This window comes from Ruegeria atlantica (genome assembly GCF_013033965.1).
GTDB classification, from domain to species: Bacteria; Pseudomonadota; Alphaproteobacteria; order Rhodobacterales; family Rhodobacteraceae; genus Ruegeria; species Ruegeria atlantica_D.
This window is the reverse complement of sequence record NZ_WQFE01000002.1, coordinates 341,931-397,136: the sequence shown is the minus strand read 5'-3', so window position 1 is coordinate 397,136 and position 55,206 is coordinate 341,931. Positions and strand designations below refer to the sequence as shown.

Annotated in this window: 60 protein-coding genes (2 of these 60 running past the window's edge); 26 read left to right on the top strand and 34 right to left on the bottom strand. The window is 58.0% G+C overall.

What is annotated here, in order from left to right; all coding sequences use genetic code 11:
• Positions 1-1,351: the 3' portion of an NADPH-dependent 2,4-dienoyl-CoA reductase gene (locus GOW16_RS05860; protein WP_170411688.1), read on the top strand. Its footprint begins 677 nt before the window's first position; only the last 1,351 of its 2,028 coding nucleotides appear in the window; its start codon lies beyond the left edge, outside the window; its stop codon occupies positions 1,349-1,351.
• Between the two features lie 86 nt (positions 1,352-1,437).
• Positions 1,438-2,721, top strand: a complete 1,284-nt coding sequence (locus GOW16_RS05855) for an MFS transporter (protein WP_170411685.1) — start codon at positions 1,438-1,440, stop codon at positions 2,719-2,721.
• A 7-nt stretch (positions 2,722-2,728) separates the two neighbouring features.
• Here the strand turns inward: GOW16_RS05855 and GOW16_RS05850 are convergent, their stop codons facing one another.
• Complete coding sequence (locus tag GOW16_RS05850; RefSeq protein WP_170411682.1) at positions 2,729-3,169, bottom strand: DUF4399 domain-containing protein; 441 nt, start codon at positions 3,167-3,169, stop codon at positions 2,729-2,731.
• A gap of 228 nt (positions 3,170-3,397) precedes the next feature.
• Here GOW16_RS05850 and GOW16_RS05845 point away from each other — a divergent pair, with 228 nt between their 5' ends.
• The gene (locus tag GOW16_RS05845) at positions 3,398-4,303 is read left to right on the top strand and encodes a LysR family transcriptional regulator (protein ID WP_170411679.1); all 906 of its coding nucleotides are present in this window, start codon (positions 3,398-3,400) and stop codon (positions 4,301-4,303) included.
• A 78-nt stretch (positions 4,304-4,381) separates the two neighbouring features.
• On the opposite strand, the gene GOW16_RS05840 is transcribed toward GOW16_RS05845, so the two are convergent.
• The 5 genes from GOW16_RS05840 to GOW16_RS05820 all read right to left on the bottom strand — a co-directional run bounded on the left by GOW16_RS05840 (position 4,382) and on the right by GOW16_RS05820 (position 7,931).
• Positions 4,382-5,284: an OmpA family protein gene (locus GOW16_RS05840; RefSeq protein WP_170411676.1), complete on the bottom strand. Its 903-nt coding sequence runs from the start codon at positions 5,282-5,284 to the stop codon at positions 4,382-4,384.
• Complete coding sequence (locus tag GOW16_RS05835) at positions 5,281-5,853, bottom strand: peroxidase-related enzyme (RefSeq protein WP_170411672.1); 573 nt, start codon at positions 5,851-5,853, stop codon at positions 5,281-5,283. Before GOW16_RS05835 ends, GOW16_RS05840 begins: the two co-directional genes overlap by 4 nt.
• A 5-nt stretch (positions 5,854-5,858) precedes the next feature.
• On the bottom strand, positions 5,859-6,578 hold the full coding sequence (locus tag GOW16_RS05830) for a GNAT family N-acetyltransferase (RefSeq protein ID WP_170411669.1): 720 nt from the start codon (positions 6,576-6,578) through the stop codon (positions 5,859-5,861).
• Positions 6,575-7,297: a competence/damage-inducible protein A gene (locus tag GOW16_RS05825; RefSeq protein ID WP_170411667.1), complete on the bottom strand. Its 723-nt coding sequence runs from the start codon at positions 7,295-7,297 to the stop codon at positions 6,575-6,577. The genes GOW16_RS05830 and GOW16_RS05825 overlap by 4 nt, the downstream gene beginning before the upstream one ends.
• Before the next feature lie 70 nt (positions 7,298-7,367).
• Positions 7,368-7,931, bottom strand: coding sequence for a TetR/AcrR family transcriptional regulator (locus tag GOW16_RS05820; RefSeq protein ID WP_170411664.1), 564 nt, complete (start codon positions 7,929-7,931; stop codon positions 7,368-7,370).
• A 99-nt stretch (positions 7,932-8,030) separates the two neighbouring features.
• Between GOW16_RS05820 and GOW16_RS05815 the strand changes: the two genes are divergently transcribed.
• Together GOW16_RS05815 and sfsA are read left to right on the top strand one after the other, a co-directional pair.
• Positions 8,031-8,783, top strand: a complete 753-nt coding sequence (locus GOW16_RS05815) for an SDR family NAD(P)-dependent oxidoreductase (protein ID WP_170411661.1) — start codon at positions 8,031-8,033, stop codon at positions 8,781-8,783.
• Positions 8,784-8,822: 39 nt separating this feature from the next.
• Positions 8,823-9,515: a DNA/RNA nuclease SfsA gene (gene sfsA, locus GOW16_RS05810; protein ID WP_170411658.1), complete on the top strand. Its 693-nt coding sequence runs from the start codon at positions 8,823-8,825 to the stop codon at positions 9,513-9,515.
• A 106-nt stretch (positions 9,516-9,621) separates the two neighbouring features.
• Here sfsA and GOW16_RS05805 read toward each other — a convergent pair whose 3' ends face one another.
• Complete coding sequence (locus GOW16_RS05805) at positions 9,622-11,277, bottom strand: tetratricopeptide repeat-containing sulfotransferase family protein (RefSeq protein ID WP_170411655.1); 1,656 nt, start codon at positions 11,275-11,277, stop codon at positions 9,622-9,624.
• A 192-nt stretch (positions 11,278-11,469) separates the two neighbouring features.
• Here GOW16_RS05805 and map point away from each other — a divergent pair, with 192 nt between their 5' ends.
• Entirely contained in the window at positions 11,470-12,282 is an 813-nt protein-coding gene (gene map / locus GOW16_RS05800; RefSeq protein WP_170411652.1) for a type I methionyl aminopeptidase, read from the top strand.
• Here map and GOW16_RS05795 read toward each other — a convergent pair.
• The 4 genes from GOW16_RS05795 to GOW16_RS05780 are packed head-to-tail and all read right to left on the bottom strand — an operon-like array spanning position 12,270 to position 14,869.
• A complete protein-coding gene (locus GOW16_RS05795; protein ID WP_170411649.1) occupies positions 12,270-12,449 on the bottom strand; it encodes a hypothetical protein in 180 nt (59 codons plus the stop codon). The two genes, map and GOW16_RS05795, sit on opposite strands and share 13 nt — an antisense overlap.
• A gap of 23 nt (positions 12,450-12,472) precedes the next feature.
• Positions 12,473-13,108: an HAD family hydrolase gene (locus GOW16_RS05790; RefSeq protein WP_170411646.1), complete on the bottom strand. Its 636-nt coding sequence runs from the start codon at positions 13,106-13,108 to the stop codon at positions 12,473-12,475.
• Entirely contained in the window at positions 13,101-13,661 is a 561-nt protein-coding gene (gene rsmD / locus GOW16_RS05785; RefSeq protein WP_170411643.1) for a 16S rRNA (guanine(966)-N(2))-methyltransferase RsmD, read from the bottom strand. Before rsmD ends, GOW16_RS05790 begins: the two co-directional genes overlap by 8 nt.
• The gene (locus GOW16_RS05780; protein ID WP_170411640.1) at positions 13,658-14,869 is read right to left on the bottom strand and encodes an NAD(P)/FAD-dependent oxidoreductase; all 1,212 of its coding nucleotides are present in this window, start codon (positions 14,867-14,869) and stop codon (positions 13,658-13,660) included. Before GOW16_RS05780 ends, rsmD begins: the two co-directional genes overlap by 4 nt.
• A gap of 99 nt (positions 14,870-14,968) precedes the next feature.
• Between GOW16_RS05780 and GOW16_RS05775 the strand changes: the two genes are divergently transcribed.
• From GOW16_RS05775 to GOW16_RS05760, 4 genes are all read left to right on the top strand, one after another.
• Positions 14,969-15,454: a peroxiredoxin gene (locus GOW16_RS05775; protein WP_170411637.1), complete on the top strand. Its 486-nt coding sequence runs from the start codon at positions 14,969-14,971 to the stop codon at positions 15,452-15,454.
• Positions 15,455-15,558: 104 nt separating this feature from the next.
• Complete coding sequence (locus GOW16_RS05770; protein WP_170411634.1) at positions 15,559-15,804, top strand: glycine zipper 2TM domain-containing protein; 246 nt, start codon at positions 15,559-15,561, stop codon at positions 15,802-15,804.
• A gap of 10 nt (positions 15,805-15,814) precedes the next feature.
• Positions 15,815-16,162, top strand: a complete 348-nt coding sequence (locus GOW16_RS05765) for a hypothetical protein (protein ID WP_170411631.1) — start codon at positions 15,815-15,817, stop codon at positions 16,160-16,162.
• 33 nt (positions 16,163-16,195) lie between these two features.
• Positions 16,196-16,504 (top strand): hypothetical protein, encoded by a 309-nt coding sequence (locus GOW16_RS05760; RefSeq protein WP_170411628.1) that lies wholly within the window; start codon positions 16,196-16,198, stop codon positions 16,502-16,504.
• Here GOW16_RS05760 and GOW16_RS05755 read toward each other — a convergent pair.
• Genes GOW16_RS05755 through GOW16_RS05740 form a run of 4 tightly spaced genes read right to left on the bottom strand, consistent with a single transcriptional unit; the run spans position 16,501 to position 19,243 of the window.
• Positions 16,501-16,794, bottom strand: coding sequence for a 4a-hydroxytetrahydrobiopterin dehydratase (locus GOW16_RS05755; protein ID WP_170411625.1), 294 nt, complete (start codon positions 16,792-16,794; stop codon positions 16,501-16,503). The two genes, GOW16_RS05760 and GOW16_RS05755, sit on opposite strands and share 4 nt — an antisense overlap.
• Complete coding sequence (locus GOW16_RS05750) at positions 16,791-17,978, bottom strand: GNAT family N-acetyltransferase (protein ID WP_170411622.1); 1,188 nt, start codon at positions 17,976-17,978, stop codon at positions 16,791-16,793. Before GOW16_RS05750 ends, GOW16_RS05755 begins: the two co-directional genes overlap by 4 nt.
• Before the next feature lie 45 nt (positions 17,979-18,023).
• Complete coding sequence (locus GOW16_RS05745) at positions 18,024-18,791, bottom strand: glycerophosphodiester phosphodiesterase family protein (protein WP_170411619.1); 768 nt, start codon at positions 18,789-18,791, stop codon at positions 18,024-18,026.
• The gene (locus tag GOW16_RS05740) at positions 18,788-19,243 is read right to left on the bottom strand and encodes a RidA family protein (protein ID WP_170411616.1); all 456 of its coding nucleotides are present in this window, start codon (positions 19,241-19,243) and stop codon (positions 18,788-18,790) included. The genes GOW16_RS05745 and GOW16_RS05740 overlap by 4 nt, the downstream gene beginning before the upstream one ends.
• A 336-nt stretch (positions 19,244-19,579) precedes the next feature.
• On the opposite strand from GOW16_RS05740, the gene GOW16_RS05735 reads away from it, so the two are divergent.
• Both GOW16_RS05735 and GOW16_RS05730 read left to right on the top strand, forming a co-directional pair.
• Positions 19,580-20,362, top strand: coding sequence for an MlaA family lipoprotein (locus GOW16_RS05735; RefSeq protein ID WP_170411613.1), 783 nt, complete (start codon positions 19,580-19,582; stop codon positions 20,360-20,362).
• Complete coding sequence (locus GOW16_RS05730; protein ID WP_170411610.1) at positions 20,352-20,966, top strand: MlaC/ttg2D family ABC transporter substrate-binding protein; 615 nt, start codon at positions 20,352-20,354, stop codon at positions 20,964-20,966. The genes GOW16_RS05735 and GOW16_RS05730 overlap by 11 nt, the downstream gene beginning before the upstream one ends.
• Before the next feature lie 57 nt (positions 20,967-21,023).
• Here the strand turns inward: GOW16_RS05730 and GOW16_RS05725 are convergent, their stop codons facing one another.
• The 4 genes from GOW16_RS05725 to GOW16_RS05710 are packed head-to-tail and all read right to left on the bottom strand — an operon-like array spanning position 21,024 to position 25,193.
• Positions 21,024-22,121: an ABC transporter ATP-binding protein gene (locus GOW16_RS05725; protein WP_170411606.1), complete on the bottom strand. Its 1,098-nt coding sequence runs from the start codon at positions 22,119-22,121 to the stop codon at positions 21,024-21,026.
• A 5-nt stretch (positions 22,122-22,126) separates the two neighbouring features.
• Positions 22,127-23,026 carry a carbohydrate ABC transporter permease gene (locus GOW16_RS05720; RefSeq protein WP_170411603.1) on the bottom strand — a complete coding sequence of 300 codons (900 nt, stop codon included), beginning with the start codon at positions 23,024-23,026 and terminating at the stop codon, positions 22,127-22,129.
• Complete coding sequence (locus tag GOW16_RS05715; RefSeq protein WP_170401214.1) at positions 23,019-23,891, bottom strand: carbohydrate ABC transporter permease; 873 nt, start codon at positions 23,889-23,891, stop codon at positions 23,019-23,021. Before GOW16_RS05715 ends, GOW16_RS05720 begins: the two co-directional genes overlap by 8 nt.
• A gap of 57 nt (positions 23,892-23,948) precedes the next feature.
• On the bottom strand, positions 23,949-25,193 hold the full coding sequence (locus tag GOW16_RS05710) for an ABC transporter substrate-binding protein (RefSeq protein ID WP_170411600.1): 1,245 nt from the start codon (positions 25,191-25,193) through the stop codon (positions 23,949-23,951).
• A 216-nt stretch (positions 25,194-25,409) separates the two neighbouring features.
• On the opposite strand from GOW16_RS05710, the gene GOW16_RS05705 reads away from it, so the two are divergent.
• The gene (locus tag GOW16_RS05705; protein WP_170411597.1) at positions 25,410-26,141 is read left to right on the top strand and encodes a response regulator transcription factor; all 732 of its coding nucleotides are present in this window, start codon (positions 25,410-25,412) and stop codon (positions 26,139-26,141) included.
• Complete coding sequence (locus GOW16_RS05700; protein WP_170411594.1) at positions 26,138-27,580, top strand: sensor histidine kinase; 1,443 nt, start codon at positions 26,138-26,140, stop codon at positions 27,578-27,580. The genes GOW16_RS05705 and GOW16_RS05700 overlap by 4 nt, the downstream gene beginning before the upstream one ends.
• Before the next feature lie 4 nt (positions 27,581-27,584).
• Here the strand turns inward: GOW16_RS05700 and fliP are convergent, their stop codons facing one another.
• From fliP to fliF, 4 genes are read right to left on the bottom strand one after another with little or no spacing between them, the layout of a single operon-like run.
• A complete protein-coding gene (gene fliP / locus GOW16_RS05695; protein WP_170411591.1) occupies positions 27,585-28,316 on the bottom strand; it encodes a flagellar type III secretion system pore protein FliP in 732 nt (243 codons plus the stop codon).
• Positions 28,316-28,603, bottom strand: coding sequence for a FliM/FliN family flagellar motor switch protein (locus GOW16_RS05690; RefSeq protein WP_170411588.1), 288 nt, complete (start codon positions 28,601-28,603; stop codon positions 28,316-28,318). The genes fliP and GOW16_RS05690 overlap by 1 nt, the downstream gene beginning before the upstream one ends.
• Positions 28,596-29,192, bottom strand: a complete 597-nt coding sequence (locus tag GOW16_RS05685; RefSeq protein ID WP_170411586.1) for an ABC transporter ATP-binding protein — start codon at positions 29,190-29,192, stop codon at positions 28,596-28,598. Before GOW16_RS05685 ends, GOW16_RS05690 begins: the two co-directional genes overlap by 8 nt.
• Positions 29,192-30,781: a flagellar basal-body MS-ring/collar protein FliF gene (fliF, locus tag GOW16_RS05680; RefSeq protein ID WP_170411584.1), complete on the bottom strand. Its 1,590-nt coding sequence runs from the start codon at positions 30,779-30,781 to the stop codon at positions 29,192-29,194. The genes GOW16_RS05685 and fliF overlap by 1 nt, the downstream gene beginning before the upstream one ends.
• 119 nt (positions 30,782-30,900) lie before the next feature.
• On the opposite strand from fliF, the gene GOW16_RS05675 reads away from it, so the two are divergent.
• From GOW16_RS05675 to GOW16_RS05655, 5 genes are read left to right on the top strand one after another with little or no spacing between them, the layout of a single operon-like run.
• A complete protein-coding gene (locus GOW16_RS05675; RefSeq protein WP_254429693.1) occupies positions 30,901-31,398 on the top strand; it encodes a flagellar basal body-associated FliL family protein in 498 nt (165 codons plus the stop codon).
• 9 nt (positions 31,399-31,407) lie between these two features.
• A complete protein-coding gene (locus GOW16_RS05670; RefSeq protein WP_170411578.1) occupies positions 31,408-31,869 on the top strand; it encodes a hypothetical protein in 462 nt (153 codons plus the stop codon).
• Positions 31,866-32,441 (top strand): MotE family protein, encoded by a 576-nt coding sequence (locus GOW16_RS05665; protein WP_170411575.1) that lies wholly within the window; start codon positions 31,866-31,868, stop codon positions 32,439-32,441. The genes GOW16_RS05670 and GOW16_RS05665 overlap by 4 nt, the downstream gene beginning before the upstream one ends.
• Before the next feature lie 46 nt (positions 32,442-32,487).
• A complete protein-coding gene (motA, locus tag GOW16_RS05660) occupies positions 32,488-33,357 on the top strand; it encodes a flagellar motor stator protein MotA (protein ID WP_170411572.1) in 870 nt (289 codons plus the stop codon).
• Positions 33,354-35,492 (top strand): hypothetical protein, encoded by a 2,139-nt coding sequence (locus GOW16_RS05655; protein WP_170411569.1) that lies wholly within the window; start codon positions 33,354-33,356, stop codon positions 35,490-35,492. The genes motA and GOW16_RS05655 overlap by 4 nt, the downstream gene beginning before the upstream one ends.
• A gap of 87 nt (positions 35,493-35,579) precedes the next feature.
• Here the strand turns inward: GOW16_RS05655 and GOW16_RS05650 are convergent, their stop codons facing one another.
• The 3 genes from GOW16_RS05650 to betB form a co-directional block, all read right to left on the bottom strand.
• Complete coding sequence (locus GOW16_RS05650) at positions 35,580-36,923, bottom strand: MmgE/PrpD family protein (RefSeq protein ID WP_170411567.1); 1,344 nt, start codon at positions 36,921-36,923, stop codon at positions 35,580-35,582.
• The gene (locus tag GOW16_RS05645; RefSeq protein WP_170411564.1) at positions 36,920-39,364 is read right to left on the bottom strand and encodes a GcvT family protein; all 2,445 of its coding nucleotides are present in this window, start codon (positions 39,362-39,364) and stop codon (positions 36,920-36,922) included. The genes GOW16_RS05650 and GOW16_RS05645 overlap by 4 nt, the downstream gene beginning before the upstream one ends.
• A gap of 129 nt (positions 39,365-39,493) precedes the next feature.
• Entirely contained in the window at positions 39,494-40,948 is a 1,455-nt protein-coding gene (betB, locus tag GOW16_RS05640) for a betaine-aldehyde dehydrogenase (protein ID WP_170411561.1), read from the bottom strand.
• A gap of 164 nt (positions 40,949-41,112) precedes the next feature.
• Between betB and GOW16_RS05635 the strand changes: the two genes are divergently transcribed.
• Positions 41,113-41,442 (top strand): hypothetical protein, encoded by a 330-nt coding sequence (locus GOW16_RS05635; RefSeq protein WP_170411558.1) that lies wholly within the window; start codon positions 41,113-41,115, stop codon positions 41,440-41,442.
• A gap of 14 nt (positions 41,443-41,456) precedes the next feature.
• Here GOW16_RS05635 and GOW16_RS05630 read toward each other — a convergent pair whose 3' ends face one another.
• Positions 41,457-41,957, bottom strand: coding sequence for a potassium channel family protein (locus GOW16_RS05630; protein ID WP_170411554.1), 501 nt, complete (start codon positions 41,955-41,957; stop codon positions 41,457-41,459).
• Positions 41,958-42,033: 76 nt separating this feature from the next.
• Positions 42,034-42,939 (bottom strand): oxygen-dependent tRNA uridine(34) hydroxylase TrhO, encoded by a 906-nt coding sequence (gene trhO / locus GOW16_RS05625; protein WP_170411551.1) that lies wholly within the window; start codon positions 42,937-42,939, stop codon positions 42,034-42,036.
• A 97-nt stretch (positions 42,940-43,036) separates the two neighbouring features.
• Here trhO and pncA point away from each other — a divergent pair, with 97 nt between their 5' ends.
• Entirely contained in the window at positions 43,037-43,630 is a 594-nt protein-coding gene (pncA, locus tag GOW16_RS05620; RefSeq protein WP_170411548.1) for a bifunctional nicotinamidase/pyrazinamidase, read from the top strand.
• On the opposite strand, the gene GOW16_RS05615 is transcribed toward pncA, so the two are convergent.
• Positions 43,627-44,151, bottom strand: a complete 525-nt coding sequence (locus tag GOW16_RS05615) for a hypothetical protein (RefSeq protein WP_170411545.1) — start codon at positions 44,149-44,151, stop codon at positions 43,627-43,629. The genes pncA and GOW16_RS05615 overlap by 4 nt on opposite strands.
• Before the next feature lie 165 nt (positions 44,152-44,316).
• Here GOW16_RS05615 and pncB point away from each other — a divergent pair, with 165 nt between their 5' ends.
• Complete coding sequence (pncB, locus tag GOW16_RS05610) at positions 44,317-45,609, top strand: nicotinate phosphoribosyltransferase (protein WP_170411542.1); 1,293 nt, start codon at positions 44,317-44,319, stop codon at positions 45,607-45,609.
• Between the two features lie 3 nt (positions 45,610-45,612).
• Here the strand turns inward: pncB and GOW16_RS05605 are convergent, their stop codons facing one another.
• Genes GOW16_RS05605 through GOW16_RS05590 form a run of 4 tightly spaced genes read right to left on the bottom strand, consistent with a single transcriptional unit; the run spans position 45,613 to position 50,452 of the window.
• Positions 45,613-47,064, bottom strand: a complete 1,452-nt coding sequence (locus GOW16_RS05605; protein WP_170411539.1) for an aldehyde dehydrogenase family protein — start codon at positions 47,062-47,064, stop codon at positions 45,613-45,615.
• 33 nt (positions 47,065-47,097) lie between these two features.
• Positions 47,098-48,696: an ABC transporter ATP-binding protein gene (locus GOW16_RS05600; RefSeq protein WP_170411536.1), complete on the bottom strand. Its 1,599-nt coding sequence runs from the start codon at positions 48,694-48,696 to the stop codon at positions 47,098-47,100.
• On the bottom strand, positions 48,693-49,508 hold the full coding sequence (locus tag GOW16_RS05595; RefSeq protein WP_170411533.1) for an ABC transporter permease: 816 nt from the start codon (positions 49,506-49,508) through the stop codon (positions 48,693-48,695). The genes GOW16_RS05600 and GOW16_RS05595 overlap by 4 nt, the downstream gene beginning before the upstream one ends.
• Complete coding sequence (locus tag GOW16_RS05590) at positions 49,505-50,452, bottom strand: ABC transporter permease (protein ID WP_170411530.1); 948 nt, start codon at positions 50,450-50,452, stop codon at positions 49,505-49,507. Before GOW16_RS05590 ends, GOW16_RS05595 begins: the two co-directional genes overlap by 4 nt.
• A gap of 129 nt (positions 50,453-50,581) precedes the next feature.
• On the opposite strand from GOW16_RS05590, the gene GOW16_RS05585 reads away from it, so the two are divergent.
• On the top strand, positions 50,582-50,908 hold the full coding sequence (locus GOW16_RS05585; RefSeq protein ID WP_170411527.1) for an SH3 domain-containing protein: 327 nt from the start codon (positions 50,582-50,584) through the stop codon (positions 50,906-50,908).
• Between the two features lie 30 nt (positions 50,909-50,938).
• Here GOW16_RS05585 and GOW16_RS05580 read toward each other — a convergent pair whose 3' ends face one another.
• Positions 50,939-52,426: an ABC transporter substrate-binding protein gene (locus GOW16_RS05580; RefSeq protein ID WP_170411524.1), complete on the bottom strand. Its 1,488-nt coding sequence runs from the start codon at positions 52,424-52,426 to the stop codon at positions 50,939-50,941.
• Between the two features lie 170 nt (positions 52,427-52,596).
• On the opposite strand from GOW16_RS05580, the gene panB reads away from it, so the two are divergent.
• From panB to glpK, 3 genes are all read left to right on the top strand, one after another.
• Positions 52,597-53,436 (top strand): 3-methyl-2-oxobutanoate hydroxymethyltransferase, encoded by an 840-nt coding sequence (panB, locus tag GOW16_RS05575; RefSeq protein WP_170411521.1) that lies wholly within the window; start codon positions 52,597-52,599, stop codon positions 53,434-53,436.
• Complete coding sequence (panC, locus tag GOW16_RS05570) at positions 53,433-54,275, top strand: pantoate--beta-alanine ligase (protein ID WP_170411518.1); 843 nt, start codon at positions 53,433-53,435, stop codon at positions 54,273-54,275. The genes panB and panC overlap by 4 nt, the downstream gene beginning before the upstream one ends.
• A gap of 67 nt (positions 54,276-54,342) precedes the next feature.
• Positions 54,343-55,206: the 5' portion of a glycerol kinase GlpK gene (glpK, locus tag GOW16_RS05565; protein ID WP_170411515.1), read on the top strand. Its footprint extends 615 nt past the window's final position; 864 of the gene's 1,479 nt are visible here — the first part of the coding sequence; it begins with the start codon at positions 54,343-54,345; its stop codon lies off the right edge, out of view.

The window sequence follows — 55,206 nt, the reverse complement described above, 5'->3', positions numbered from 1 at the left end:
GACTCATGAAGAGGTCGTTGAACTGGCCCAACGCATCGAAGAAGCCGGTGCCACGATCATCAACACCGGCATCGGCTGGCACGAGGCCCGGATTCCCACCATCGCCACTAGCGTGCCGCGTGCGGCCTTTGCATGGGTGACAAAAAAGCTGATGGGCAAGGTCGGCATCCCGGTGATCACATCGAACCGGATCAACACGCCCGAGGTCGCAGAAGAGGTCCTGTCGACCGGCTGCGCCGACATGGTGTCTTTGGCCCGTCCGATGTTGGCTGATGCGGATTTCGTGAACAAAGCGATGGCAGGTGAAGCGGCTAAAATTGCGCCGTGTATCGCCTGCAATCAGGCCTGCCTGGACCACACATTCAGCGGCAAGCTGACCTCATGTCTGGTGAACCCACGCGCCTGTCATGAAACCGAGCTAACAATCACCACCGCAGAAACGCCAAAGACTGTGGCCATTGTCGGCGCAGGCCCGGCCGGTTTGTCCACTGCGATGACCGCCGCCCAGCGCGGCCATGACGTGACGCTGTTCGACCGTGCCTCAGAGATTGGCGGTCAGCTGAACATGGCCAAACAGGTGCCGGGCAAGGAAGAATTCTGGGGACTGGTCGACTGGTACCGCACGATGATCGCCGATCTGGGCGTTAAGGTAGAGTTGAACCGCGAAGTGTCTGCCGATGACCTGAGCGCCTTTGACGAGGTCGTAATCGCCACCGGCGTCACCCCGCGCGACCCGAAGATTCCCGGCCAGGATCGGGACAATGTTGTCAATTATATCGACGTTCTGCGCGATAAGGCCGTAGTCGGCAAAACCGTAGCCGTGATTGGCGCGGGCGGCATTGGCTTCGACGTGTCCGAGTTCCTGTTGGAAGATGGCCACAGCATCACAACCGACCTGCCCGCCTGGATGAAGGAATGGGGCGTCACCGACCCGGCCGAACACCGCTCGGGCCTGGCGCCAGAAGGCCCGCAACCGGCCGCACCTACGCGTGACGTCACCCTGTTGCAGCGCAAGAAACAGGCACATGGTAAAGGTTTGGGCAAGACCACAGGCTGGATTCATCGCGCCACACTGAAGATGAAGGATGTCAACTTTGTGGGCGGCGTTAACTACGAACGCATCGACGAAGACGGCTTGCATATCAGCTTTGGCGAAGAGCGCGCTGACCCGACCGTGATCGCGGCGGACACAATCGTTCTGTGTTCTGGTCAGGTGTCCGAACGCTGTCTTGCTGACGCGCTGATCGACCGTGGCATCACCCCGCACGTAATCGGCGGCGCGGATGTGGCGGCGGAGCTGGATGCCAAACGCGCGATCAATCAGGGCACGCGGCTGGCTGCAACATTCTAGGCGCACCGCCCTGCGCCTTGCGTTGCGCGCCGACATATCGTGAACTCGCGCGGTAGCTTTCCGTTCCGGAGAAACCGCGCGAGAGAATGACCCACGAGACGCTCCAGCCCCCGTCCCGAAATGTTCCGCTTTTGGCGGGACAGGGGGCTTTTTCTGTCATGGCGTGGTCGATGGCCAGCCCCTCGGTCGTGCTGACGTTTCTGGCAGTGTCGATGGACTTACCAATCTTTTTGGCCGCTGCGCTGGTGGCGATCCGCCATACAGCCGGAACCTTGGCGGATATCTGCGCTGCGGGACCAATCGGGCGTCTGGCGCAGAAGAAAGCCGCCATTGCCCGGATCGATATCGTGGTCGGGCTGTGTTTCGCTGCTGTTGTACTGGCCGTGACCCATAGTGACCGGACCGTCGTGATCGGGGCGTTCGTCGTTGGGATTTTCCTGATCGGGTTTCTGGAAGAGGTCAAAAGCCTGCTGATCATCGAGTTTGTGGGTGACAATCTTCCGTCCCGCGATCGGATGCGTGTGAGCTATTCGCAAAAGGCCATCGGCGGTGCGGCCACGATAGCGGCTGTTCTGGTGCTACATCAGATCTTTCAGGACGCTCCGGCCCTGACGCGCCACAGTATGGTGATCGGGTTCGGCGCGCTGTGCTTTGCCGTGTCGGCGGCACTGGTGATGGCGTTGCAAGAGCGCCCTGGTGAAGCGCAGCAGGCAACCAAAGAGACGCGCATTGAGTCGATGCGCGCGTTCTGGCGAGATGCGGCACGTTTATTGGTCGAGCCATGGTTTCGAAAGTACATGTTCGTCCGGCTTACCTTTGTCTTGGCAGGATTATCGGTGCCGTTCTTCGCCCTAATTGCGGCTGAGGCACATCACAGTTCCGAGCAGGGGCTGACGGCGCTGGTCGTGTCATCAGCGGCCGCCCTGATGGTGGCTGCGCCGCTTTGGCGTGCTCTGTCAGGCTATTCCAACCGTTCAGTCATGATTGCCGGAGCGGCGATGATCGCCGTTTCCGGCATTTGCCTGATCGCACTGCACAGTCAGGGGCTGGATCATACGATGCACCTGCACGCGGTATCCCTGTTCGTGGCGACCGTCGCGGTCACAGGGCTGGGCAGCGCACGGACGCTGTATTTCATGGACATCGCCCCGAAAGAGCAAAGGATTACCGCACAAGCGGTATCAAAAACACTCGGACGGCTGGCGATTATCGCGGTATCAATGCTGTTGGCCGCCATTGCACATCATGGCGCGGTCTTGTGGGCGATTGTAGCGATCTCAATCGGCAGTCTGCTGGCAATCGTTGCGATTCTGTCTTTTGTGGGTGCGCCCCCTAAGGGTGACGCAGCGCAGAACACAACATCAGCTTGAAGGCATCTTATTCCACCTTAACGGTGATCACCTGAGACACAATAGGAGGCGAGTGCGGCACGTGGCCTGCGTCCCCCAGCACCAGTTGCAAGGTGTGCGCACCTGGGGCCAATTCCAATGTCACTTCGGTCTGGCCCGCGCCGAAATGCATGTGATTGTCATCTGATGGAAGACCATAGGCCAATTCATCCACACCATCCTCGCCTTCACCAATGGGCGGGCGATCAATCAGCAAATGGTGGTGGCCGGTGTTTTCCGCCTCGGTTCCGGCGGGGGCCACGCCCATACCGCTAAGCCCAAAGACCACCGTCACGGGAGACGAAACCGTGTCGCCATCCGACAGGTTTACAAAATAGACCCTTGCGTCCGGGTTCGAGGGCGTCTCGCCACCAGCCCATGCGAGGGTCGCGGATAAACATACAGCTGCGGCGGTAAAAATGGCTTTCATGATCTCCTCCGTGGTCACAAATTTGCCATTGTCATCGTAACATATTCAGCCGTAATCACCTAAAAACCTTGACTTACAGGCTTTGTGGCCATCTCGGAAACCATCGTTTCCGCGTTTCCCATACGCAAACGATCCGATTGGAAACCCTGATATTATCCAATGTCTGCCCAGTTTCCGCCCAGATTGGAGGTCAAGTTCAGCCAAAGAACTAATTCCTGGGGTACTAGAATGGATCGACTGACCGAAATGGAAGCCTTTGCCAATGTGGTGGACCAGGGTGGCTTCACCGATGCGGCCAAAAAAATGGGCATCTCCAAATCGGCCGTGTCAAAGCACGTTTCCAGCCTCGAGGCCCGACTGGGCGCGCGGCTGTTGAACCGCACGACCCGGCGCGTGTCACCGACCGAGATCGGTCTGGCCTATTACGACCGGGCGCGCCGCGTTCTGAATGACGCAGGCGAAGCCGATGCACTTGTCACTTCGATGCAGTCCGCCCCCTCGGGTCTGCTTCGGATCAGCGTTGCGACGGATTTCGGCGTCAATCATCTGTCTCCGGTCCTGTCGGATTTTCTGGCAGCCTATCCGGATATCACTGTGAACATGGTTCTGAACAACCGCTACGTCGAGTTGATTTCGGAAGGGTTTGATGTAGCCGTCCGGATTGGCGAGCTGGAAGACAGCACCTTGCGGGCCCGCAAACTGACCGAAACTGTTAAACGTATGGTCGCAGCCCCCAGCTATGTCGAGAAATTCGGTCGACCGCAAAAGATTGACGATCTGAACGAACACAAGCTTCTGCACTACTCCAGCCAATCCTCCGGCAATGTTTGGAAACTGACCGCGCCTTCGGGCGAAAAACGGCAGGTGCGCACCGCAGGCTGGCTAAGCGTGAATGACGGTCAGTCGCTTTTGAATGCGGCCATTTCGGGGCTTGGGATCGCATATCTGCCCAGCTACCTCTACGCGGATGCCCTGAAATCCGGTGCCGTTCTGGACGCGATGCCGTCACTTCCGGATGAGGTTCAGGGCGTCTACGCGGTTTACCCGCCCGGACGCTTTACGCAGCCCAAGGTGCGGGCATTCATAGATTTTCTTGTCGATGCCTTTCACGAAAAAGGCCCGATGGATTGGTGAACTAACCTCGGTGAAACTTAGCAGCCCGCGCCCAGTGCGCGGGTTTTTTTGATCGAGAATTGATCTGTACTGCAGGTTTCAGTTGACCAACAAAACAGCCTCGACCCGACGGTTCAGGTCACGGCCTTCCGGTGTCGAATTAGAGGTAAGCGGGGCCAGATAGCCAATCCCACGCGCCTCAACCCGGTCTGCTGCGACCCCATGCGCTTCGATCAACCGGGCACGCACGGCCTGAGCCCGCCCCGTACTGACCGAGATATTGGCGTCCAGCGCGCCGGTGTCGTCCGTATGACCTACAAGTGCCAATCGGGTACTTGGGTTCTTGGCCAGAAATTCCGCAACCAGATCAAGCGAGGAAAAAGGCCCCTCGCCCAACGTGATCTCTCCGGTGCGGAAATGGAGGTCATCCAAAATCGCGTGTCCATTTTGTTCCAAACTGGCCAACAGGTCGCTTGGCGACGTCACCGGCTCGTCAATCACAAGAGGCGGCGCCGCCTCTGCACCAACCAGGGTGACCCGGATCATCTGCACATATCCGTCGGGAGGATTGCGGCTGACCAGCAGGCTGACCACATTGCCGCCCCGAATGGCGGACAGAAAGCGATAGTCTTGAATGGCGACATACATGTCTGGCGTGGGCACTACCTCGGTGCCAAATCGAAAATCGAAACCGCCGCAAACATTGGCCTGACAATCGAGCAGAATTTCGTACCCCTGCGCTGCGATCTGGTCCCGCAGCGGGGCCAGCAATTGCAACGTCGTACTGGAACCGGATCGCAGCCGCCAGGTAAAGCGCTCGACCTTGCCTTCTATTTCTCTTGCGGGCACCACACCTTCGGCGAAAGGGCCGATTGGCAACTCATAACTGTCCAATTCACTGGACCGCTCACTGATAAGCCGCGCACCGGAAGGCATCGTCAGGTTCTGTGCAAGACCCTGACTGGCCGTCATTATCAGAAAAAGGGCGGCAGTTCTGATCATCGGGCCTGCGTGTGGTATTCGTCGTTGGGGGCCATGGCCGTTGCACTGGCCACCCGGTTCGACATGTTAAAAAAGCCGGTCACATTGGCGATATCCCAAATGTCCCGGTCGCTGAATCCAACATCGCGTAGACGCTGGCGATCAGGTTCTTCGATTTCGGTACTGGCGGTCGTCATCTTGGCCGCAAAATCCAGCATGGCGCGTTGGCGGTCATCCAGCGGGGCGACGCGGTAGTTCATCACCAGCATCTCGCCCAGTTGCGGGTTTCCTGACAATTGCCGGACAGCTGCGCCGTGGGCCACCAAACAGTAAAAGCACTTGTTGATCGCGGACACGACCACCGCAATCATTTCGCGTTCCAGTTTTGACAAACCGCTGTCGCCCAGCATCAGGTCGTTATAGTTCGCTGTAAACGCGTTCAGCTTGTCGATGTCGAACGCGTAAGCCTTTAGAACATTGGGCACAAAGCCCAGCTTTTCGACACAGATATCAAAATATTTCTGCGTCTCAGGCGGCAGCGGATCCACCATCGGCAGGTCCAGCGCGGTAGGCAGGGATTGGTTGGTCACAGCAGTCACTCTCCTTGGACAAGCTGACGGTAATGGTATTCTCCGGTGATCTCCATCCCGAGCGCCTTGTAGAGACCATTTGCCCCGTCATTGGCTTTGGTGCAGATCACGCTCAGTGTATGCGCGCCGTTCTTTTGCGCCCAGAACGCGGCGGCGCGCATGGCCCATTGGCCGAGGCCCTGACGCCGGTAGGCCGGCAGAATTTCCAGCGCATGAACCATAGCGACACTGTCGCGAATAGCGACAAACCCGGTCCCTGCCGGGTGATCGGAACGGCGCAGAAAAATCCCTGTTTTCGGCCCCTCAGTGCGATCCATGATGGCCAGTCGCTCTGGCCCGATACCGCCCTGTGCCCAGATCTCATTCATGATCGCCAGAGGGTTCCAGATGGTAAAGGCGGTAACCCGAGGAATCGGAGTATCGGTCAGGTGGTCCGCAGGGCATTTATAGATGTTAACTGGATCAAGGATGTCATAGCCCCGATCCGCAAGCTGCTGATCTAGCCCGTCATCGCCGGGCCGCAGGCAGAATAGCGGTCGCTGCCCCATTTTGCGCATTGCTTCTTCGGCGGCTGCGACGTCCGCGTCGGTCGCTGGTGCCAATGCACTGGCCGCGGAAACGCGCGAACCGCCACCCAACCCCTGCCGCAGGCGAAACGGGCCTAGTGTTTCGAACCGGGCAGCAGGCCAAGTTCCGTCGACGATGTCAGCCCAGTTCAGGCTCAAAGCTCCAACTCTTTCGCCAACCGGGTTGTGGCGGCATCGACCTGTGCGCCATTCGTACCCCGTACCACCACGTTAGAGCCGAATACGCCATTTACCTGAAACGGGTAGCTGCCAATGGCGAGCTCGGGGAAATCGTCCGCCAAGGCCGAAAGGATCGAGGCGATATCCCCCTCACCCCTATTGACCCGCAGAGTTTGCGACAACAACGGATCGCCGCCGGTCAGCTTTGGCAAAACGCTGGCGACCATGGCCTGAAAGATCGTGGGGATACCCGCCATCACATGCACATTCCCCAGAGTGAACCCCGGCGCGGTCGAGACCGGATTGTCGATCAATGCCGCGCCTTCCGGAATACGGGCCATACGCAGGCGTGCGGCGTTCAGCTCCAGCCCTGAATTCTCATAGTGCCGTTCAAGCAGCGCTCGGGCGTCGGCGCGTACGTCGATCGACGCACCAAAAGCCCGGGCTATACAATCTGCGGTGATGTCGTCATGGGTCGGGCCAATTCCGCCGCTGGTGAACACATGATCGACCCGCTCGGAAAGTACTCGGACGGCCTCTTCGATGGCAGTGGCGTCATCACTGACCATCCGGACCTCTTTCAGGTCAATTCCCTGCTTGGTCAGTTCCTGTGCCAGGTAATGCATGTTCGCATCCCGGGTGCGTCCCGACAGGATTTCATCCCCGATCACAAGCATCGCTGCGGTTGGGTTCGGCATGACCTGTCCTTTCCTGCTATGGCACAGGCCGCAAGATATCGTTCCTACCGAGCCTCGCAAGGCCCGTTTGTCAGTCCCGCAACACTTGGGCCGGCAAATCGGCTGTCACGCGTTGGAACAGGTCCATATCATTCATCGACCGCGCCAGGATCATCGCGCCTTCCAAACGGGCAATCGTTTCACCTGCCCGCGCTTCGGGGTTCGGGGCACCTGCAGCCCGGAATACCGTTTCCAGCCATACAAGGTTGCGCTCGAAAAATTCGCGCGTTCGTCTGGCCACCGGATCAGGCAGCCTTGCGATTTCAGCACCGAACATGCCGCACAGGCACATCAGGTCCTGTTCGATCAACGCCCGCCGATAGGCTGCCACATATTGTTCAAGAGATTCCAGGGGCGTGGCTTCGTCCAACCGTCCCAAAGCCCCCAGGAACCGATCCGTGTATCGGGTCACCAGCGCCTCGCCCAAAGCTTCCTTGGTGGGAAAATGGTAGTGAATGCTGGCAGATTTGATACCGATTTCAGACGCGATGTCGCGGAAACTAAAGGCATAATAACCGCCTTGCCGCGCCATGCGCTCGGCTACATCCAGTATTTTGCTGGCGGTATCTGACAGGGGTTTTTCCGTTTTCGGCATCTGCATTTCTATCTGATTTTTACCTATCAATAGATAGGGGGTTGTAATCCGTTTTCCAAGCTCAATATATCTACCTATCAGTAGATAGGGAATCTGATCATGACACACACAACACTTATCATCGGCGGGTCCAGCGGAATGGGTCTGGCGACCGCACAGCAGATCGTAGCCAATGGCGGACACGTGACCCTTGTCGGATCATCCGCCGAAAAGCTGGACGCGGCGAAAACCGGACTTGGCGACAACGCGGACACATACCGCGCGAATCTGCGTGACGCGGCAGACGTCGAAAGGTTGATCAACCGGATCAAATCGGACACGCGTCACATTCAGGGATTGGTGAATGCAGCCGGGACATTCGCGCCAAAACCGTTCCTGGAACACACGGTTGAAGATTATGACAGCTATCTGGATCTGAACCGCGCAACCTTTTTCATCACGCAGGCCGTGGCCGAAAACATGAAGACCAACGGAGGCGGAAATATCGTCAACATAGGCTCTATGTGGGCGAAACAGGCGGTTCGGGCAACACCGTCCTCGGCCTATTCGATGGCCAAGGCCGGGCTTCATTCCCTGACACAGCACCTGGCCATGGAGCTTGCGGAACATAACATCCGGGTGAATGCTGTTTCGCCAGCGGTGGTGGTGACCCCGATCTACGGCGCCTTCATCGCACCGGATCAGATCGAGGCAACCCTGACCGAGGCCTTCGACGCTTTCCACCCGATTGGACGCGTTGGCCGGCCCGAAGATGTGGCGAACACGGTCACCCACCTTCTGTCCGATGGTGCCGGTTGGGTCACTGGGGCTGTCTGGGACGTGGACGGCGGCGTGATGGCGGGCCTCGTCTGACACTTCCCATGCGGGCGGGCGCGGGTTAAGCCGGAAGGCATGAAGTTTGCTACCCCATTGATCCCCGCCCGCCTGATCCGCCGTTACAAACGCTTTCTGGCCGATTGCCAGTTGGAGGACGGGCGTGAAGTAACCGCCCATTGCGCCAATCCAGGTTCAATGATGGGACTGGCAGAACCCGGCGAGAAGATCTGGCTGGAACCTAACGACGACCCGAAGAAGAAACTTAAATACGGCTGGCGTCTGGTCGATCATGAGAACGGGCATTTCACAGGCGTTGATACCTCGGTGCCCAACAAAGCCCTGCGCGCGGCGCTGGAAGCACGCGAACTCCCTGAACTCGCCGAATATGAGTCCGTCCGACCGGAGGTCAAATACGGCGAAAACAGCCGTATCGACTTTTTGCTGACTCAGCCGGGCCTGCCAGATGCCTATGTCGAGGTCAAAAGTGTTACCCTGTCCCGCGAACCTGGGCTGGCAGAGTTCCCGGACAGTGTCACAGCGCGTGGTACCAAACATCTGGGCGAATTGGCGGCCATGGTAGGACATGGGCACCGGGCGATCATGCTGTATCTGGTGCAGCGCACCGACTGCGACCGGCTTGCACTGGCTGCGGATGTCGATCCGGTCTATGCGGCGGCATTTGAAGACGCGCAGGCCAAAGGTGTTGAACGGTTGGTCTATGACACTCGGATTTCGCCAGAGGGGGTCTGGGTAGGAACGCGCTTGTAACAAGGTCCAGTCGCCACGTATTTGGACGCGCCGCTTGAAGATCGCCATCAAAGGCACTAGGCCGAACACCCGCTGACTTGGGTCTTAACCGATCTATGACTTGGCCTTAAGTCTGCCCTTCAAACACCTCTGGCCACAAATTCGGATCCAGCCCTTTCACAAATGGCTCAAACTGATCCGCTACAGCCTGCCACCCACCAATTGAGGATGTGTTTACCGGCTGACGCGCCTGCAGGTTACTGGCCGTTTTAATTACGTTTTCGGATTTGTCAGGGGACACCATTGCGCCTTCAAAGGCCAGATCGCAAACCTCGGCCAGTTTCTCGGCGGTGGATTGCAAATTGTTGACCAGCGTTTCATAGCGAATGTCGTGAACACGGGTGGGCAGAATATCACGCCAGTGCCGCATGTAGCGCTGATACCGGTTTGCTTCGGCCGCCATCCATTTCAGGTCATGAGTGAAATACAACCCTCCGGCACCGAATTGCGCGCGCCACATCGAAAGGGCGATGTCCCTGGGGTCGCGCTCGACATTCAGGATGACGGCGTTTGGGAAAGCCTGCGCCATCGCACCGACATAGGCGTAGTTGCCCGGCGCCTTGTCGACAAAAGCCATGGAGCCTTCACCAAGCTCGGGCAAGCTCTGGAAGTAGAAATCCGACAACGCCTGCGCTTCGTTCCAATTTGACGGTACTGTTTTCCGGGCCCAGAGATGTATGGTCGGCAGCTCACCCAGACCCTGCACACCAGAATGCGAGGATAAAATGCGTTCAACCAACGTTGTGCCGGACCGGGGCAAGCCTATGACAAATATGGGTCGCGGCAGGTCCGAGCGCAGGGTTGCTTCAACCGGTAGCGGTGCCGACAATATCGCTCGACACTGCTGCGCGTTGCGATCTTCCCACCCGTCGAACCCCTTACGCAACAATTTGTGGGCCTGGTTCAAATGCTGCATTTCTTGCGGGATATCCTTTTCGGATTTCACAAGACTGGCTGCCGCGAAATGAAGCATGGCCGCCGCTTCGCGATTTGCCGGATCAGCCTCGATCAGCTTTGAGATACGTGCTTTCAGCGCTCTCTTTTCCTGATCGGACAGGTTTGGGAGCGTCGCCATGAATTGCAGAGTTTCGGCATGATCCGGATCCAACTCCATCGCGATGCGACCATGCGTCAGCGCATGATCCAGATGCCCCAGCCCCACATGCGCCTTGGCCAGACGCAGCTGTCCATATTGAAACTTTGGGTGCTGTTTGGTTAGCGCAGTCAAAACGTCGAGCGCACGGTTCCAGTGCTGCATATCGTCCAGAATATCCGCTTTCAGACAATAGGCTTGCAAATTTTCGGGCTGATGTTCCAAAACCTGCTCGATGGCGGCAAAGGCCTCAGCGGCCCGATGTTCGCGCAGCGCGGCCAGCGCCCGGATTAACTGCTGACCAGGGGCCAAGGGACCCTTTGCCTCGATTTTGTCAATAAAACGCAAAGCGGCCTCAGACTCACCGCCCTGAACAAGACTCAGGCCATAGTTCTGAATCAAATCCTGATTGCCCGGCTCAAGGCGCCAGGCACGCTCAAAAAACGTCTGCGCCAGCTTGAACTTCTGCTGCTGCACGGCGCACAAACCCGCCAGCCGGGGCAAGGCCGCAGCCTTCGGCCACTTTTTCGCGGCCTTGGTTGCCCGTTTGAATGCCTTCTCGTACCGACCGGATTGAAGCAGTTCTGCAATGCCGGACAATTCGGCCTTCAACTGGTCAGCTTTCTGCATCGGCCTGCCTTCCTTCTTGCTCAATCAACCGTATGAAATTCGTCTTGTGCTAATTCATTCTGCCGTGTGGGTCCACATGAGATACGCAGCCCGCAAACACAGATATAGTAACCGCGGCCCAACACCCTCTGGAACTTTCTGCACAAGCAGCGTAAAAGGAGCGCTGCGCGAAATATTTGGAGCTTAGCGTCGATGAAAGAACATCGTGGCCGCCTGACCAAGGACGGCATCCGCATCTATGAACAGGGTGACTTTGCCGGCATGCATGCGGCAGGGGCCTTGGCTGCGCGGATACTCGACGATATTGCAGAACATGTCTTTCCGGGCCAGACCACGGGTGCGATCGACGGCATGATCACGCAGATGGTCGAGGATGCAGGCGCGACGTCGGCGACGATTGGCTACAAAGGCTATCAGCACGCCAGCTGCATCAGCGTGAATCACGTGGTCTGCCACGGCATTCCCGGCGACAAGCGCCTGAAGGATGGCGACATTCTGAACGTCGACGTCACGGTCATCGTAGACGGCTGGTTCGGCGATACTTCGCGCATGTATGTGGCGGGTAAACTGCCGCGCAAGGCCGAGCGTCTGATCCAGGTGACCCATGATGCGCTGTTCAAAGGCATCGAGGCGGTCAAGCCGGGCAACACATTCGGTGATATTGGCCATGCCATTCAGGCCTATGTCGAGGCGCACCGGATGAGCGTTGTCCGCGATTTCTGTGGCCACGGTCTGGGCCGCGTGTTCCACGCGCCGCCGAACGTGCTGCACTACGGACGTCCGGGCACCGGCGCGGTTCTGGAAGAGGGCATGTTCTTCACCATCGAACCGATGGTGAACTTGGGCCGCCCTGAGACCAAGACGCTGGCCGATGACTGGACCGCCGTAACGCGCGACAAATCGTTGTCCGCGCAGTTTGAACACTCGGTGGGTGTGACGTCAGATGGGGTCGAGATCTTTACCCTGTCACCTGGCGACAAGTTCCATCCGACCTATTCGTCCTGATCTGACGCCTGCTCGCGCAGGAGTTTCAGCAGCATTGTCTCGGACCCCCACGGCGTAACCGCGTCGTGGATGAACACGGGCGCGCGCATTGGCTTAGGCTCGGGGCCCGTAGCCGTGTCGGCGTCTTTTGAAAGTGTCCAGAATGGCTTAGGCAGAGCTCGGTCCATAAGCCGAGATTAACATGCTAGGGTCAAATTCCCAAAAGGGCTGGAACCTCGGCCATATCGGTGAAAACCTCTGCCCCGAGGTCCGCCAGAAATGCACCTTTTCCATCAGGCACATAGCCCAGACAGCGCATATTGGCACGGATTGCTGCGGTGACACCGCTGGCGCTGTCTTCAATTACAACTGGCGCGACAGCCTCAAACTTGCGTGCCGCTGTCAAGAACATAGTGGGGTCAGGCTTGCCAACACCCAACGTGTAAGCCGAAAACATCACGTCCTTGAAGCGGTCCCAAAGACCATTCTGCCCAAGCGTGACCCGCATTTTGTCCGGTCCACCATTTGAGGCAACGCAGAAAGGAATCCCGCGCTTGTCCAGAAGCGTCAGCAACTTCGCGACGCCGGGGACCAAAGGAACTCCTTGCCTCAGGCGGGCATCGGTTTCTGCATCGAATTCCTGAATCCAGTTCTCGGGTAGATCGGCCCCTAAACCGCGTGCGATATCTTGTACTTCTGGCATAGTCTTGCCGGTGAAAATCCTGTGGCACTCCTTCGCCGTGATCGGCAGCCCGTATCGGGCAAAGTTCGCGACCATCACCTGATTGGACAGGGGCTCACTGTCCACCAGAACCCCATCACAGTCGAAAATGACCAGATCATGCATCCGGATCGCCGCTCCACATCAGCGTGATATGCGTGTCGCCGTATTTTCGGCTGTCCTGCAGCGTGAACCCCTTGGGTGGCTGCATCGGGGCGTTTTCCTCCCATACGATCAGCGTACCGTCAGCGATCCAGCCGTTGGTCAGGGCCGCAACGGTCTTTTGACCGAGCCCCTTTCCGTACGGTGGATCCAGAAAAATCAGATCATAGGGCGCGTTTGTATTCTCGCTCAAGCGTGTCGCGTCGCGACGGATCAGGTCCGTGCGGTCAGCGCTGCGTGTCAGATCGATATTCTTGCGGATTAGTCCCTGCGCCACACGCCCGTCATCCACGAACGTCACATGCGCCGCGCCGCGCGAGAGCGCCTCTAGCCCCAACGCGCCGGTACCGGCAAACAGGTCCAGAACACGCAGCCCATCAAAGTCGATCTGATGGCTCAACACGTTGAACAGGCTTTCGCGAACCCGGTCCGTGGTGGGGCGCAGGTGCGCCCCGACATCACCCTTGCCGACCGAGGCCAAGGCGCGGCCCCGGAACTCTCCGGCGATGATCCTCACGCCTTGAGCAGCGGCTTCAGGTCCGCGTCAGGGTCAGCCACGACCGTCGGATCAGCAGTCTTGCCCGCGTCTATCAGGCGTTTGCCGACCATGTAAGCGCGCGGGTCGTTCATCGCATCAACCGCAATCAGCTGATCACCTTTGTAGTACCAGAAGGAGACAGTCTGCCCGTCACCCTTACGGGTCACGACGCGGTCATACCCGGTATTTAGACCCGCAATTTGCAATTTGACATCATACTGGTCTGACCAGAACCACGGCGTTGCCACATAGTCCTTGGCGGCACCCAGCATGTTCTGCGCTACGATTTCGGCCTGATCGATTGCGTTCGGCACGCTTTCCAGCCGGATGCGGCCACCGCCATGCGGGAAGGACGCACAATCGCCTGCAGCCCAGATCGAAGGATCAGACGTTCGGCCATGAGCGTCAGTCTTGATGCCGTTGTCCAGCTCAAGCCCTGCCATATCCGCCAATTGAGTCGAGGGTGCAATACCCACGCCGACAACTACGAAATCAACCTCAAGATTTGTGCCATCAGTCAGAATGGCTCCGGTGACCCTGCCGTTTTCGCCGACCAGACGATCCAGCCCGACGCCCTCACGAATGTCGGCGCCGTATTCCGTGTGCAGAGCACGGAAGTAATCACTGGTCTCCGGGGCCGCGACGCGTTGCAAAATCCGATCCGCCATCTCGACCAGGGTGACCTTGACCCCGCGCTTGGCACAGACGGCAGCCGCCTCAAGCCCGATATAGCCACCGCCAACGATCAGGGCGCGGGCGCCCTCTTTCACGCGCGGCTCCATCTCGTCGATATGAGTCAGGTCGCGAACAACATGGACACCTTCCAGGTCACCACCAATCGCAGCGGGCAGGTAACGCGGGTCGGAACCGGTGGTCAGGGCCAGTTCATCATACGAAATCGCCTCGTCACCCAAGGTCACAGTCTTGGCCTTGGGGTCAATCGCAGTTACGCGCTGACCCAGACGCAGGGTGATGTTGTTTTCGGCATAGAAGCTCTCGGGGCGCAGGAACAGGCGTTCAAGTTCCATTTCACCCAGCAGATAAGCCTTGGACAGCGGTGGCCGTTGATAGGGCAAATGCTGTTCGGCACCGATCAACGTGATGTCGCCTTCAAACCCGTCCTTGCGCAGTCTTGCAACAAGAGATGATCCCGCCTGCCCGGCTCCGATCACAACAATATGGCTCATCTTCGTCCTGTCCTGTCAAATTCCCGTGGTTTCATTCTCTGGCTCACCTATATTGCGGCTGAGGCCGACTCTGCAAATCCAATCGACAGGAGGAACAAGATGATTTCAACCGGTGATACGCTTCCCGACGCAACGTTGACTCAAATGGGGGCAGAAGGACCCGAAGAGGTTCGGATTTCAGACAAGACCAAAGGCCGCAAGGTTGTGATCTTCGCCGTGCCCGGCGCATTCACGCCGACCTGCCATTCGGCCCACGTGCCGAGCTTTATGCGGACCAAAGACCAATTCGGCGCCAAGGGCGTGGACGAAATCATCTGCGTCTCGGTCAACGATCCCTTTGTGATGAACGCATGGGGCGAAGCCACTGGCGCGACGGCTGCCGGTCTAACCATGCTGGCCGACGCCGCATCCGAGTTCACCAAGGCCATTGGCATGGACTTCGATGCTCCGCCTGTTGGTCTGATTGCACGCTCAAAGCGTTATGCGATGCTGGTTGAAGACGGCAAAGTCGTTGCGCTGAACCTGGAAGACAACCCCGGTGCCTGCGAGATTTCCGCTGGCGAGGGCCTGCTTGAGGCCATCTAAGATTTTCAGGCCCCGGTCCAACCGGGGCCTCGTTAACCCTATTTCACTTGATGCAAATTCCTGATGGGTCGATACTTGCCCTATTCATTCAGGGAGATTTTTAGATGAAGCTCAAACACATCACAGTCATTCTGGGTGCGGCGGGCGCACTGGCCGCCTGTGGCCCTGCCCCGACACCGCAGCAGCAACAGGCGCGGCAGCATGAAATTGCCTGCCTTGGCGGGACATTGGGCGGCGCGCTGATCGGCGGAGCGATCGGCAATCAATTCGGTGGAGGATCCGGCAAGGACATCCTGACCGCGGCAGGGGCCGTAGCGGGCGGTGTTTCGGGCCAGCGGTACGCGTGCTGAGGAGAGAATGATGAGAACAGCTATATTGACGACGGCAGTCATTCTGATGACCAGTGCAGCCTCGGCGGAAACGGTGGCGGAACTGAATGAAAAGGAACTGAACGCCATTGATGCGAACAACGATGGTTTCCTGTCCAAGGACGAATTCAACGCTTTTTCCGACTATGCGTTTCAGGAAATGGACGAGGACAAGAACGGAACACTGGGCCTGGATGAGGCCAAGCCGTTTCTGGACATAAAGCAGTTTCAAAATGTTGACCGAAACAACGACAACTTTATCTCACGATCAGAGTATGACCGGCAGATGAGCGATGATTTCTCGACGGCAGATCAGGACGGAAACGGCCAGTTGGATTGACTGTTCGACCGGGTGGATCCATAGGAGCGTGCTATGAAAAAATGGATGGTCCTCAGCATTCTGGGAACCCTCGCCGCCTGCGATACGCCGCAGGCCCCTGTGGTAACCGGAGCAAACGGGCAGACCGAGATCCAGATCAACACGTCGGGCCTGACGTGCTATGATACGCGATGCCTGGACATCAACCCGGCCGCGCGCAGCGTTCGCTCGGTTGGGAACAAGACAACCGGTATTCCCCGCGATATCAACGTCAGCAACGGCACAGTCACACCTGCCGATTTCCGTCGTCTGGGCGAAATTGCCTCTTTGGCCGGCGGCATGGGGTCCGGAGGGGATCGTTAGACGAGACTGTCCATTTTGCGCGCCAGCTTTGCGTCCAGCGACGACAACCCGCCGACATCATGCGTCGACAGAACCACCTCGACCGTGCGGTAAACGTTCGACCATTCGGGGTGGTGGTTCCATTTCTCGGCAAATATTGCCACCTGGGTCATCCAGCCAAAGGCGTGGACAAAATCCTCGAAGATAAAGGTCTTGGTGATCGCGTCCCGGTCCGTGACCATGGTCCAGCCGTTGTCGAACAGCGGATCAAGAAGAGGGCCGCGCGTTTCGGTCGACAATAGTTCTGTCATTGCTGTTCCTCCGGATTCGATTTTCTGAACGGACCATAGTCCGTCAAAATCTCGATCTCTTCTCCCACTGCGTGGGCCTCGGCGTCCAGATATTTTTTGATCGCATCGGCAAAGCCCGGGTCATTGACCCAATGCAAGCTATGCGTGCGCGTGGGCAGATAGCCACGGGCCAGCTTATGTTCGCCCTGCGCACCTGCTTCGACCCGTGCAAGACCTTCCGCAATGGCAAAGTCGATCGCCCTATAATAGCACAGTTCGAAATGCAGGCATGCGTGATGCTCGGTGCAGCCCCAATAGCGACCAAAGAGTGTTTCGCGGCCGATGAAGTTCAGAGCCCCCGCAATCGGGTATCCGTCGCGCTCGGCCAGCACCAATGCCATATCATCTGCCATGGTTTCATGTGCAATTTCAAAGAACTGACGGGTCAGATAGGGCATCCCCCATTTGCGGGACCCGGTATCCTGATAGAACTGCCAGAAGGCGTCCCAATGCTCGGGGCGCAGATCATCCCCGGTCAGCGTTCGGATTTCGCCGCCAAAATCGCAGGCCTGAGCCCGCTCCTTGCGAATATTTTTGCGCTTGCGCGAAGATAACGCCGCAAGAAACCCGTCAAAACCTGCGTAGTCATCATTCAGCCAGTGAAACTGCTGAGAATGGCGTGTCATCAGACCCATCTGCTCACCCGCCAGCGCCTCATCCTCGGTGCAGAAGGTCGCGTGGACCGAAGACACCTGATTGTCTGCCGCCAACTGTACCGCTCCCTGCACCAGCGCTGACATGCCAATCCCGTCATAGCCAGGGCGGACCAGAAACCGCCTGCCTGCCGCGGGCGTGAATGGTACCGCAATTTGCAACTTGGGATAGTACCGCCCGCCGGCATTTTCGTAGGCATGAGCCCAGTTGTGGTCAAAAATATACTCGCCTTGACTGTGGGACTTTGCGTACATCGGTGCCGCCGCGATCAGCATCCTGTCCAGATAGGCCGTCAGGTATTGCGGCTGCCACCCGGTGCCAAGCCCGACAGAGCCGCTGCGTTCGAGCGCAAGCAAAAACCGGTGGGTGGTGAATGGATCAAGCGGGCGACCACCATCGGCGACCTCAGGACAGGCGCAGCTGTCCCACTCAGCCGCGGATATTTGCGACAGTGAGCCCAGTACCCGAACTTCGATCTGTGCCTGATCCATATGCCCTCCGCGTCTGGTCTTTATCTGTGACGTCGTGAGGCTGGTTCAACCCGGGTGCGCAGCCAGATACCCTTCGAACGTCACATTGTCCGCAACTTCACGGGCCTTTGCCTCTTGTTCAGGTGACCGCACGGTCCAGCATAGTATCGGTACTCCGCGTGCCTTCAGCTCGGCCACCCTTGGGCGGTCAAGGTCTTCGACCTCATGACTGATGAAACTGGCCCCGACCCGGTCGAAATCCGGTATTTCGCGCAGATGATCACAGACGCGCTGCGGCAGCAATTCAACCTTGGGCTGGTACGATCCTGTCACGATACCACGCGGCAGATGCGGTGCCAGCCGTGCCAATTCAGCGACCGAATTGGGGTTGAACGACATCAATGCCACTGGCCCAACATACCCCCGCAAGGCACGTACTGCATCCTGTTCCAATGGACCCACAGAAGTGCCCATTGCGCCGTCCTGATCCTTAAGTTCAATCAGAAGCGGGACCTTCCCTGACACGATGTTAAGCACCTCATCCAGCGTCGGGATGCCATCTTCCGCGTGCAGCAGCACCGTTTCTGACGCCTGCGCGGACGTGATCTGCTGGATCGGACCACTCTGCCCGGTCAGGCGGGTCATGTCATAGTCATGAAACACCATCGCCCGGTTGTCTGAGGTCCGTTGCAAATCAATCTCGATCCCATACCCGGCCTCGACAGCGGCGTGGATGGCCGCCCGGCTGTTTTCCGGACGGTTGTCTTCTTTGTCGTGCAACGCGCGGTGCGCCAGTGGGACTTGAAGAAAGACGTCGGGCAGCGAAGGCGTCATTGAACTTCGAAAATGCCTTCGATCTCAACCGCAACGCCCAAAGGCAACGCCGCAGCGCTGACGGCCGACCGCGAGTGACGACCCGCATCACCCAGCGCCTCGACCAAAAAGTCTGATGCGCCATTGATGACCTGTGGTTGCGCGGTGAAATCAGCAGTCGAGTTCACGAAGCCGGTCAGCTTGATCACACGCACCAACTTTTCGATGTCGCCGCCACAAGCCGCCTTAACCTGGGCCAACAGGTTGATGGCACACACCTTGGCGGCCGCGGCACCAGCCTCGACTTCCATGTCGTCGCCCAGCTTGCCGGTAATCAGATCGTCATCCTTGGAAATCTGACCCGAAACATAGACAATGTTGCCCACGCGAACGAAAGGCACGTAGTTTGCCGCAGGCGCAGGAGCGTCCGGCAGGTTGACGCCAAGGCTTTCCAATTTAGCCGCGATGCTCATGAGGTTTCCTCCCAAAATTGAGTCGGGGCGAAGCTAACCGGGAAGGCAGAGATCGAAAAGTGCGAAAACGGCGATGTGACCAGCACCGCTTGTGGGCGTAACTTTTCTTATTCCGAACTGTTGAACCTGTGTCACTTTACCTCGACCTATTCGGCAGGTTAAACGCTATCTGTTTCATATTGGTGGCGAAACACCTATGTGACTCCGGATAGGCCGGGCACAACGGCCATAGCTAGTATTGATTGAGTGTTCGGGCATGGGTTGTTCGAACGTTTTGGAGTGGCAAAAACCGTGTTGAGCAGAATCAGCTTTAAGCCCCTGATTGTTGTGACCCTGATGGCAGTTCTCAGCGCTTGCGCGACGCGGCCTCCGGAAGGGGCGCCGCCGGGTGAAGTGTTTGATCCGTATGAACGTAACAACCGGGGCGTCCACAAGTTCAATCTTGGCGTCGATCGGTTTCTGTTTCGTCCGGCCTCTAAAGGGTACGTAAAAATCGTGCCTGACCCGATGGTCACCAGTTTCAACCATTTTGCCGAGAACCTGACAATGCCGGGGCAGGCGCTGGACTACCTGCTGCAAGGCAACATCAAGCAATCCGGTAACGCACTGCTTCGGTTCGTAATCAATTCGACCGTTGGTGGCCTGGGGTTGTCAGCCCCCGCCGACGAACTGAATCTGCCGCCGGTGGATACGGATTTCGGCGAGACCCTGCATGTATGGGGTGTTGGCGAGGGCGCTTATGTTGAACTGCCCCTCTACGGTCCGTCAACGCAGCGGGACGCGATTGGTGTTATCGTCAACTTGTTTTCAAACCCGATCAACTTCACTCCGGTCCGTCCCGTCGACAACATCGGCGTCTACGCAGAGGTCGTGCGCCGGATGGGCGATCGGGGGCGTTTCTCAGATACGGTTGACTCGATCCTGTATGAAAGCGCCGACAGCTATGCGCAGACCCGCACAATCTATTTACAAAATCGCCGCTTCGAACTGGCGAGAGACGATGAAGAAACCTATCTGGGTCTCTACGACGACCCTTATGCAGACATCGGGACCGACCCTGTCAGAGATCCCTACCTAGACCCATACGAGGACCCCTATGAGGACCCCTATGCCGAGTAACTATATGAACCGTCGCGGTTTTGTCGCCACTGGCTTTGCCGGTCTGGCACTGACCGCCCTGCCCATTTCCGCCTTTGCCCAGACCGAAGCCAGCGCCAAGGCTCTGGTCGTCAGTGTCGTGGATGACATCAACCGCGTTATCTCCTCGGGTAAGTCCGAAAAGGCGATGATCCGCGATTTTGAGAAAATCTTCGTGCAATATGCGGATGTACCGATCATGGCGCGTTATGTGCTGGGGGCGGACGCCCGTTCGGCCAGCCCGTCGCAGCTGAAGCAGTTCACCAGAGCGTTTCAGGGCTATATCTCGAACAAATATGGTCGACGTTTCCGTGAATTCATCGGCGGACAAGTCACCGTGCGCAATGCCCGCAAGATCAAGGCGGGTTACGAGGTGCGCACCTCGGTCAAACTGCAGGGTTCGTCACCCTTCGAGGTGACGTTCCTGGTGTCCGACAAATCGGGCCGCGACAAGTTCTTCAATATGTTCATCGAAGGGGTGAACATGTTGTTGACCGAGCGGACCGAGGTTGGGGCGATGCTGGATGCCCGCGGAGGAGACCTGAACCGTCTGATCAAGGACATGAGCAAGAACAAGGTCAGCTGATCCGGTTCAAGCGTGAAAAAAACGCCGCGCGATTGGGTTCGCGCGGCGATTTTTCGTTTAGTTCAGGCGTTCGCCCGTTTCCCTGGCAAAGTAAGATACTTTGCTCATATCAAAGGCCAGATTCAGCATCTTGCCCGCCTGCGCGCTGGTTTCCGCGTGCAGACGTGCGGTGACGTGTTTACCGCCCAGCTCTGAGACCACATAGGTATCGGCCCCTGCGGGCTCGACCATGTCGACCATGCAGGCGGCTTCCTGTACGCCGTCGCCGGCGCGGAACCCTGCCTCGGCGATGTCCTCAGGACGCAGACCCAGGATCACATCCTCGGGCAGAGACAGATCGCGTGTATCGGTCAGAACCAGGGTTTCACCGGCTTCACGCGAGATGGCGATCTGCGTTCCGGACCCATTTCTGGTCGCTTGCGCTGGGATCAGGTTCATTGCGGGCGACCCCATGAAATCGGCCACAAACAGGTTGGCCGGGTTGTTGTAAATCTCGGCCGGGCTGCCGATCTGCTGAACGACACCTCCTTTAAGGACAACGATCTTGGTCGCAAGCGTCATCGCCTCGATCTGGTCATGGGTGACATACACAATGGACGCATCCAGCGTCTGATGCAGCTTTTTGATCTCGGTGCGCATCTCAACCCGGAGCTTGGCATCGAGGTTCGACAGCGGTTCATCAAACAGAAACAGCTTGGGGTCACGCACCAGCGCACGACCCATCGCCACCCGCTGACGCTGACCACCAGACAGCTGGCTGGGACGACGGTTCAACAGCGGCTCGATCTGCAGCAGCGAGGCCACATCCTTAAGTTTGGCGTCCTGTGTGGCCTGATCGACACCACGCACCTTCATGCCGAAGGTGATGTTTTTGGCGACCGACATGGTCGGGTACAAAGCGTAGGACTGGAACACCATCGCAATGTCGCGGTCCTTGGGGCTGACATGGGTCATGTCTTTGCCGCCAATCGCAAGCGTCCCGTCGGTGATTTCCTCCAGCCCGGCAATACAGTTCAGCAAGGTGGATTTACCGCAACCCGAGGGGCCGACCAGCACCAGGAAATCGCCCGGTTCGATCGAGATGTTTATGTCCTTCAGAATCTCGGTCGCACCGTAATTCTTATAGAGTTTGTTGATATCGAGGATGGGAGCCATGGGTCTTATCCCTTCACGGAACCGGCGGTCAGACCGCGGATGAAATACTTACCGGCAACGACATAGACGAGCAGCGTCGGCAGCCCCGCGATGATCGCGGCGGCCATGTCGACGTTGTACTCTTTGACGCCGGTGGTGGAGTTTACGATGTTGTTGAGCGCAACGGTCACGGGCTGCGTGCCTGCCTGGCTGAAGGACACGCCGAACAGGAAGTCGTTCCAGATCTGCGTGAACTGCCAGATCACGGTCACCACGATGATCGGCAGTGACAGCGGCAGGAAGATCGACCAGAATATCCGCAGGAATCCAGCCCCATCGACCCGGGCAGCTTTGGTCAGCTCGGCCGGAATGGTGACATAGTAATTGCGGAAAAACAGGGTGGTGAAACCGAGGCCATATATCACGTGGACGAAGATCAGACCCGGAATGGTTCCGGCGATCCCCATCATGCCCAGCAGGCGCGCCATGGGCAGCAGCACGACCTGAAACGGAATGAAGCAGCCAAACAGCATCAGTGAGAAGATGATATTGGCCCCTTTGAACCGCCATTGCGCCACGACATAGCCATTCAGCGCGCCCAACAGGGTCGACAGGGCCACCGCAGGCACCGCGATCAGGACCGAGTTCCAGAAATAGGGCCGCAGACCTTCACACTGGATACCGGTACAGGCGCCGGACCATGCCGTTTTCCAGGCGTCAAAGCTGACTTCGCGCGGCAAGGAGATCAGGGACCCCGTGCGGATTTCCTCAAGACTTTTCAGTGATGTGGTTACCATCACGAAAAGCGGCATCAGGTAATACAGCGCGAACAGGCCCAGCAGGACATACAGCAGCCAACGCAGGGCAATCTTGCCGGTGGCGCTTTGGGTGCGGGTTTGGGTTTGGGGCATCGACAGATCAGTCATTTTTCGCCCTCAGCTCTGAGTAAAGATAAGGAACCACGATGGCAAAAACGACCAACATCATGATCATCGCGGACGAGGCCGCCTGACCAATATCGCCGCGCGAAAACGCCATGGCGTACATGTAGGTGGCTGGCAGATCCGTCGCGTAACCCGGACCACCGCCTGTCAGGGCGATGACAAGGTCAAAGCTCTTGATCGCAAGGTGTGCCAGTACGATGAAAGCGGACAGGAAGATCGGGGCCATAGACGGGATAATGATCGCTGTATAGATGCGCCATGTGGGGATACCATCGACTTGCGCGGCCTTGATGATCTCACCATCCACCGAACGAAGCCCGGCTAGGAACAACGCCATCACAAAGCCCGAGCTCTGCCAGATTGCCGCGATTACGATGGTGTAGATGGCGTAATCGGGGTTCACCAGCCAGTCGAACTCGAAGTTTGTAAAGCCCCAGCCCTGCACCATGGATTCAATACCCAGGCCCGGGTTCAGGATCCATTTCCATGCCGTGCCGGTCACGATCATCGACAGCGCCATCGGGTACAGGTAAATCGTGCGGATCGCACCTTCGACGCGGATCTTCTGATCCAGCAGGATGGCCAGCAGCAGGCCCAGCACCATCGCGATCACGATGAACAACGCGCCAAAGATATACAGGTTGTTGATTGCCGTATCCCAGCGGGGTGAGTCGAACAGGCGCTCGTATTGAATGAAGCCTTTGATCTCGTATTTCGGCAGTAGTTTCGATCGGGTTAGCGACACCCACGCGGTCCATCCGATAAATCCGTAGACAAAGATCAATACGGCGATGAACGACGGTGCCAGCACCACCTTGGGCAGGTGGTTTTCCAGCCATTCGGACATTTTAGCCTCCGGGGAAAGATGCTCTGCCCCTCACTATAGGGGGCAGAGCGTGTTGGATCAGTAGCTGTTGGCCACTGCGTCCGCCAGTTGCTGAACTGCGTCAGCCGAGGACATATCCGAGTTGAAGTGCGCGGTCACAACATCAGTGATCGCACCAGACTGCGACCCGCGCAGTGCCATGCCATGGGCGTAGGACGGCAGCAGCGAGCCCGCGGCCGAGGTCGAACCCATATCTTCGGCCGACAAGTTGGCGCAGATGTCGAAATCCTCCAGACCAACATCGGTCCGTGCCGGGATCGAGCCTTTGTTCAGGTTGAACACTTTCTGGAAGTTCGGCGCAACGATCAGCTTGGCCAGCAGGTCCTGACCGGCTTTCTTGTCGTCTCCGTCCACGTCGAACATGGCAAAGCTGTCGACGTTGTACAGGTATCCATCGCCGGGGGTCGAGGCGCACAGGAAATCTTCGCCGGGCTTCTTGCCAGCCGCCAGGAATTCACCCTTGGCCCAGTCACCCATGATCTGGAATGCCGCTTCGCCGTTCATGACCATCGCAGTGGCAAGGTTCCAGTCGCGGCCCGAGAAGTTTTCGTCCACATAGCCGCGCAGAGTGCGCATCTGGTCAAAGACCTGCACCATCGTATCCGAGGTCAGCGCCTCGGGGTCCAGATCAACCAGTGCTTTCTGGAAGAACTCGGGTCCGCCGATGCCGAGAACCACCGTTTCAAACACAGTCGCATCCTGCCACGCCTGACCACCATGCGCCAGCGGGATCACACCAGCGGCCTGCAGCTTGTCAGCGGCAGCGTTGAATTCGTCCCAGGTGGTCGGCATCTCGATGCCATTGGCCGCCAGAACGTCAGCATTGGCCCATATCCAGTCCACGCGGTGCACGTTAACTGGTGCCGCACACCAAGTGCCCTCGCACTGCATATGTCCGGCGATAGACGCGGGCAACACATCTGCCCAGCCTTCGGCCTCGGCGACAGACGAGATATCGGCCAGGACGCCTTCTTCATACCATTCCTGAATGGCGGGGCCTTTCAGCTGAACGGCGGTCGGTGCATTACCGGCCAGTACACGGGCCCGCAGCGCGGTCATTGCCGCATCACCGCCACCACCCGCAACGGGCATGTCGGTCCAGGTGCCGCCGTTCGAGGCAAACTCTTCCTGCAGAACGGCGACCGATTTGGCTTCACCACCCGAGGTCCACCAATGCAGAACTTCTGCCTGCGGCTCGGCCAAAACGGACGATCCGGCCACAACGGCCAAAGTCGAAACGGTGGCAAATGCAAAACGCTTCATTTCTTGTCTCCTCCCTGAGAACTCAGTGACTGCCAAAGCAGCGATGGCGCCATACTGCGACCAGATCGCTATCTGACAACTTGGAATCCACGGTAAAGCACAGAAACAGCCCAAATTTTCACCACTTCTGTTACAGCGTGTTACGTTGACATTGAATCTGTTTCCATTCGTTACAATGGAGGTCGACAGAGGAAAGAGATCGGGAGGAACGACAGAGTGAGCATTCCGCGACTGCTGGTGGTGGATGATGACCCAGAGATGCGGTCGATGATGACGCAGTTACTGCAGCAAAACGGCTTCATCGCGCTGCCCGCCAGTTCCGAACAGGAAATTCGCGCGCACCTGTCAGCCGGGCGGATCGACTTGATCCTGCTGGATGTCATGCTGGGGGATGAGAACGGCATCGACATCTGCGCCCGGTTGCGGCGCGAACAGGACGTGCCGATCATCCTGGTCTCGGCTTTGTCTGCCGACCATCAGCGTATGGCCGGATACGAAGTCGGGGCAGACGACTACATTGCCAAACCATTCAACCCTCAACTGATGCTCGCCCGTGTCCGGGCGGTGATGCAGCGCGCGCGGAGGTCGTCTTCGCTTGCTTATCGCCGCCGAACGCATACCTTCCGGTTCGATGGCTGGGTCTTTGACGGCAAGCGCGATGACTTGCATTCGCCCGAAGGTTACCTGGTCGCGTTGTCGCAGCGAGAAACTGCCCTGCTCAAGGTTCTGCTGGCCAATCCGCACATACCGCTGACCCGCGATGAAATCGTGGCCGCGCTGGATGTCACCGGCGACAGCGACAAGTCCGAAGCGCAGGGCCGCGCCATCGACATGCTGGTCGGCCGTTTGCGCTCCAAGATCGAGGCCAACCCGAAAGATCCGCAAATGCTGCGCACTGAACGCGGGGTCGGATACATCTTTGCCGCCGACATTTCGGTCGAAGAATGACCCTGCGCCTGCGCAATCTGGGGTGGCTATGGAGCCTCTCGGCCTTCGCTGCTGGGCTTATCTCGGCCGGGTTGTGGTTCGCCTCAGCACGCGCCTGGAACGAGTACCTGCTGCAGTCTTTCGTTGCCGGTTTTTCAGTCTATGAAGAGTTGCGAACGGGTATGGTCCCTTCCGAAGGACTATCCATCACCCGCTTGCCGCCTCAAGATACGGTCCTTGCCGACAATGGTGAGTTTCAGCGGTTGCCTGGGTTCTCGGACCGTCGTTTCGTCACCAACCTTTCGATCCTGACGGACAGTTCTTCGCCGCTCAGCGGGCGAGAGTTGACCGTGGCCATCTTGTCCGACCGTTTGGTTTATCCGGTTTCGGACATTGTGTCGGGCAGTGATCAGACCGGACCCGAGAAGATGGGAAACCTGACCCGGTTGCTGGCAACGTACTGTAGTGAACCAATCCTGATTGCGAAATTCGGACGCGAGGCCTGGCATCAGGTCGACGGAACGAAGATCTGGGGTTGTCAGGCTGCGCCCGTTGATCTGCGCCTGCCTGCAATTCTAATGGGAATCGTCGCGCTGGCGGTCATCCTGTCCTCGGTCAGCAACGTATCAGATACGTTCACCCGATTTGCCCGCGCGTTGCGCGAACGTCAGCGCCTTGGCGGGCCTGAAAGTTATGAGGTGGATGGACCGGATGAATTGCGCGATATCGTTTCGGCGGTAAATGCCAATCTCGAGGCCGAGCGCGCGCAGCTTGAAAAACGGGCGACGGTCCTGTCCGGTGTCAGCCACGATCTGGGCACCCCTGCCACCCGCGTGCGCCTGCGTGCGGCTCTGATCCCCGACAATGAACTGCGCGAAAAGCTTGAGGCGGATGTCGATCAGATGACCGGGATGATCGAAAGTGTCCTGACCTATACCCGATCCGAATTGGATGTCGAAGAGCCACGGCAAATCTCTCTGACCTCGCTGATAGAGTCTCTGGTCGCCGACTATCAGGACATGGATCTGCCCGTGACCCTGAAAAAGGCCGATCCCGTTGCGGTCGAAGGGGCCACATCGGTGTTCATGTCCCGACGCGGCCACGGACAACTTACCGAGACACGTCGCGTGCTGGTGATGGCGCGACCCATCTCACTCAGGCGCGCGCTGACCAACCTGATCGACAATGCGTTGAAATACGGTCGGCACGCCGAAGTGCAACTGGAAACCGATGCTACCACCGCAACGATCACGGTCGAAGACAAAGGCACTGATCTGTCGGTGTCGGACATCGAAAACCTCATGGCTCCGTTTCGTCGTGGGTCCAATACCGGCTCATCCGACGGATACGGCCTGGGCCTGACAATCGCCGCTACCGTTGCTGAACAGCATGGCGGAGAGATGCGCTTTGAGGCTGGCGACTGCGGCCTTCGCGCCTGTCTGCAAATCGCCCGGCAATAAGCGCCTAAATCGCATAGCTGCGCACAAGCGCGCTGGCGATCAGCGACCACCCATCGGCGATGACGAAAAACGCCAGCTTGAACGGCAGCGACACGGTGGCCGGTGGCACCATCATCATCCCCATCGACATCAGCACTGCTGCCACCACAAGGTCGATGATCAGAAATGGCAAAAAGACCAGAAACCCAATCTGAAAGGCGCGGGCAATTTCAGACAGCATGAAGGACGGCATCAGGATGGACAGCGGCGCTTCGGGCGACAGCGTTGTGGCATCACCACCGGGGCGCAGAGCGGCCATCGCGTGAAACGTATCTGGGTCCAGTCGCGCAGCCATGAAACTGCGAAACGGCTGCAGCGCACGTTCCAGCGCAGGTTCAACCTCCATCGTTTCATCGACCAACGGCCGAATTCCTGTTGTCCAGGCTTCGGAAAAGACCGGTTCCATGATGAAATAGGTCAGGAACAGCGCCAGGCTGACGATCAGCATATTGGGCGGCGATTGCTGCAATCCAATTCCCTGACGCAGGATCGCCAAAACGGTGATCAGGAACGGAAAACAGGTGATCATGATCGCCAGTCCCGGCGCGAGGCTGAGCACGGTGATCAACAAGATCAACTGGATCGTGCGCGCGGAAATCGAACCGCCCTCACCCAGCGAGACGGAAAGTTCCTGCGCCGTGGCCAATGACGGGGTCAACACCGCAAGCGCAACTGCCAGCACCAGAAGGCGGTGCATCAGCCAATCCCGTTTTGCAGGTCCGCGATTTCGGTCAGACGCACCGCCAGCTGACCGGCCTGCTCGCCCTCCATCTCCTCCAGCAAACCGCGTGCGACAAGCTGGTCGCCCACATACAGGTCAACCGGGTCCTCAATGCGTTTGTCCAGTGTTAGCACGGCGTTTTCTCCCATGCTCAACAAGTCCCGGATCAGAGGGCGCGCCCGGCCAACCGACACGGTGACTTCAATCGGAACGGCCTCGAAAGGATTGGGCTTTTCGGATTTTGGAGTTTGCGGATCACTCATTGGTCACTGCCTCTTTTGCCTGAAAAATATATGCCTGAAAGGCTTGATCGACCGAAGCGAGCAACCCGCTGCAATCCACCTCGCGCTGGGAAATTCCGACCTTGAGCCGCGCTTGCCCCGCCTCCAAAGACGAGTCTTCAATCACCTGCACGGGAGATGACAGCTCGGTGGGGATCAAATCCTCAACTTCGGTCGCGCGACCTGTGGGTACAAAGACCTGCATAGGTTGTCCGATCTGCGCGCGCGCCATATCGGTGAGTTGCTCGACAATCCGAACGGCAAATCCCCGGTCCAGGGTTTCAGGCAATACCACCTGTATTAGGCTCTGAAACATTGGCTCCAACGACACAGACATCCGAGTAATCGCCTCGTGATAAGTAAAGGACATATCTTCGAGCGATTTGGCCAGTTCGGCCGAAACCTGGCCCCGGCTTTGCTCCTGCGCCTGGACCGCGTCTTCCCAGCCAGCGCTGTAGCCTTGCTCGAACGACGCCAGCCTTTGTTCTTCCAACGCGTCCTCATCCAGAACGTGCAGTTGTCCGCCGCTGGCTTGCAAAGTGAAGTCCTCAAGAAGGTGGGCAATCGACATCACACACGCTCCTCACCTTCTTCCAGCCAGCTGCGCAGAATTTCGACCGTCTCTTCCTGCTTGTCGCCGATCATCGCCCTGAGCCGATCAACGGGGTCCGCCCCAGTATCTGTCGCCAGCGCCGGAACGTTCCCGGTGGGTGCCTGCCCTGGCAAGCTGGTGAATTGCCCGCCCTCTTCTGTCGCAATTTCGCCGGTCAGGTATGAGTCGGGGTCTTGGGCCGCGCCTGCGGGCAACAGCGCCGGAGCGGTCAACGGTTGGGTCAAGATGGGGCGGATGACGAAAACTCCAAGCACCAGAGAGACCAGCGCCAGAACTGCCATCTGAACCAATGACATCGCGTCGAAATGCACTTTTTGCCACAGAGAGGTAGTTGCCAGGCTGCCTTGCGGCTCGACCACCGGCAAATCCAGGGATTTCAGAGTGATCACGTCGCCGCGTTCGGCATCGTACCCTACCGCCGAGGCCACAAGCTCCTGCAGTGCCTCCAGCTCGGACTGTGGCATCGGCGTGAACGTTTCAATGCCGTCCGCGCCCACGGTCCGTGTGCCGTTCACCAGTACGGCCACCGTCAGTCGCTTGATCGCACCGGGACCGTTGTGAACCTCAAGCTCTGTCTCGGAAACCTCATAGTTGACCCGCTCTCGGGTCTGGGTCGCGTTCGAATTGGATTCGTCACCACCCGCGCCATCTCCATCCGGCAAATTCGACGCAACTGTCACATCAGCGGACTGGTTGCGGGCGCTGTCCGAACGTTCTTCGACATCGGTACTGATGGCCACGCGACCATTGGGATCAAAACGCCGTTCGCGGATTGATTCTGTTTTGGTAACTGTGTCGACGCTGACTTCGACCACAGCGTTTCCCACTCCGACGCGGGCCTCAACCAGACGCAGCACCCGTTCTCGCAACTGGCGAGATTTATCGTCTGCGGTGTCCGCGGCCACCGGGCCATCCTGTGCACCGATTACTGCGCCGTTCGAATCGATAACCGCAACATTCTCGGGGGCCAACCCGCTGACTGCAGACGACACCAGGAACCGGATCGCCTTTGCCTGATCCGACGTGATCTCTGCACCCGATGCGACCAGATAAACCGACGCCGTTGGTGCTACACTGCGCTGGAACGGATTGGATGACCCATTGGCAATATGCACGCGCGCCTGACTGACATGGGGGCTACCGACGATGGTTCGGGCCAATTCTCCTTCTTTGGCGCGCCAGTAGGCGGCGTCGAACATTTGCGACGTTGTGCCAAATCCGCTGAGCGAATCCAGCAACTCGTAGCCTCTGTTCCCGTTCGCAGGCAGGCCCTCGCTGGCCAGCGTCATGCGTAACTCGTCCCGTTGTGATCCCGGCACATAGATAGAGCCGCCCCGAATCTCATACTGCACACCGCGCTGGTCCAACGAGCGGACGATGTCGCCTGCAGCGCCGCTTTCCAACCCGGCGTACAGCAGCGTCATCGACGGCGCAGTCGCCAGGCGCGACATCGTAAGAATTCCTAGAAAGACCAGCACGACTGCACCGGCGACGATGATTTGTTTTCGCCTGTCCAAACTTGCCCAGACAGTTCCGATCTGCTGCACGCTCACCTCCGTCTCACCGACATTCTGTGCGGCGCGTCCCTTGTTTGGACGATTGCCCTTAACAATCGGTTAGTCCCTGTCGGGTTATGACATTTGCAGATTGTAGGAATGAGGACGTCATGACCGACGCGCTTGCAGAACAGGCAGAAGTCTCGGAAAAATCTGGGAAAAAGGGAATGATAATAGGGGCGATTCTAGCCATAGCCGGTGCGGCTGGCGGATATTTTCTGACCACGTCGGGTTTGTTGCCGATTGGCGGAAAGACCGCTGTGCAAAATCCCGAAGAAACTGAGAAAAACAAGCCTGCCAAAGCGCTGCCAAAGGTCGGATTCGTTGACCTTACCCCGGTTGTCGTCTCGGTAAACACCAGCGATTCGCGCCATCTGAAGTTTCACGCCCAGCTCGAAGTGAACGCATCGTACATGGCGGATGTTGAAAAGATGAAACCGCGAATCATGGATGTGTTGAACGGGTATCTGCGTGCGATCGAAGTGTCCGATCTTGAGGATTCGCTCGCGCTCATACGCATCCGCGGACACCTGTTGCGGCGTATCGAGATCGTTGTCGGCGAAGGTCGCGTGCGTGACGTTCTCATCATGGAATTCGTACTGAACTAGGAGGCGAAGTTGGAGCTGATTGCAGATATTTTGCTGGTCGCCGGCGCCTTGGGTGCGGGTCTTTATTGTTTCGTTCTGTCCCGGCGGTTGAAACGCTTTACTGACCTGGAAAAGGGCGTCGGTGGCGCCGTGAGCGTGCTGTCATCGCAAGCGGAAGAATTGAAAAAGTCGCTGGACACTGCGCGGGACGCCTCGGATCAGTCTGGCGTCGCGCTTAAGGAATTGACCGAACGCGCCGAAACAATCGCACAGCGGCTCGAATTGATGATGGCTTCGATGCATGACGTCGTGCCGGAAGAGGAAGATGCAGCCAAGCCCTCTGCGCCTGATCCTGAACCGGTTATTCCTAAAAAAGTGGACCACGCCAGCACCGAAACCGAAGGTGAAGACGACCAACCCAGGGAGCAACAAGTCAAACGCCCGGGCGGATTGATGTTCCTGCGCCACAGCCGGAGCGAGGCCACGACATGAGGCGGAAACGAGCAGAAAGCCGTCCCAAACGCGGCGTTCTTGCGGTGATAGCGATGCTTTTGATCGGTTCCGCCGCGATTAGAGTGGGGTTCGAGGCCGGGCCCGCGCTTGCCAAAGGGTCTGATCCAGTAGCACCGGAGGCCATGCAGAGCCAACCCAAACGGCCTGGTACGCAAGAGCTGTTGACTGAATTGCTCCGTCGCGAAGAGGCGCTCAATAAACGAGAGGCCGCTGTGGTGGACAAAGAAAAGGCGCTGAACATCGCGAACCAGGCGATTGAGACGCGATTGGCAGCATTGCAGGAAGCTGAAGACTCGTTGCGACAAACGCTGGCCTTTGCCGAAAAAGCCGCCGAGACCGATCTGACACGCCTGACGGATGTGTACCAGAGCATGAAGCCCAAGGACGCGGCGGCCTTGTTCGAAACCATGGATCCCGGCTTTGCGGCTGGCTTTCTGTCGCGGATGCCGCCTGAAGCAGCAGCAGGTGTTCTGGCCGGTCTCAGCCCCGAAGCCGCCTATACGATCAGCGTTATCATGGCCGGTCGCAATGCCGCAGCTCCACAGGAATGACGCTCATGCCCTTTACCCCCGCATCTGACACTGCAGGAGATCGCTCATGATCGGAATCATCGGAATCGTCGTCATTTTCGCCATGGTGTTTGGCGGTTATCTTGCCGCAGGCGGCAAGATGACGATCATTATGAAGTCACTCCCGTTCGAGATGATGATGATCGGCGGTGCTGCAGTGGGCGCGTTTCTGATCAGCAACGACATGAGTGGTGTCAAACACACGGTCAAGGATATGGGCAAGGTGTTCAAAGGCCCCAAATGGAAGCCTGAAGACTACCGCGATCTGCTGTGCCTTTTGTTTTCTCTGATCCGCATCGCCAAGGCTAACCCGGTCGAAGTGGAACAGCATATCGAAGACCCCGAGAATTCGTCCTTGTTCTCGGCCTATCCGAAGATCCAGGCCGACAAGGAAGCTGTCGATCTGATTTGTGACACGATGCGGGCGGCGTCCCTGAATTATGACGATCCACATCAGGTCGAAGAGGTTCTGGAAAAGCGGATGGAGGCGAATTTCCATCACGCCATGCATTCCAGCCATGCGCTGCAAACAGTGGCCGACGGCCTACCCGCGCTTGGGATCGTGGCCGCGGTTCTGGGCGTGATCAAGACGATGGGATCGATTGACCAACCGCCCGAAGTGCTGGGCAAACTGATCGGCGGCGCTTTGGTCGGGACGTTCCTCGGCGTGTTTCTGGCGTATGGCCTTGTGGGTCCGTTCGCCGGCAAGCTGAAAGCCGTGGTCGAAGAGGACAACCATTTCTATCAGCTGATCAAAGAGGTTCTGGTTGCCAACCTACACAACCACAATGCAGCGATGTGTATCGAAGTCGGTCGTCAGAACACACCAACACATAATCGGCCGGGGTTTTCAGAGCTGGAAGACGCGCTGAAGGAACTCAAGCAGGCAGCGGCATGATCCGGTCGATTTTCCTTGCTTTGGCCCTGACCTCTGCGACAACGCAAGTTCAGGCACAGGACCTGACGGTGCGATCGGGCGAACATGACGGGTACACTCGTGTGGTCATTCAGGTTCCACAGGGTACTAAGTGGTCCCTGTCGCACAAAAAAAATGGTGCGCGTCTGAAGGTCGAACTGGAAAAGGTGCAATTCGACACGACTGCTGTATTTCGACGCCTGACGCAAAACCGTCTGGCCGAGATCTCACAAGTACAGCCGGGTGCCGCACTTGATATGCAATTTGGTTGCGACTGTGCTGCCTCCGCCTTTTTGTACAAGGGCAAGATGATCGTGGTGGATATTGCACTTGCCTCGGCGCCTCCCCCTATCAGCGCCGATTTACCGCCACTGGTTTTGCCCAAAAAGCGGGAGGAAAAAGACCTGTTGGCCACGCAAATTCCGCCGGGTCTCGAGTTGCCTTTTCTCAGTCTGAACGCCCAGCGCTACGAGGAACAGCTGTCGGCCCTGCTGCTACGCGGAGCCGACCGGGAAGTCGTTGATTTGAAACTTGCGCCTGTGGGGCCAAGGCCATCAGTTCCCAGGCAAAGCCCCTTTATTCCTTCAGATCTGAATGCAAACATTCACGTGACATCAGTTCTGGACGGATTGAATGAGCTTTTGGGGCCATCCCTGCCACAGCTCGAACAACGTCCACCCTGTATTTCAAGCGCTGAACTGGGGTTTGATCATTGGGCCGGGACAGCCCCCTTTCCGGAACAGGTGGCTTCGTTGCGAGCGACCTTGTTCAAGGAATTCGATCATGTCGACGAAGAAAAGGCACTGAAATTGGCTCAGCTATACGCCTATTCCGGGTTCGGTGCAGAGGCGCTTCGGGCGCTTGAACTGCTTGGACAGCCTTCGCCGAACACAGATCGCGTCTCCGCCATAGCCCGGTATCTGGATGACGCACAGCCATCCCAAACGAACCCGTTTTTCGATCTTCAGCGGTGCGAAAGCGATGCAGCGCTTTGGGCGCTTTTGATCGAAGGTGAGCTGCAGGAAGAGGCCCAATTGCAGTCGATCGAACAGTCATTCGTGCGCTTGCCGGACCACCTGCGTCGCCACGTCGGACCGACATTGGCGGAAATTCTGACGGATGCTGACAAACTGGAACCGGCAAGGCGCGTGTTGCGCGCAGTCGACCGCGTAGAAACTGAGGACAGCGCCGATACATCCCAAGCCAAAGCTTCGGTCGCGACCGCCGAGGGCGATAGCCCAAAGACAGAAGCCCTGTTGAATGAGGTTATCGCCGCGTCGGGCGCAGAGCTGGAGGCACCGCTTGCTCTTGCGCGACTGGTTGACAAGCGTTGGTTGGAACGTGGGGCTATGTCGCCGCAAGAACTTGATCTTGCGGCCTCGTACGTGGTGGAGTTTCGCCGGTCCGAAATCGGACCGCGCATGCTGCAAACTCAGATCGTCGCCTTGGCATTAAGTAATGAATTCGACACGTCGATGGATCTGCTGAATGCCCCGAATACAAAGGGCGAAACCGCCCAGACGTTGAATCGCGCCGCTCTGATCCTGACCGAACGCGCCGATGATGCGACATTTCTTAGACGGGTCGTGACCCTGACGCCCGATCAGAAACGGGCGCTTTTTACGGACACGATCGTGGCTCTGGCCGAACGGTTGGTCACCCTTGGTTTTGCGGACGCTGCGCTGGAACTGGCCAGTCGGCCGCAGGACAAGGCCAGACGCGCGGAGAGGGCACGGTTACGCGCGCGCGTCGCTCTGCTGCAGCGCCGACCGCATCAAGCGATGCTGGAGCTTGGCGAGGATTCATCAGACGCGGCGCAGGTTTTGCGCGGGAAGGCGATGCAAATGGCGGATGATTATTTGGCAGCCGGTGAAATACTGCGCTCCATGGGTGAAAACGAGAAAGCTGATCGGTTCTTTTGGTTGGCTGATCGCCCGGACCTGGCCGACCCCGAACGCGACACAAAGTTTCTCGCGGTTCAGCGAACATCGCAACGCCTGTCTGTGCCTCCAACCCGCGCGCCAGACAAACCACTGGCCGATGCAAAAGGCTTGTTGGATGACAGTGCGGATACACGGCAGCACATTCGGGAATTGCTTGCGAAGGTGGACCAATAGCGGATCATGCCGCCGCCACCTGTTTCGCGGATCGCAGCTCATCGGGTATCCGTGACGCGTCGTCTTCACCAGTTGAACTGGCCTTATTCACGGGTCAATGACGAAAGGCAGCAGGTCCGACATTTTGGATGTGGGTTCGACCCAACCCAATATGGCCGCGCAGATCCGGTCCGCGCGATCCGAGCCAACAACAGGCGCGGCTAATTCTGTGTACTTGGCGATCACCTCAGCCGTGCTGAGCGGCGCCTCTGGCCCGCCACGCGCGTTAATGTCACCGGACTGCAACACACGCCCGTCGGTCAATTTAAGGGTGACATCGGCCCACCGCCCCTGTGGGAAGCGTACGCTGTGACGCTGATCTTCCAGAACGTGAATACGCGGCAACATCTCGGCCACCACCGCATCAGATAATCCCGCACCCGAGATTTGTTCAACCCCGATCCGACCATGAACCGCCTGAGCGGCCACAGCAAAAGGCAATGAATACTGTGCCTGAGACGTGGATTCGGGCATCCCGCTATACAGGCAGGCCGCTTCGTTAAAACTGTTGATATGAATGGTCTCGATCTGGTCGTAGGTCAGGTCATTCGCCATCATCACAGCCCGAACACCATCAATGGCCGCATGTGCCCAGCGACAAATCGGATAAGGCTTCACGTATTGGTGCTCAACCTGCCAGAACCGGCCCAGATCAGTCCAGAACGAGGCAACGCCGCCGTCTTCGATTGTGATGGCCGGGGCGCCCGTGAAACCACGTTCGGCCAGTATCGCGGATGATATGCCAACCATCGCGCCCCAACCCGATCCGTCGTGCAACATCGTCGGATTCGCAATCTCGCGCATCATCTGGCTTCTGGGTCCGTGGTATTCCGCGATTCCCAATGCCTGCCGAAATTGCTCTGGCGTGTGCCCACGCATGCGTGCGGCTATGGCCACCACACCCAGAGCGTTCCACGCACCTGACGTGTGATAATCGCTGGCCGACGCATGCAGTGACAGACCCGCACGCCCCGCGATTTCATACCCAGTGATGACAGCAGCCAGAGCTTCGGGGCCGGACAGGTCTGGGCAGTGCTTTCCAAGTGAAAGCAACGCGGGCAGAACGACAACACCGATATGCCCTTTGGTCGGGTTGTAACCATCATGCCCATCCAGGTTGTCGGTTTGTGTGGCCGCCGCATAGGCCGCGCCTGCCATGCTGACGAGGCGGCCGTCAAACATCATCGGAACGCTGAACGCCGCATCGGAACTGGAGTAGAGCAGCGCAGCCGTATCGCGGGCGATCACGCCAGCCTCCATCGGGCCGGACGCGATCAGGACACCCATTGTATCCAACATCATCAGGGCGGCGGCCTCTTTCGCGCTGTCAGGCATGTCTTGCGCCGAAAGGTTCAGCGCGAAATCTGTGACCCGGTCAAGTGTGCCAGTCATTTGGCCGCCTCTATCACCTTGGGTTGGACATCGCGCAGCCGGTGCCCCGATGGATCAAAGGGCGGTTCGACCAGAATTCTGGCTTTGTGCGGTTTGCCGAGGATAAAGATTTCTACGGTATCTCCGGGCTGCGCGACCTCCGGATTTGCGTAGCCGATCGCTAGGGATTTGCCGACCGAATACCCGTAGGCACCGGACGTCACCCGCCCGACCGGTATGCCGCTTAGGGTGAAGATAGGTTCCCCACCTGACGCGTCGGCATCCGAGACTTCGACCTCGAAAATCGACAGAACCTCGCGCGCGGCGTTGTCCTTGATCTTCAGATAGGCGTCCTTGTGCAGGAACTCCTTGTCGAGCTTGATCAAGCCCTCCAGACCGACCTCTTGCGGCCAATACTCTTGCGAATACTCTCGGCCCCAGGACCCATAGCCTTTTTCAATGCGCAGCGACCCAAGTGCGCGGCCACCCACAGGCCCGCCACCCAATTCGCGTGCTGCATCCAAAAGCGCTGTATAGAGCCTGATTTGATCATCTTCCGCACAGTGTAGCTCCCACCCCAGATCGCCAGTAAAGCTGACGCGGATGGCAAGGCAGGTGACGCCTGCGACATCGATGGTTTGCGAGCGCATAAAGCGGAATGCATCGTTCGACAGGTTCGCGTTTGTCAGCCGCTGTAGCAGATCGCGCGATTTGGGGCCCGCAACGTTAAAGCCCGCGATACGATCCGTCGCCACCTCAAACGTGGTGCCTTGGGGCAGGTCGATCATGTTGAAGAACCGCTGATGATAGCGCTCGGCCATGCCCGAGCCGATCATCATGTATTCGTCCTCGGCTACCTTGGTGATGGTAAAATCGCCAGCCACACCTCCGCGCACAGAGATCAGCGGTGTCAGGCAGGAGCGTCCAACCGCGGTCGGCACCCGGTTCGCCACAAGCCGATCCAGCCAGTCGTAGGCACCCGGCCCTTTGATGACGTAATTGGCGAAGTTCGAGATGTCGATCACGCCGACGCTTTCGCGCAGCATCTTCACCTCACGGCCTACCGGTTCCCACCAGTTCTGGCGGGTGAAGCCGATCGTCTCTTTCGTGCCGGTCTGATCGGCAAACCATAGCGGGTGTTCCCAGCCGCAGTTCAGTCCGAAGACGCAGCCCATATCCTTTTGCATCTGGTACGCCGGGCGCACACGGGCCGGACGACCTGCGCTGCGTTCTTCATTGGGGAAATGGATGGCGAACCGGTGGGTATACTGGTCCTCGACCCGCGCCTTGGTGAACTTCTTGTCCGCCCAGTCGCCGAACCGGGCCAGGTCCCAGGCGAACATGTCGTATTGCGGCTCACCTTCGATCATCCACTGCGCTGCCAGCAGGCCCAGACCGCCTGATTGTGAGAAGCCGGGGATCAGTCCACCGCAAAGGAAATAGTTCTTCAGCTCTGGCACCGGACCCCACAGGGCCGAACTGTCCGGAGACCAGATCATCGGGCCGTTGATCACTCGTTTGACCCCGGCTGTGGCGGCAACCGGCACACGTTCGGTGGCACGGATCACGTTCTCCATGATCCGATCCAAGTCATCGGGGAACAGGTCATGGGCAAAATCCAGCGGCGTGCCGTCTTCGGCCCAAAACTTCATGTCCTTCTCATAGGCGCCGATCAGCAACCCGTTGCCTTCCTGTCGGAAGTAGTACTCGCCATCCCTGTCGGCGATCGAAGGCAACCGGCGACCGAGGTTGGCGACCTCATCAATGGATTCGGTTACGAAATACTGATGCTCGGTTGGTTGCAAAGGCAGGGTCAGCCCGGCCAGCGCCGCAACTTCGCGCCCCCAGAGGCCGGCGGCATTCACCACCCATTGGGTATGAATATCCCCCTTTTCCGTGCGCACGATCCATGACCCATCGGGTTGTTGATCAGTCCCTAACACGGGGCAGAACCGCTCAATCGTAGCGCCCATGGCCCGCGCGCCGGCGGCGTAGGCATGCGGTACACCCGAAGGGTCAACGTTTCCACCGTCGGGTTCGTACATGATGCAGCGGATATCTTCGAACTGCGCCAGCGGGTGCAGCTCCATCGCCTGTTCGCGGCTGACTTCGTAGAAGTTCAACCCATAGAACCGGGCTTTGGCCTCTTGCAGACGCAGTTGGTATTCGCGGTCTTCGGTCTGGGCCAGATACAGCGACCCGGGCTGAAAAACACCACAGCTTTGGCCTGTTTCCTGCTCCAGCTCTTTGTACAGGTTCATGGTGTAATGCTGGATGCGGGTGATATTGTTGTTGTCATGCAACCCATGGATATTGGCCGCCGCATGCCAGGTTGATCCGCTGGTCAGTTCATCGCGTTCCAGCAGGACTACGTCCCGCCAACCAAGCTTGGCCAGATGGTACAGGATTGAACAGCCAGCCAATCCTCCGCCGATGACTACGGCCTGTGCATGCGTTTTCATGAACTTGATCTCCCACCGACGGAACCGAAAACGGCACCCTTTGGAGGAAGTCAGCCACATGTCGTATGTGGCTTATGCTCTGTTCCCGACGCGAAATGTCGGGAACAGAGCTTGAATGGCCGGTTTTGATCAGTAAGGCGCTTCGACGTCGTTCATCGAAACGTAGACCGTCTTCATTTCACTGAAGTGATTGATCGCCAGTTTCGAGTTTTCGCGCCCGACACCCGACATTTTAGACCCACCAAACGGGGCCTCGACCGGAGCCAGGTTATAGGTGTTTATATAGCAGGTGCCGGCCTCGAACCCGGCCACGATGCGGTGCGCGCGGGTCAGGTCTTTGGTGAACACGCCGGCGGCCAGTCCGAATTCGGTGTCGTTTGCACGGGCCAGGACCTCTTCTTCGGTGTCAAAGTCCAGCACAGACATGACCGGGCCAAAGATTTCCTCACGCGCGATGGCCATATCGTCGGTCACATCCGCAAAAACGGTGGGCTGCATGTAGAAACCGTCGCCTTCGATCCGCTCACCGCCATAGACCAGACGCGCGCCTTCCGCCTTGCCCTTTTCGACATAACTCAGCGCGATGTTCATCTGGTTTTCGCTGACCATAGGGCCGAAATTCACGTCCTCATCCAGCGGGTCACCGATTTTGGCGGTGGCCAGACGCTCGGACAGGCGATTCAGGAACGCCTCTTTGATGCCCTTTTGCACAAACACGCGGGTGCCATTAGAGCAGACCTGACCCGAGGAATAGAAGTTGCCCAGAATCGCGCCGGATACGGCATTTTCGATATCCGCATCATCAAACACGATCATCGGGGATTTCCCGCCCAATTCCATGGTCACATGCTTCATTCCGTCAGCGGCTGCGGCATAGACCTTGCGACCGGTCGGCACAGAGCCAGTCAGCGACACCTTGGCTACACGCGGATCGGTCACCAAAGACGCCCCAACGTCGCCATAGCCCTGGACCACGTTGTAGACGCCCTTGGGCGCGCCAGCTTCAATCAGGATCTCGGCCACCTGCAGTGCCGACAGTGGCGTGGTTTCCGAGGGTTTGAAAACCATCGTATTGCCACAAGCCAACGCCGGAGCGCCTTTCCAGCAGGCGATCTGGGTTGGATAGTTCCAGGCACCGATGCCGACGCAAACGCCCAGCGCCTCGCGAATGGTGTAAACAAAGTCACCACCACCCAGCGGAATATGCTCGCCGGTCAGTGAAGCGGCCAACCCGCCGAAGTATTCCAGCGCGTCTGCGCCCGACGTGGCGTCCGCCACGAGAGTTTCCTGCAAGGGTTTGCCGGTGTCATGCGTTTCAAGGATCGAAAGCGCGCGGTTACGTTCGCGCATGATGTCAGACGCTCGGCGCAGGATACGGCCACGCTCGGTTCCGGTTAGCGCTGCCCACTCTGTCTGCGCATTTTTGGCGCTTGTTAGAGCCTTATTCACGATATCAGGCGTTGCAGAATGCAGCCGCGCGATGATTTCGCCGGTAGCAGGGTAAACGACGTCAATGGGGGTGCCGTTGGTATCTTCGACATATTCGCCGTTGATAAAATGGCTCGCCTTGGGCTGGAATTTCATGCCGCTTTCCCTTTCAGAAGTGCTTTCATTCGCATTTATATTTTATTGATTGATCAGTCAATAAAAGTAGATCACGGCGGACTCCCGCTGATGTGAATCGGCCCCCTCTTGAATAAAAAGCTTAATGTTCCATTTATGTTCTACATAGTCAGAGGAACATTCCGATGTCTTATCAAGCCCGCAACTCGGCCATGGATGGCCCATCGAACGACTATCATCTGTTGCCCGTCACTGACCGGCAAATGCGATACGCCCGAGCGCTTGCGCAGCAGTCGGCCCTGGAAATCCCGGTCGAGGCGCAACGGGACCGCAGGTCTATGTCCGCCTGGATTTCGGCGCACAAGCCAGCCGACCCGTCGCCCTTTGCGAACTATCCTACCGGCAAGCAGGTTGCCTTTGCCGAGAGGATCTCGCGCAGCAAACGTCGCCCGATTCCGTCAGAGTGCTTCCGGGACAAACACGCGATGTCCTTGTGGATCGATCACAACAAGTAGCCCAATATTTGGGTCTAACCCTGATGATTTCGTGCATAGAGCGAAACTGCTGCCGCGACGAACATTCCAAGCAAAACATAGCCGGTTACAGCCTCGGACACAGCCAGCCCGCGGCACAATCCTGTCGGGGACATGTCGCCGTACCCGACCGTCGTAAAGGTAACGTAAGAGAAATACAGGATATCACCTGGCCCCTGCGCACCGAGGACACAATTGTCCATATAACCGAACGCCCCGTAAACAGCGGCAAAAAGGAAGGGCACCACCTGGATGAAGGACACTCCCATCAGGAACAACAGTCTGCGCGGCGACTTTACCTGCGTCATGTAGAACCAGGATTGAGAAACGATCCACACAAACAGGACCACCGATGCGATGCTGCCGATTGTGTCGCCAGCGGTGGCTTCGCTCAGGCGCGACAGGCCGAACCAGGCTAGGAAGCTCGCCAGAACCATCCCGGCGGCGGCCAGCAGGGTTGATTTCCATTCTGCCAGAGTTGTGGGTTTGCGGGACATTGCGCCTCCGATACGCTGAATTGTCCCGGATCATCCGGTTTTAGGTACAGGCTCGCAACCGGAATTGTAAATCCGTTTATTCGGCACCCAGATGCTCTTGCCCACGCTGGCGCGACAGCAGGATTTGCTTCTGACGTTCACGGAATCGCGTTTTGTCCGCGTCCGAAGTCTCATTAATGCACCGATGGCAAGACACACCGTGCTCGTATTCCGGGCGCTTCATATCTTCGGGCAGGATCGGGCGGCGGCAACCGTGACACAGCTTGTGCGGTCCTTCGACTAGCCCATGGCCGACCGAAACGCGGTTGTCGAATACAAAGCACTCACCCTGCCAGCTACTGTCGTCGGCGGGCATTTCTTCCAGATAACGCAGGATGCCACCCTTCAGGTGGTAAACATCCTCTACCCCCTGCCCCAGCAGGTAATTGGTGGACTTCTCGCAGCGGATACCGCCGGTGCAGAACATGGCGACCCGCTTGTTGTGGAAGCGGTCTTTGTTTTCTTCCCACCAGGCCGGGAACTCACGGAAGCTGGCGGTTTCAGGGTCTAACGCGCCTTCAAACGTGCCAATCGCCACTTCGTAGTCGTTGCGTGTGTCGATCACGACCACATCGTCAGATCGGATCAGATCGTTCCAGTCTTTGGGCTCGACATAGTTGCCGACGCGGGCGCGCGGATCGACGTCCGGCTGCCCCATGGTCACGATCTCTTTCTTCAAACGCACCTTCATTTTGCCAAAAGGAGGGTGGTCGGATGTGGCCTCTTTCCAATCCAGATCCGCACATCCGGGCAAAGCCTTGATGTGGGCCAGAACCGCATCAATCCCAGCACGCGGACCGGCAATGGTTCCGTTGATCCCTTCGGCAGCCAGCAACAAAGTGCCTTTGACCGATTGCGCGCGGCATAAATCCAGAAGCGGGTCGCGCAGGGCCACGTGATCCGAAAACCGGGTGAAGTGATAAAGGGCAGCGATCGTATACATGCGCGCGGTCTAAACCTGCTGGGCACGAGTCGCAAGGGACCGGATTGACGCCCCCTGTTCAGCGCCCTACCGATAGATCAAAGCAAGGAGGCCCCCGATGACCCATGCCCTGATCGTAATCGATGTTCAGAACGATTTCTGCCCCGGCGGCGCGCTGGCCGTGCCCGGAGGCGACGAGATCGTGGCGCAAATCAATGCCATGATACCAAAGTTCGACGCCGTGATCCTGACGCAGGATTGGCACCCGGTTGGGCATTCGTCTTTTGCAAGTGAACATGACGGCAAGGCCCCCTATGATATGACCGACATGCATTACGGACCGCAGGTCCTGTGGCCGGACCATTGCGTTCAGGGCACCGCAGGTGCCGATTTCCACCCGGAACTGAATACCCACGCCGATCTTGTCATTCGCAAAGGCTTTCGACGCGGCATCGATAGCTATTCCGCATTTTTCGAGAACGATCAAAAGACGCCAACCGGGTTGGAAGGCTACCTGAAATCACGTGGCATCTCAAAACTGACCATCGTTGGGCTGGCCACTGATTTCTGCGTGCACTTCTCGGCTGTTGACGCGGCCCGTTTGGGGTTTGACGTCACCGTTCGCATGGACGCGTGCCGGGCGATTGATCTGGATGGATCATTGGCTGCGGCCAAGGACGCGATGCGTGAAGCCGGCGTCGCGCTGATCTAAGGCGTAGCGCCTTTTTCGGCAAGATACCTGAGCACTGCAAACAAAATCACCGCCAATCCCAATGCGACGCCAATTCGACCCGGCAATGTGCGACGCTCGGGCGTGGCGGGGGATTTGTAGCGTGGGTTTGGCGTCCAATTCTCGACTTTTGGGCGTTGATCGTTGCGCGGCTTGGCCGTTCTGACGTCATCCAAAAAGCGATGGAAATCGAATTCGCCGCAGTATTCGCCCTCGAGTCCCATTTCACGAATATTTGCAAAAAGTGCGTGCAGAATGCGTTCGCGGTGGTCCACGTACCTTGACGAGTAGTACCCATGCGAAATTTTGCTGTCGGTTGAATCCAGATCGAATCCGGCTTCCTGAAAAATCTTGCGAATCTTCGGTGACGTCGCCCGAAGCGCGTCAGCTGTTTTCACGTGACGGAATCGAGCGCGCGCGACAGGCTGGTCCAACTGTTCTGGACCCGCGTCATCTATCTCTTGCTCGTTAACAACGATGTCAAAATCGTACTCGAGAACCATTCACCAAGTTAACCTCGTTCAACCATCCCTTTCTTTTCACTAAACTGTGAAAAGATCACACAATATGCTCGCAATGTGACCTGACCTTGTCATTGTTATCATTCTAGCGACTCTTGCCATTCTACGCACCGATTGATCTAACAACGGAAATCGCAGGAGTTCCCCATGGTCGATATTGCGACACGTGTGTACAATCATAAATGGAAGATTGACCCGATTGTACGGTCTTTGATCGACACGGACTTCTACAAACTGCTGATGTGCCAGTCAGTGTTTCGAAATAAGCCCCAAACGGACGTGACTTTTTCACTGATCAACCGGTCGAATCATATTCCTCTGGCCAAACTAATCGACGAAGGCGAGCTGCGCGAACAATTGGATCATATCCGGTCGCTCAGCCTCAGCCGGGGCGAAAGCACCTGGCTGCGGGGCAATACATTCTACGGAAAACGCCAGATGTTCCGCTCGGATTTCATGGAGTGGTTCGAAAACCTGCGTTTGCCGCCCTATCATCTGGAACGGAAGGGCGACCAGTACGAGCTGACCTTTGAAGGCAAATGGCATGAGGTCATGCTGTGGGAAATTCCGGCGCTGGCGGTTCTGATGGAACTACGCTCACGTGCGGTTCTGAACGACATGCGCCGGTTCGAACTGCAGGTGCTGTATGCCCAGGCCATGACCCGCGTTTGGAAAAAAATTGAGCAACTGCGCGAGATCGACGGGCTAGGCATCGCGGATTTCGGCACTCGGCGCAGACACAGCTTTCTTTGGCAGGACTGGTGCGTGCAGGCCATGATCGAGGGTCTGGGGTCATCGTTTACCGGCACATCGAACTGCCTGATCGCCATGCGGCGCGAGGTTGAGGCCATCGGCACCAACGCACACGAACTGCCGATGGTGTATTCGGCGCTCGCCAACGACGATGCCCAACTCGCACAGGCGCCTTACGATGTGTTGAGCGATTGGCACGAGGAACATGACGGCAATCTGCGTATCATTCTGCCGGACACTTATGGCACGCAGGGCTTTTTGGATCGCGCGCCCGACTGGCTGGCTGGATGGACCGGCATTCGGATCGACAGCGGCGATCCGGCAACTGGTGCAGAAACCGCGATCAAATGGTGGCAGTCCCGTGGAGAAGACCCAATGGAGAAACGGGTGATTTTCTCGGACGGTCTGGACGTCGACAAAATTCGGGAACTGCACACTCAATTCGCCCACAGAACCAAGGTCTCATTCGGCTGGGGCACTTTGCTGACCAACGACTTCCGCGGACTCGTTCCAAACGACGCGTTGGCGCCGTTCTCACTGGTTTGCAAGGCTGTGTCCGCCAACGGCCAGCCGACCGTGAAGCTATCGGACAACCCTGAAAAGGCGATGGGTCCGAAAGATCAGATCGAACGCTACAAACGAGTGTTCGGCGTAGGGGTGCAAGAGGCGATCGAGGTGATCGTTTAGGCTCTAACCATGGTAAGCCGCGACCGTTTTCAATTGTGAAAACCCATAGAGGGCCTCAAACCCTTTCTCGCGGCCGTGACCGGATTTTCCGACACCACCAAAAGGCAACTCAACTCCGCCACCCGCACCATAGTTGTTGATGAAGACCTGTCCCGAGCGCAGTTGCTTTGCCAGTCGCATCTGCCGCGACCCATCGCGGGTCCAGATGCTGGCGACCAGCCCATAGTCGGTGCCGTTGGCGATCTTCACCGCCTCTTCTTCGGACTCGAATGGGATCAGCACCTGCACAGGGCCGAAAATCTCATCCTTGGCCAGACTGTGATCGGGCGGAACGTCCGCAAAAAGGGTCGGCAGAACATAAGCCCCATCTGACGGAGCACCGTCTACGATCCGCCCTTGCCCTGCGACTGTCAGGTCTGCGCCCTTGGTCAGAAACCCTGAAACGATCTCTTTTTGACGGGCAGAAATCAGCGGTCCAATGCGCAGATCATCCTGCGCCGGGCCAACGGTCAGATCTCCATAAGCCTCTGCCATCCGATGCTTGACCTGATCATAAACCCCGCGCTGTACCAGTATACGCGAGGAAGCCGAACAAGTTTGTCCGGCATTCTGTATCCCCGCGTTAACCAGAAACGGCAGGGCGGCGTCCAGATCGGCATCGTCAAACACCAACTGAGGCGACTTCCCCCCAAGCTCCAGCGTCACGGGCACCACATTTCGCCCCGCCGCCTGCTGCACCAGCGCACCTGTGGCAACAGAGCCGGTAAACGAGACATGATGCACGCCCGGATGGCCCGACAAAGCTGCCCCTGCCTCGGCCCCCAATCCGGGGACGACGTTCAGGGCGCCGGCAGGCAGCCCAGCTTCTTGTGCCAGATGCGCAAAGGCCAACGCGGTCAAACAAGCCTCTTCCGCGGGTTTCAGGACGCAGGCATTGCCCATCGCCAGGGCGGCCCCAACCGACCGACCGATAATTTGCATCGGGTAATTCCAAGGCACGATATGCCCCGTCACGCCATGCGGTTCCCGCAGCGTATAGACGGTATAACCGTCGAGATACGGAATGGTCTCACCCATCACCTTGTCTGCGGCGCCACCGTAGAATTCACAATACCGCGCCAACGCAACGGCGTCCGCCCGCGCCTGCGTCAGCGGTTTGCCCACATCGATCGCCTCCAACCGGGCAAGGTCCTCAACACGATCCAACACCATTCTCCCCAAACGCGTAAGGATACGGCCCCGCTCCAGCGCAGTTTTTCGCCCCCAATCCTCATCCAGCGCAGTCCGTGCCGCCCTGACCGCCGCATCCACATCCTGCGCATTACCCCTTGCGATTTGGCAGATCTCAGACCCGTCAGAAGGATTGATCAAAGGCAATGTTTGTTCTGAGTTTGGCGGTACCCAGATGCCACCAATCAGACAGAGGCTGGGGTCAAACCAAAGGGGGGTGGACATGGGACATTCCTTTTTCAGGCTCTAACAAATGGTCTAGGCAACATTCCGACCAATGTCTGGCAGTGTTGGCGCGGCATTGATCAGGTCTTTTGTGTATTGATGTTTCGGATCAGAAAAGACGCTTTCGGTCTCCCCCTCTTCGACGATAATTCCCGCCCGCATCACCATTACGCGGTCGGTGATGGTGCGCACGACACTCAGATCATGGCTGATGAACAGATAGGTCAGATCATAAGCCTCACATAGCTCGACCAACAGGTCGAGGATCTGAGCCCGGACCGAAACATCAAGGGCCGAGACCGCCTCGTCGAACAGGATCAGTTCGGGTCGGATGATCAGGGCACGGGCGATGGCGATGCGTTGTCTCTGACCGCCCGAGAATTCATGGATATATTTACCCGCGTCATCCGGGCTGAGACCAACCGCGCTCAGCATTTCCGCGATCCGGTCCTGCCTTTCCGCATTTGTTGGCGGAGCATCAAGCAGATGGAACGGCTCGGTGATCAATCGGGCAACACGGTGCCGAGGGTTGAAACTGCCATAAGGATCCTGAAAGACCACCTGCATCTTGCGCCGAACGGCGAGGTTGGGTTTGTGGCCTGAAAAGACAGGCTGCCCGTCTAGGAGGATGTCACCGCCCTGAACCTCTTCCAAACCCAATACAGCCTTTGTTAGGGTCGATTTCCCACATCCAGACTCGCCAACCAGACCCAGGCGTTCTCCGCGATTGAGGGTAAAGCTCACATGGTCCACTGCCCTGTAATGCCCAGGGGAACCGAATAGGCTTTTGCGAGGCAAAGGGTAGTCACGGACGACATTTGTCACTTCAAGCAAAGGCTGGGATTGGGCGGGCTCTGGCAGTGCCACCTGATGGCCCGAAGCATCGAACAACATGCGGGTATATGGATGCTGCATGTTTCGCAGCAGGTGGCCGGTGGCACCGGACTCGACCACTTCGCCATGACGCATGACCACAATTTGGTCGGCCATGTCCGCCACCACGGCAAGGTCATGGGTGATCATCAGCAGCCCCATGCCGAATTCGGTCACCAACCCCCTTAAAAGCTCAAGGATTTGTGCCTGCGTAGTCACATCCAACGCAGTGGTCGGTTCATCCGCGATCAACAGCTTGGGGCGCAGTGCGATGGCCATGGCGATCACGACGCGCTGGCGCTGGCCGCCCGACAGCTCGTGCGGATAGCGGGATAAAGGGAAGCGGTCTGACGGCAGGCCCACGCGGGTCAGAACTTCCTCTGCCCGGTCACGCGCCCGCGTTGGTGGCATGGCCTTGTGGATCAGGATGGATTCCATCACCTGATCGCCAATGGTTTTGACCGGGTTCAAAGCTGTCATCGGCTCTTGAAACACCATACCGATCGCAGCACCGCGCAAGGCACACATGTCAGTTTCGCTCTGGTTCAGCAGATCTGACCCACTCAGCCGAATGGCCCCGTCCGTCACCGCCCCCTGTGGTAACAGTCGCATCACCGCAAGCGCAGTCATCGACTTGCCCGACCCACTCTCGCCGGTTACGGCGACGATCTGACCCGGCGCAACGGACAGATTGACCTGTTTCAGAATGTCTGTGCCATGAATGGACAGCGACAGGTTTTCGATCTCAAGCAAACTCATGCGCGGGCCACCCTGATCCGGGGGTCCAACCAGTCGCGCAACCCATCGCCCAGCAGGTTCAACCCAAGCACCGTAACAATAATCGCCAAACCGGGAATCAGAGCCAAATGCGGGGCAAAACTGACCATTGTCTGCGCATCGGCCAGCATCCGGCCCCAACTTGGAGTAGGCGGTTGCGCACCCAGACCGACATAAGACAGACCAGCCTCGGCCAGAATGCCAAGGCTGAACTGGATGGTGCCCTGCACGATCAGCAGGTTGGCGACATTGGGCAGGATATGTTCCGCTGATATCCGCGCCGCGCCTTTGCCCGAGACACGGGCGGCCAGGATGAACTCTCGTTCCCACAAAGATAGCGCCGCACCGCGGGTTATGCGCGCAAAGACCGGGATGTTGAAGATGCCAATGGCGATAATCGCATTGATCGCGCCTGCACCGAACACAGCAGTGATCAGAATTGCAATGACCAGCGAAGGGAAGGCAAAGACCAGATCGTTGCCGCGCATGATTAACTCATCCAGCCAAGACTCTTTCCGCGCCGCCGCGGTCAGCCCAAGCGGTACGCCCAACGCCATGCCGATGCCAACCGCCACCAGTGCCACCGCAATCGACGTGCGCGCACCGACCATGATCATCGAGAACATGTCACGACCGAAATGATCCGTACCGAACCAGTGTTGCGCATTGGGCGGCTGCAGCTTGTCGGGTATGTTCAGCGCGGCATAGTCGTAAGGGGTCCAGACAAATGACACCAGCGCTGCCAGCACGACCAGCGAGGACAGGCATGCACCAAGGATCAGGTTACGGCTCATGTCCGGCTCCTCAATCTTGGATCCACGGCGGCATAGGCCAGATCGACCAGAAAGTTCACCGTGATGACGGCAAAGACAAGCAGCATCACGACCGATTCCACCACGATCAGATCGCGGGCCGAGATTGCCTGAAACACCAGCCGCCCAAGACCAGGCAGATAAAAGACCTGCTCGATGATGATGGAGCCGGCCAGCAGGAACGAAAACTGCAGCCCGATGATGGTCAGAACCGGGATAAGGGCATTGCGCACCCCGTGCCGCCACAGCGCCTGACGACGTGACAAGCCTTTGGCGCGCGCGGTCCGCATGAAGTCTTCCCCGAGGATGTCCAACAGGGATGATCGCATCACGCGCGCCAGAATGGCCGCCTGCGGCAAAGCCAGCGCGATGGCCGGAAGCGTCAGGGAATGCAGCCCGGTCCAGACTCCCTTGTCCCACCCAGCAAAACCACCAGCGTTGAACCAGCGCAGATTGATGGCGAAGATCAGAACCAGCATCATCGCGAACCAGAAATTTGGCACCGCAATCCCCAGCTGAGTCGCCCCCATCACGGTCAGGTCACCCGGTTTGCCACGGCGGGCGGCAGCATAGATACCCACAGGGAAGGCGATCGCCGTAGACAGCGTCAGCGCGTACAGCGCCAAGGGCAGCGAGACCCACAACCGATCCGCGATCATCTGCGACACGGGCGTGCGATAGGTGTAGGAGGTTCCGAAATCTCCCACCACCATCCCGCCGATCCAATTGAAGTAACGCTGCACTTTGGAGACATCCAAGCCCAGCTCGGCCCGCAGGGCGGCCAGCGTATCCTCTTGCGCATTGACGCCCAGCATAAAAGACGCCGGATCACCCGGAGCTACCTCGATCACGGCGAAGATCACCACCGAGGCGACGGCAAGGCTGATCATCAGCGAAATCAGTCGTTTGAGAGCATAGCGAAGCATCGAGGCCACGTTAGGGGCGCACGCGCTGCGGGTCCAGCACGACCTTTCAACTGGCAGGAAAACCGGCGAAACTTGCGGCACTAAACTGTGCACTTTAGGCTTCTGGCATTGTTTTCAGGAGGTTTAGCCATGCATTGCAGACACTTGGCTTTTGCGCTTACATTTTTGGCAGGCACAGCCACGGCGCAACAATTGGATCAGGAATTCACGATCACCGAAGACGATCAGGCGGCAGGCTGCGCCAGCAGCTTCGTCTCGGGTCTGGACCCCAACGGCGACGGGTTTCTGTCTGTGCGCACAGGACCGGGATCGCAATTCAGCAAAATCGACGAGTTGCACAATGGGGACATGGTCAGAACCTGCGCCCGAGAGGGTAAGTGGTACGGTGTGTATTATGGCCAACCCCGCCGCAAGGGCTGGGTCCATGGCAACTGGCTGGTCGACGGAGCCGGTTAATGGCCGGGGAGTTAATCCCCGGCTAATTGGTCACTCGGACCAGCTGATCTGCGTCAGATCGATCGCCGCCGTCGGCGCGTTTTTCCACAGCCCTTGTACACCAGCCTTGGCGACACCCAGCTTAGCCAACTGGAACAGGTATCCGTTGACGTAATCGCTTGCGATAAGGCGCTGTGCCTCACCCAACAGGCGCGTACGCTCTTCGGGATCTGTCGTCGAATTCAGCGTGTCCATCAGCGCCTGGAAATCGGTGCTGTCGTACTGGAAATAGTAGTCGGGCCGCGCATAGATGCCGATATCCATCGGTTCAGTGTGGCTGACGATGGTCAGGCCGAAATCCTTGCCCTTGAACACCGATTCCAGCCATTGGGCCCACTCTACGTTGATGATTTCAGCATTGATCCCAACCTCGGCCAGTTGGGCAGCCACGATCTCGCCCCCGCGCCGGGCATAAGACGGCGGCGGCAGGTGCAGGGTGGTTTCAATTCCGTCGGCATAGCCCGCATCTGCCAACATCTTAGCGGCCTTCTTGGGGTCATAGGCCGAGTTCCCGGTCAAATCGACATAGGCCGGGTTATGCGGCGCGAAATGGGTGCCGATGGGCGTGCCATAGCCAAACATCGCGCCATCAATGATCGCCTGGCGGTCAATCGCATGGGCCAAGGCCTGCCGCACTTGGATATCGTCGAAGGGTGGCATCTTGTTGTTGGTGGACAGGATGGTTTCCCCCTCGGTCGAACCGACAAGCACCTGAAAGCGCGGATCAGCTTCGAATTGCGGCAGATTCTCTGGCGCCGGGAAATTGTCGAACACATCGATGTCTTCGGCCATCATAGCCGCAAATGCCGCCGTTGGGTCCGAAATGAACTTGAATGTAGCAGTCTCTAATGCAGGCTGATCGCCCCAATAGTCAGGGTTGCGGTTCAGGGTGATACTGTCGCCCTGAACCCATTCACCAAAGGTAAAAGCACCGGTTCCGACGGGGTTGGTTTTGATGCCCTCGATACTTTCGGGCGCGACAATGACCGCGTCGCCCCAGGCAAGGTTGAACAGGAAATTCCCGTTCGGCTCAGACAGGGTCACCTTGACGGTCAACGGATCGACCACTTCAATGTTTTCGATCCCGGCAAACAGGGCTTTTTGCGCATTTGCGCTATCCTCGGAGCGGGCGCGATCCAGGCTGAACTTGACGTCTTCGGCATCCATCGCGGTGCCATCGTGAAAGGTCACCCCGTCGTGCAGCTTGAAGGTATAGACCTTACCATCGTCCGAAATCTCCCAGCTTTCAGCGAGACCGGGAACAACCGAACCGTCGCCCATGAATCGGGTCAGGCCTTCGAAGATATTGGTGTAAACCACCGAATCGATGGCCTGTGCCGCAGCGCTGGTCGGGTCCAGATGCGGCGGCTCAAGCTGCATCGCGATGGTGATGTCGGATTTGGCCAAAGCCTGCGTGGCAAACAGGCTGGCACTGACCGCCAGCACTGAGGCAAAGGACCGAAATGTCTGCTTTGTCATATAAATTACTCCCCACTGAAAAATGGAACCCTGTGATTTTTTGGGCCTTTCTGCACCCAACTTCCCTTTAAACCTTAGGTCATTCAAGGAAATGTTCGCGCAACCGGGGTTTCTATAGGCCGCTCCCATCTGTTATGCCGCGCTGCAACATGACAACCGGAGGAGCGACAATGAGCGCCACCGCCCGCAAAAAAGCCCCGAATGCCCAGGATATTCGCGCCCGCAAAGGCGGCGAGCCGCTGGTCAGCCTGACCGCCTATACGACGCCGATAGCGCGGTTGATGGATGACCACTGCGATTTTGTATTGGTGGGCGACAGCGTCGGTATGGTGCTGCACGGGCTGGAATCAACGCTGGGCGTGACGATGGAGATGATGGTGATGCATGGCCAGGCTGTCGCGCGCGGTTTGGAAAGTGCGATGATGGTCATCGACATGCCCTTTGCCAGTTACGAGCATTCGCCTGCCGAGGCATTCCGCAACGCCGCCCGGCTGATGTCTGAAACCGGCGCAGGTGCAGTCAAGCTGGAAGGCGGCGTCGAGATGGCCGAAACTATCCGCTTTCTGGTCAAGCGCGGCATCCCCGTCATGGCGCATATCGGCCTGACCCCTCAGTCGATCAACACACTTGGCGGCTACAAGGTTCAGGGCCGTGATGAACAGGCCGAAGCCGTGTTGGCCGATGCCCGCGCCGTGGATGATGCGGGCGCGTTCTCGGTCGTGCTCGAGAAGGTTCCGCAGGGGCTGGCCGATCAGATCACGGCTGAAGTCGCAATTCCAACGATCGGCATCGGGGCCTCTGCCGGTTGCGACGGACAGATTCTGGTTGTGGACGACATGGTTGGCTTTTTCACGGCCTTCAAACCGAAATTCGTCAAACGCTATGCCGAGCTTGGCCCATTGGCCGAAGCCGCCATTGCCGAATACGCCGCCGAAGTACGCTCGCGAAGCTTCCCGGCGGACGAACATGTCTTTGCCGATCAAGCTCCGGCCAAAGGGCCCAAGACATGACTGCCCCAATCCTGCGCCGCCTGACTGATCTGCGCGCTCTGACCTCGGATTGGAAGCAAAAAGGTGAAGAGATCGGCGTGGTTCCGACCATGGGTGCGCTGCATCAGGGGCATCTGTCGCTGGTTGAGGCCGCGAAAACCGGGTGCGACCGCGTGATCGTCACGATCTTTGTGAACCCCAAACAGTTCAACAACCCCGAGGATTTGGCGAAATACCCCCGCACCGAAAACGAGGATGCCGAAAAACTGGCACCCTTTGGCGTTGATGCGATCTATGTCCCGGAACCCGAAGAGATCTATCCGCAGGGCTTTGCCACCACCGTCTCCGTCGCAGGTCTGACCGATGTGATGGAGGGCGAATTTCGCCCCGGCCATTTCGACGGTGTTGCCACGGTCGTGGCCAAACTGTTCCTGCAAACGCAGGCAGATCGAGCCTATTTCGGGGAAAAAGACTATCAGCAGCTGATGATCGTAACCCGCATGGCCCGCGATCTGGACATCCCGACCGAGGTTGTTGGATGCCCCACAGTACGCGAACCATCCGGTCTGGCCATGTCCTCACGCAATCTGCGCCTGTCGCCCGAAGGGCTGGACATTGCCGCCCACAAGAACCGGATCATGCGAGACCTTGCTACCGCCCTGAAAGACGGTGCGCCATTCGATCCGATGGCCAGACAGGCTGAGACCGATCTGTTGGCCGCCGGATTTACGCAGGTGGAATATGTGCAGTTGCGCTGCGCTGAAACGCTTGAACCTCTGACCTATGCAAACCGCCCTGCCCGCCTGTTTGCTGCGGCCTGGGCGGATGGTGTGCGATTGATCGACAATATTCCTGTCTGAACGCTCTGGCACGATTGTCATTGTTTGCGCTAAAGTCCCGCAAAACGAAACGGGAGAGGCATGAGGCGTGACCTATATTCTTGCCATTGATCAGGGCACCACATCATCGCGGGCCATTCTATTTGACGCAGAGATGCAGCGCGCAGGCACCGCGCAGCACGAATTCACCCAACATTTTCCGCAGGAAGGCTGGGTTGAACACGACGCCGAAGAAATCTGGGACAGCGTCCTACGCGTTTGCCGCGAAGTGATGGAATCGACGGGCGTGACCCCCGATCAGATTGCCGGAATCGGCATCACCAACCAGCGTGAAACAACTGTGGTCTGGGACCGCGCCACCGGCGAGCCGATTCATAATGCCATCGTCTGGCAAGACCGCCGCACCGCTGATATCTGCGCCCGCTACAAACAAGCCGGGTGTGAAGATGACGTGACCGCCCAGACCGGGCTGCTGCTGGACCCCTATTTCTCGGGCACCAAGGTCAAATGGCTGCTGGATACCGTGCCGGGCACGCGGGAACGGGCCGAGGCCGGAGAGCTGATGTTCGGCACCATAGATTGCTTTCTGATCTGGCGCCTGACCGAAGGGCGCAGCCACGCCACCGACGCCACCAACGCCGCGCGCACGTTGTTGTTCGACATCCATAAGGGAGAGTGGAGCGCAGAGATCTGCGATCTGCTGGACGTGCCGATGAATATGCTGCCCGAAGTGCATGATTGCGCCTCGGACTTCGGAAATACGACCCTATTAGGGGGAAATATCCCGATTTTGGGTGTTGCGGGGGATCAGCAGGCGGCCACGATCGGTCAGGCGTGTTTCCAGCCCGGAATGATGAAATCGACCTATGGCACAGGGTGTTTCGCACTGCTGAACACGGGCAACAATCCGGTTGAATCGAAGAACCGCCTTTTGACGACAATTGCATATCAA

Bases quoted from the DNA above. Each gene is read 5' to 3' on its own strand.
- GOW16_RS05765 (WP_170411631.1), top strand. From the start codon at position 15,815: ATGAGAACAGCTATATTGACGACGGCAGTCATTCTGATGACCAGTGCA.
- GOW16_RS05825 (WP_170411667.1), bottom strand. From the start codon at position 7,297: ATGCCGAACCCAACCGCAGCGATGCTTGTGATCGGGGATGAAATCCTG.
- GOW16_RS05805 (WP_170411655.1), bottom strand. From the start codon at position 11,277: ATGCAGAAAGCTGACCAGTTGAAGGCCGAATTGTCCGGCATTGCAGAA.
- GOW16_RS05630 (WP_170411554.1), bottom strand. From the start codon at position 41,957: ATGTCCCGCAAACCCACAACTCTGGCAGAATGGAAATCAACCCTGCTG.
- pncB (WP_170411542.1), top strand. From the start codon at position 44,317: ATGGTCGATATTGCGACACGTGTGTACAATCATAAATGGAAGATTGAC.
- sfsA (WP_170411658.1), top strand. From the start codon at position 8,823: ATGAAGTTTGCTACCCCATTGATCCCCGCCCGCCTGATCCGCCGTTAC.
- GOW16_RS05580 (WP_170411524.1), bottom strand. From the start codon at position 52,426: ATGACAAAGCAGACATTTCGGTCCTTTGCCTCAGTGCTGGCGGTCAGT.
- GOW16_RS05775 (WP_170411637.1), top strand. From the start codon at position 14,969: ATGATTTCAACCGGTGATACGCTTCCCGACGCAACGTTGACTCAAATG.
- trhO (WP_170411551.1), bottom strand. From the start codon at position 42,939: ATGTATACGATCGCTGCCCTTTATCACTTCACCCGGTTTTCGGATCAC.
- pncA (WP_170411548.1), top strand. From the start codon at position 43,037: ATGACCCATGCCCTGATCGTAATCGATGTTCAGAACGATTTCTGCCCC.
- GOW16_RS05745 (WP_170411619.1), bottom strand. From the start codon at position 18,791: ATGACGCCTTCGCTGCCCGACGTCTTTCTTCAAGTCCCACTGGCGCAC.
- GOW16_RS05840 (WP_170411676.1), bottom strand. From the start codon at position 5,284: ATGATCAGAACTGCCGCCCTTTTTCTGATAATGACGGCCAGTCAGGGT.
- betB (WP_170411561.1), bottom strand. From the start codon at position 40,948: ATGAAATTCCAGCCCAAGGCGAGCCATTTTATCAACGGCGAATATGTC.
- GOW16_RS05740 (WP_170411616.1), bottom strand. From the start codon at position 19,243: ATGAGCATCGCGGCTAAATTGGAAAGCCTTGGCGTCAACCTGCCGGAC.
- GOW16_RS05750 (WP_170411622.1), bottom strand. From the start codon at position 17,978: ATGGATCAGGCACAGATCGAAGTTCGGGTACTGGGCTCACTGTCGCAA.
- GOW16_RS05605 (WP_170411539.1), bottom strand. From the start codon at position 47,064: ATGTCCACCCCCCTTTGGTTTGACCCCAGCCTCTGTCTGATTGGTGGC.
- GOW16_RS05855 (WP_170411685.1), top strand. From the start codon at position 1,438: ATGACCCACGAGACGCTCCAGCCCCCGTCCCGAAATGTTCCGCTTTTG.
- GOW16_RS05725 (WP_170411606.1), bottom strand. From the start codon at position 22,121: ATGGCTCCCATCCTCGATATCAACAAACTCTATAAGAATTACGGTGCG.
- fliP (WP_170411591.1), bottom strand. From the start codon at position 28,316: ATGCACCGCCTTCTGGTGCTGGCAGTTGCGCTTGCGGTGTTGACCCCG.
- GOW16_RS05595 (WP_170411533.1), bottom strand. From the start codon at position 49,508: ATGAGCCGTAACCTGATCCTTGGTGCATGCCTGTCCTCGCTGGTCGTG.
- GOW16_RS05770 (WP_170411634.1), top strand. From the start codon at position 15,559: ATGAAGCTCAAACACATCACAGTCATTCTGGGTGCGGCGGGCGCACTG.
- map (WP_170411652.1), top strand. From the start codon at position 11,470: ATGAAAGAACATCGTGGCCGCCTGACCAAGGACGGCATCCGCATCTAT.
- GOW16_RS05790 (WP_170411646.1), bottom strand. From the start codon at position 13,108: ATGCATGATCTGGTCATTTTCGACTGTGATGGGGTTCTGGTGGACAGT.
- GOW16_RS05795 (WP_170411649.1), bottom strand. From the start codon at position 12,449: ATGGACCGAGCTCTGCCTAAGCCATTCTGGACACTTTCAAAAGACGCC.
- GOW16_RS05585 (WP_170411527.1), top strand. From the start codon at position 50,582: ATGCATTGCAGACACTTGGCTTTTGCGCTTACATTTTTGGCAGGCACA.
- GOW16_RS05590 (WP_170411530.1), bottom strand. From the start codon at position 50,452: ATGCTTCGCTATGCTCTCAAACGACTGATTTCGCTGATGATCAGCCTT.
- motA (WP_170411572.1), top strand. From the start codon at position 32,488: ATGATCGGAATCATCGGAATCGTCGTCATTTTCGCCATGGTGTTTGGC.
- GOW16_RS05735 (WP_170411613.1), top strand. From the start codon at position 19,580: ATGGCAGTTCTCAGCGCTTGCGCGACGCGGCCTCCGGAAGGGGCGCCG.
- panC (WP_170411518.1), top strand. From the start codon at position 53,433: ATGACTGCCCCAATCCTGCGCCGCCTGACTGATCTGCGCGCTCTGACC.
- GOW16_RS05675 (WP_254429693.1), top strand. From the start codon at position 30,901: ATGACCGACGCGCTTGCAGAACAGGCAGAAGTCTCGGAAAAATCTGGG.
- GOW16_RS05850 (WP_170411682.1), bottom strand. From the start codon at position 3,169: ATGAAAGCCATTTTTACCGCCGCAGCTGTATGTTTATCCGCGACCCTC.
- GOW16_RS05650 (WP_170411567.1), bottom strand. From the start codon at position 36,923: ATGACTGGCACACTTGACCGGGTCACAGATTTCGCGCTGAACCTTTCG.
- GOW16_RS05700 (WP_170411594.1), top strand. From the start codon at position 26,138: ATGACCCTGCGCCTGCGCAATCTGGGGTGGCTATGGAGCCTCTCGGCC.
- GOW16_RS05615 (WP_170411545.1), bottom strand. From the start codon at position 44,151: ATGGTTCTCGAGTACGATTTTGACATCGTTGTTAACGAGCAAGAGATA.
- GOW16_RS05720 (WP_170411603.1), bottom strand. From the start codon at position 23,026: ATGACTGATCTGTCGATGCCCCAAACCCAAACCCGCACCCAAAGCGCC.
- GOW16_RS05710 (WP_170411600.1), bottom strand. From the start codon at position 25,193: ATGAAGCGTTTTGCATTTGCCACCGTTTCGACTTTGGCCGTTGTGGCC.
- GOW16_RS05755 (WP_170411625.1), bottom strand. From the start codon at position 16,794: ATGACAGAACTATTGTCGACCGAAACGCGCGGCCCTCTTCTTGATCCG.
- GOW16_RS05730 (WP_170411610.1), top strand. From the start codon at position 20,352: ATGCCGAGTAACTATATGAACCGTCGCGGTTTTGTCGCCACTGGCTTT.
- GOW16_RS05685 (WP_170411586.1), bottom strand. From the start codon at position 29,192: ATGTCGATTGCCCACCTTCTTGAGGACTTCACTTTGCAAGCCAGCGGC.
- GOW16_RS05655 (WP_170411569.1), top strand. From the start codon at position 33,354: ATGATCCGGTCGATTTTCCTTGCTTTGGCCCTGACCTCTGCGACAACG.
- GOW16_RS05815 (WP_170411661.1), top strand. From the start codon at position 8,031: ATGACACACACAACACTTATCATCGGCGGGTCCAGCGGAATGGGTCTG.
- GOW16_RS05780 (WP_170411640.1), bottom strand. From the start codon at position 14,869: ATGAGCCATATTGTTGTGATCGGAGCCGGGCAGGCGGGATCATCTCTT.
- GOW16_RS05760 (WP_170411628.1), top strand. From the start codon at position 16,196: ATGAAAAAATGGATGGTCCTCAGCATTCTGGGAACCCTCGCCGCCTGC.
- GOW16_RS05820 (WP_170411664.1), bottom strand. From the start codon at position 7,931: ATGCCGAAAACGGAAAAACCCCTGTCAGATACCGCCAGCAAAATACTG.
- panB (WP_170411521.1), top strand. From the start codon at position 52,597: ATGAGCGCCACCGCCCGCAAAAAAGCCCCGAATGCCCAGGATATTCGC.
- GOW16_RS05690 (WP_170411588.1), bottom strand. From the start codon at position 28,603: ATGAGTGATCCGCAAACTCCAAAATCCGAAAAGCCCAATCCTTTCGAG.
- GOW16_RS05600 (WP_170411536.1), bottom strand. From the start codon at position 48,696: ATGAGTTTGCTTGAGATCGAAAACCTGTCGCTGTCCATTCATGGCACA.
- GOW16_RS05715 (WP_170401214.1), bottom strand. From the start codon at position 23,891: ATGTCCGAATGGCTGGAAAACCACCTGCCCAAGGTGGTGCTGGCACCG.
- GOW16_RS05645 (WP_170411564.1), bottom strand. From the start codon at position 39,364: ATGAAAACGCATGCACAGGCCGTAGTCATCGGCGGAGGATTGGCTGGC.
- GOW16_RS05845 (WP_170411679.1), top strand. From the start codon at position 3,398: ATGGATCGACTGACCGAAATGGAAGCCTTTGCCAATGTGGTGGACCAG.
- GOW16_RS05665 (WP_170411575.1), top strand. From the start codon at position 31,866: ATGAGGCGGAAACGAGCAGAAAGCCGTCCCAAACGCGGCGTTCTTGCG.
- GOW16_RS05635 (WP_170411558.1), top strand. From the start codon at position 41,113: ATGTCTTATCAAGCCCGCAACTCGGCCATGGATGGCCCATCGAACGAC.